At 43.7% G+C, this 57,671-nt stretch carries 51 protein-coding genes, 6 tRNA genes and 1 pseudogene (1 of these 58 running past the window's edge); 18 read left to right on the top strand and 40 right to left on the bottom strand.

The window, feature by feature from the left end; translation table 11 throughout:
* Window positions 1–364: 364 nt before the first annotated feature.
* From BLP92_RS08090 to BLP92_RS08125, 8 genes are all read left to right on the top strand, one after another.
* On the top strand, window positions 365–1,213 hold the full coding sequence (locus BLP92_RS08090) for a YihY/virulence factor BrkB family protein (RefSeq protein ID WP_090842407.1): 849 nt from the start codon (window positions 365–367) through the stop codon (window positions 1,211–1,213).
* Window positions 1,214–1,518: 305 nt separating this feature from the next.
* Window positions 1,519–2,667 (top strand): MFS transporter, encoded by a 1,149-nt coding sequence (locus tag BLP92_RS08095; protein ID WP_090842409.1) that lies wholly within the window; start codon window positions 1,519–1,521, stop codon window positions 2,665–2,667.
* Window positions 2,660–4,783, top strand: a complete 2,124-nt coding sequence (fdhF, locus tag BLP92_RS08100; RefSeq protein ID WP_090842411.1) for a formate dehydrogenase subunit alpha — start codon at window positions 2,660–2,662, stop codon at window positions 4,781–4,783. Before BLP92_RS08095 ends, fdhF begins: the two co-directional genes overlap by 8 nt.
* A 17-nt stretch (window positions 4,784–4,800) precedes the next feature.
* Complete coding sequence (locus tag BLP92_RS08105) at window positions 4,801–5,343, top strand: 4Fe-4S dicluster domain-containing protein (protein ID WP_090842412.1); 543 nt, start codon at window positions 4,801–4,803, stop codon at window positions 5,341–5,343.
* An 18-nt stretch (window positions 5,344–5,361) separates the two neighbouring features.
* Window positions 5,362–5,892 carry a Rieske 2Fe-2S domain-containing protein gene (locus BLP92_RS08110; RefSeq protein ID WP_090842413.1) on the top strand — a complete coding sequence of 177 codons (531 nt, stop codon included), beginning with the start codon at window positions 5,362–5,364 and terminating at the stop codon, window positions 5,890–5,892.
* A complete protein-coding gene (locus BLP92_RS08115) occupies window positions 5,885–6,085 on the top strand; it encodes a hypothetical protein (protein ID WP_090842415.1) in 201 nt (66 codons plus the stop codon). The genes BLP92_RS08110 and BLP92_RS08115 overlap by 8 nt, the downstream gene beginning before the upstream one ends.
* A gap of 20 nt (window positions 6,086–6,105) precedes the next feature.
* Window positions 6,106–7,296 (top strand): MFS transporter, encoded by a 1,191-nt coding sequence (locus BLP92_RS08120; RefSeq protein WP_244516731.1) that lies wholly within the window; start codon window positions 6,106–6,108, stop codon window positions 7,294–7,296.
* A gap of 147 nt (window positions 7,297–7,443) precedes the next feature.
* Window positions 7,444–8,154 (top strand): Crp/Fnr family transcriptional regulator, encoded by a 711-nt coding sequence (locus BLP92_RS08125; RefSeq protein ID WP_090842416.1) that lies wholly within the window; start codon window positions 7,444–7,446, stop codon window positions 8,152–8,154.
* 110 nt (window positions 8,155–8,264) lie between these two features.
* On the opposite strand, the gene BLP92_RS08130 is transcribed toward BLP92_RS08125, so the two are convergent.
* The 3 genes from BLP92_RS08130 to BLP92_RS08140 form a co-directional block, all read right to left on the bottom strand.
* Window positions 8,265–8,813, bottom strand: coding sequence for a hypothetical protein (locus tag BLP92_RS08130; RefSeq protein ID WP_090842418.1), 549 nt, complete (start codon window positions 8,811–8,813; stop codon window positions 8,265–8,267).
* 512 nt (window positions 8,814–9,325) lie between these two features.
* Window positions 9,326–9,829 carry a hypothetical protein gene (locus BLP92_RS08135; RefSeq protein WP_090842420.1) on the bottom strand — a complete coding sequence of 168 codons (504 nt, stop codon included), beginning with the start codon at window positions 9,827–9,829 and terminating at the stop codon, window positions 9,326–9,328.
* Window positions 9,830–10,080: 251 nt separating this feature from the next.
* Window positions 10,081–10,980 carry a DMT family transporter gene (locus BLP92_RS08140; RefSeq protein WP_090842422.1) on the bottom strand — a complete coding sequence of 300 codons (900 nt, stop codon included), beginning with the start codon at window positions 10,978–10,980 and terminating at the stop codon, window positions 10,081–10,083.
* 185 nt (window positions 10,981–11,165) lie between these two features.
* On the opposite strand from BLP92_RS08140, the gene BLP92_RS08145 reads away from it, so the two are divergent.
* On the top strand, window positions 11,166–11,624 hold the full coding sequence (locus BLP92_RS08145; protein ID WP_090842424.1) for an Lrp/AsnC family transcriptional regulator: 459 nt from the start codon (window positions 11,166–11,168) through the stop codon (window positions 11,622–11,624).
* 6 nt (window positions 11,625–11,630) lie between these two features.
* On the opposite strand, the gene BLP92_RS08150 is transcribed toward BLP92_RS08145, so the two are convergent.
* The gene (locus BLP92_RS08150) at window positions 11,631–13,718 is read right to left on the bottom strand and encodes a glycosyl hydrolase 115 family protein (RefSeq protein ID WP_090842426.1); all 2,088 of its coding nucleotides are present in this window, start codon (window positions 13,716–13,718) and stop codon (window positions 11,631–11,633) included.
* A 272-nt stretch (window positions 13,719–13,990) separates the two neighbouring features.
* Entirely contained in the window at window positions 13,991–17,266 is a 3,276-nt protein-coding gene (locus tag BLP92_RS08155; RefSeq protein ID WP_090842428.1) for a transglycosylase domain-containing protein, read from the bottom strand.
* 318 nt (window positions 17,267–17,584) lie between these two features.
* Between BLP92_RS08155 and BLP92_RS08160 the strand changes: the two genes are divergently transcribed.
* Window positions 17,585–18,571: an aldo/keto reductase gene (locus tag BLP92_RS08160; protein ID WP_090842430.1), complete on the top strand. Its 987-nt coding sequence runs from the start codon at window positions 17,585–17,587 to the stop codon at window positions 18,569–18,571.
* Window positions 18,572–18,649: 78 nt separating this feature from the next.
* On the opposite strand, the gene BLP92_RS08165 is transcribed toward BLP92_RS08160, so the two are convergent.
* The gene (locus tag BLP92_RS08165; protein WP_090842431.1) at window positions 18,650–19,303 is read right to left on the bottom strand and encodes a reverse transcriptase-like protein; all 654 of its coding nucleotides are present in this window, start codon (window positions 19,301–19,303) and stop codon (window positions 18,650–18,652) included.
* 392 nt (window positions 19,304–19,695) lie between these two features.
* Here BLP92_RS08165 and BLP92_RS08175 point away from each other — a divergent pair, with 392 nt between their 5' ends.
* Complete coding sequence (locus tag BLP92_RS08175; protein WP_090842435.1) at window positions 19,696–20,541, top strand: metal-binding protein ZinT; 846 nt, start codon at window positions 19,696–19,698, stop codon at window positions 20,539–20,541.
* Window positions 20,542–20,940: 399 nt separating this feature from the next.
* Window positions 20,941–23,133, top strand: a complete 2,193-nt coding sequence (katG, locus tag BLP92_RS08180; RefSeq protein ID WP_090842437.1) for a catalase/peroxidase HPI — start codon at window positions 20,941–20,943, stop codon at window positions 23,131–23,133.
* Between the two features lie 78 nt (window positions 23,134–23,211).
* On the opposite strand, the gene BLP92_RS08185 is transcribed toward katG, so the two are convergent.
* From BLP92_RS08185 to BLP92_RS08250, 14 genes are all read right to left on the bottom strand, one after another.
* A complete protein-coding gene (locus BLP92_RS08185) occupies window positions 23,212–23,748 on the bottom strand; it encodes an RDD family protein (RefSeq protein ID WP_090842718.1) in 537 nt (178 codons plus the stop codon).
* Between the two features lie 37 nt (window positions 23,749–23,785).
* The gene (locus tag BLP92_RS08190) at window positions 23,786–24,349 is read right to left on the bottom strand and encodes a DUF4256 domain-containing protein (protein ID WP_090842439.1); all 564 of its coding nucleotides are present in this window, start codon (window positions 24,347–24,349) and stop codon (window positions 23,786–23,788) included.
* Window positions 24,350–24,457: 108 nt separating this feature from the next.
* Window positions 24,458–24,919, bottom strand: a complete 462-nt coding sequence (locus BLP92_RS08195) for a GNAT family N-acetyltransferase (RefSeq protein ID WP_090842441.1) — start codon at window positions 24,917–24,919, stop codon at window positions 24,458–24,460.
* Between the two features lie 64 nt (window positions 24,920–24,983).
* Window positions 24,984–25,331 carry a hypothetical protein gene (locus BLP92_RS08200; RefSeq protein ID WP_090842443.1) on the bottom strand — a complete coding sequence of 116 codons (348 nt, stop codon included), beginning with the start codon at window positions 25,329–25,331 and terminating at the stop codon, window positions 24,984–24,986.
* Window positions 25,332–25,563: 232 nt separating this feature from the next.
* Complete coding sequence (locus tag BLP92_RS08205) at window positions 25,564–26,943, bottom strand: ABC transporter substrate-binding protein (RefSeq protein ID WP_090842445.1); 1,380 nt, start codon at window positions 26,941–26,943, stop codon at window positions 25,564–25,566.
* 26 nt (window positions 26,944–26,969) lie between these two features.
* A complete protein-coding gene (locus tag BLP92_RS08210; protein ID WP_090842446.1) occupies window positions 26,970–27,776 on the bottom strand; it encodes a carbohydrate ABC transporter permease in 807 nt (268 codons plus the stop codon).
* Window positions 27,773–28,741 (bottom strand): carbohydrate ABC transporter permease, encoded by a 969-nt coding sequence (locus BLP92_RS08215; protein WP_090842448.1) that lies wholly within the window; start codon window positions 28,739–28,741, stop codon window positions 27,773–27,775. Before BLP92_RS08215 ends, BLP92_RS08210 begins: the two co-directional genes overlap by 4 nt.
* Window positions 28,738–29,865, bottom strand: coding sequence for an ABC transporter ATP-binding protein (locus tag BLP92_RS08220; protein WP_090842450.1), 1,128 nt, complete (start codon window positions 29,863–29,865; stop codon window positions 28,738–28,740). Before BLP92_RS08220 ends, BLP92_RS08215 begins: the two co-directional genes overlap by 4 nt.
* 210 nt (window positions 29,866–30,075) lie before the next feature.
* Complete coding sequence (locus BLP92_RS08225) at window positions 30,076–30,792, bottom strand: glycerophosphodiester phosphodiesterase (RefSeq protein WP_090842452.1); 717 nt, start codon at window positions 30,790–30,792, stop codon at window positions 30,076–30,078.
* 211 nt (window positions 30,793–31,003) lie between these two features.
* Complete coding sequence (locus BLP92_RS08230; protein ID WP_090842454.1) at window positions 31,004–31,354, bottom strand: DUF2200 domain-containing protein; 351 nt, start codon at window positions 31,352–31,354, stop codon at window positions 31,004–31,006.
* A 202-nt stretch (window positions 31,355–31,556) separates the two neighbouring features.
* Window positions 31,557–32,381 (bottom strand): MIP/aquaporin family protein, encoded by an 825-nt coding sequence (locus BLP92_RS08235; RefSeq protein WP_090842456.1) that lies wholly within the window; start codon window positions 32,379–32,381, stop codon window positions 31,557–31,559.
* Between the two features lie 288 nt (window positions 32,382–32,669).
* Window positions 32,670–32,876 (bottom strand): GyrI-like domain-containing protein, encoded by a 207-nt coding sequence (locus tag BLP92_RS08240; RefSeq protein WP_090842458.1) that lies wholly within the window; start codon window positions 32,874–32,876, stop codon window positions 32,670–32,672.
* A 14-nt stretch (window positions 32,877–32,890) separates the two neighbouring features.
* The gene (locus BLP92_RS08245) at window positions 32,891–33,220 is read right to left on the bottom strand and encodes a hypothetical protein (protein WP_090842459.1); all 330 of its coding nucleotides are present in this window, start codon (window positions 33,218–33,220) and stop codon (window positions 32,891–32,893) included.
* Window positions 33,221–33,270: 50 nt separating this feature from the next.
* Window positions 33,271–33,699, bottom strand: a complete 429-nt coding sequence (locus BLP92_RS08250) for a YhfM domain-containing protein (RefSeq protein WP_244516733.1) — start codon at window positions 33,697–33,699, stop codon at window positions 33,271–33,273.
* Between the two features lie 177 nt (window positions 33,700–33,876).
* Here BLP92_RS08250 and BLP92_RS08255 point away from each other — a divergent pair, with 177 nt between their 5' ends.
* Window positions 33,877–34,653: a DUF7683 domain-containing protein gene (locus BLP92_RS08255; protein ID WP_090842461.1), complete on the top strand. Its 777-nt coding sequence runs from the start codon at window positions 33,877–33,879 to the stop codon at window positions 34,651–34,653.
* Between the two features lie 72 nt (window positions 34,654–34,725).
* Window positions 34,726–35,238: a hypothetical protein gene (locus BLP92_RS08260; RefSeq protein ID WP_175444223.1), complete on the top strand. Its 513-nt coding sequence runs from the start codon at window positions 34,726–34,728 to the stop codon at window positions 35,236–35,238.
* Between the two features lie 284 nt (window positions 35,239–35,522).
* Here the strand turns inward: BLP92_RS08260 and glmS are convergent, their stop codons facing one another.
* From glmS to BLP92_RS18255, 3 genes are all read right to left on the bottom strand, one after another.
* Entirely contained in the window at window positions 35,523–37,325 is a 1,803-nt protein-coding gene (gene glmS / locus BLP92_RS08265; RefSeq protein WP_090842464.1) for a glutamine--fructose-6-phosphate transaminase (isomerizing), read from the bottom strand.
* A gap of 484 nt (window positions 37,326–37,809) precedes the next feature.
* Entirely contained in the window at window positions 37,810–38,247 is a 438-nt protein-coding gene (locus BLP92_RS08270) for an RDD family protein (RefSeq protein WP_175444224.1), read from the bottom strand.
* Between the two features lie 141 nt (window positions 38,248–38,388).
* Entirely contained in the window at window positions 38,389–38,520 is a 132-nt protein-coding gene (locus tag BLP92_RS18255) for a hypothetical protein (protein WP_280138087.1), read from the bottom strand.
* A gap of 260 nt (window positions 38,521–38,780) precedes the next feature.
* Between BLP92_RS18255 and BLP92_RS08275 the strand changes: the two genes are divergently transcribed.
* The 4 genes from BLP92_RS08275 to BLP92_RS08290 are packed head-to-tail and all read left to right on the top strand — an operon-like array spanning window position 38,781 to window position 43,911.
* On the top strand, window positions 38,781–40,223 hold the full coding sequence (locus tag BLP92_RS08275) for a PTS mannitol transporter subunit IIBC (protein WP_090842468.1): 1,443 nt from the start codon (window positions 38,781–38,783) through the stop codon (window positions 40,221–40,223).
* A 20-nt stretch (window positions 40,224–40,243) separates the two neighbouring features.
* The gene (locus BLP92_RS08280) at window positions 40,244–42,319 is read left to right on the top strand and encodes a BglG family transcription antiterminator (protein ID WP_090842470.1); all 2,076 of its coding nucleotides are present in this window, start codon (window positions 40,244–40,246) and stop codon (window positions 42,317–42,319) included.
* A 17-nt stretch (window positions 42,320–42,336) separates the two neighbouring features.
* Window positions 42,337–42,774, top strand: coding sequence for a PTS mannitol transporter subunit IIA (locus BLP92_RS08285; protein WP_090842472.1), 438 nt, complete (start codon window positions 42,337–42,339; stop codon window positions 42,772–42,774).
* A complete protein-coding gene (locus BLP92_RS08290; protein WP_090842474.1) occupies window positions 42,775–43,911 on the top strand; it encodes a mannitol-1-phosphate 5-dehydrogenase in 1,137 nt (378 codons plus the stop codon).
* Between the two features lie 129 nt (window positions 43,912–44,040).
* Here BLP92_RS08290 and BLP92_RS08295 read toward each other — a convergent pair whose 3' ends face one another.
* From BLP92_RS08295 to BLP92_RS08370, 17 genes and pseudogenes are all read right to left on the bottom strand, one after another.
* Window positions 44,041–44,736: a hypothetical protein gene (locus BLP92_RS08295; protein ID WP_090842476.1), complete on the bottom strand. Its 696-nt coding sequence runs from the start codon at window positions 44,734–44,736 to the stop codon at window positions 44,041–44,043.
* A gap of 419 nt (window positions 44,737–45,155) precedes the next feature.
* Window positions 45,156–46,517 carry a phosphoglucosamine mutase gene (glmM, locus tag BLP92_RS08300; RefSeq protein WP_090842478.1) on the bottom strand — a complete coding sequence of 454 codons (1,362 nt, stop codon included), beginning with the start codon at window positions 46,515–46,517 and terminating at the stop codon, window positions 45,156–45,158.
* 13 nt (window positions 46,518–46,530) lie between these two features.
* Window positions 46,531–48,003 (bottom strand): CdaR family protein, encoded by a 1,473-nt coding sequence (locus BLP92_RS08305; RefSeq protein ID WP_175444225.1) that lies wholly within the window; start codon window positions 48,001–48,003, stop codon window positions 46,531–46,533.
* Entirely contained in the window at window positions 47,996–48,814 is an 819-nt protein-coding gene (cdaA, locus tag BLP92_RS08310) for a diadenylate cyclase CdaA (RefSeq protein ID WP_090842482.1), read from the bottom strand. The genes BLP92_RS08305 and cdaA overlap by 8 nt, the downstream gene beginning before the upstream one ends.
* Before the next feature lie 221 nt (window positions 48,815–49,035).
* Window positions 49,036–49,671, bottom strand: coding sequence for a zf-HC2 domain-containing protein (locus tag BLP92_RS08315; protein WP_090842484.1), 636 nt, complete (start codon window positions 49,669–49,671; stop codon window positions 49,036–49,038).
* 37 nt (window positions 49,672–49,708) lie between these two features.
* Window positions 49,709–50,266 (bottom strand): RNA polymerase sigma factor SigW, encoded by a 558-nt coding sequence (sigW, locus tag BLP92_RS08320; protein WP_090842486.1) that lies wholly within the window; start codon window positions 50,264–50,266, stop codon window positions 49,709–49,711.
* Window positions 50,267–51,098: 832 nt separating this feature from the next.
* A tRNA-Lys gene (locus BLP92_RS08325) sits at window positions 51,099–51,174 on the bottom strand.
* 184 nt (window positions 51,175–51,358) lie between these two features.
* Complete coding sequence (locus tag BLP92_RS18000; protein WP_175444226.1) at window positions 51,359–51,520, bottom strand: hypothetical protein; 162 nt, start codon at window positions 51,518–51,520, stop codon at window positions 51,359–51,361.
* Window positions 51,521–51,656: 136 nt separating this feature from the next.
* Window positions 51,657–51,731, bottom strand: a tRNA-Gln gene (locus BLP92_RS08335).
* Between the two features lie 4 nt (window positions 51,732–51,735).
* Window positions 51,736–51,811, bottom strand: a tRNA-Thr gene (locus BLP92_RS08340).
* A gap of 32 nt (window positions 51,812–51,843) precedes the next feature.
* Window positions 51,844–51,918: transfer RNA gene (locus tag BLP92_RS08345), tRNA-Glu, on the bottom strand.
* A 289-nt stretch (window positions 51,919–52,207) separates the two neighbouring features.
* Window positions 52,208–53,464 (bottom strand): hypothetical protein, encoded by a 1,257-nt coding sequence (locus tag BLP92_RS18300; RefSeq protein WP_342028386.1) that lies wholly within the window; start codon window positions 53,462–53,464, stop codon window positions 52,208–52,210.
* Window positions 53,465–53,653: 189 nt separating this feature from the next.
* Window positions 53,654–56,182 (bottom strand): annotated as a pseudogene (locus BLP92_RS08350) (rhamnogalacturonan lyase family protein); the annotation flags it as partial.
* Window positions 56,183–56,535: 353 nt separating this feature from the next.
* A complete protein-coding gene (locus BLP92_RS08355) occupies window positions 56,536–57,066 on the bottom strand; it encodes a hypothetical protein (RefSeq protein ID WP_139148935.1) in 531 nt (176 codons plus the stop codon).
* Between the two features lie 18 nt (window positions 57,067–57,084).
* Window positions 57,085–57,369, bottom strand: a complete 285-nt coding sequence (locus BLP92_RS08360; RefSeq protein ID WP_090842493.1) for a DUF1883 domain-containing protein — start codon at window positions 57,367–57,369, stop codon at window positions 57,085–57,087.
* A 212-nt stretch (window positions 57,370–57,581) separates the two neighbouring features.
* A tRNA-Thr gene (locus tag BLP92_RS08365) sits at window positions 57,582–57,657 on the bottom strand.
* Window positions 57,658–57,659: 2 nt separating this feature from the next.
* A tRNA-Asn gene (locus BLP92_RS08370) sits at window positions 57,660–57,671 on the bottom strand (it continues 63 nt past the right edge of the window).

Raw genomic sequence — 57,671 nt, forward strand, 5'->3', positions numbered from 1 at the left:
GGTCACGAAGCACGAGCGGAATCGATCCTGGTTCTTCAAGACAGCATGGCGGTCTCTGCCCTGCTGTCTGTGGATCGATGGAAGCCGTGCCCTGTGAGAGAAATTAGTCGAGAACAAGCCCTTGGGCAAGACTCTCCGAAAGTGAAGCAGCAGTATTACTTCTTTTTAGTAAAACTTTTATTTTCAAGGTAGCCATTTATTTAAATAATTTCCTTGCAGATAAAAATATCCTTTTTCACACTCCACCTCGAAAGAATCTGTATTTTCGAGCATATAAGTAGTTTCACATTTCTGCTTCTGGGAATACCTTTTGTATTAGCTCATCTTTGCTTCAGCAGGATGTGAGAAAGGATGTGTAAAGAATATGAAAAAAATAATTCCATATTTTAAAGCACTAGGACAGGAATTTTCGAATGATAATGTCCCTCTGCTTGCAGCAGCACAGGCTTATTATTACTTATTATCACTAGTTCCGATGCTGATTCTGGCTTTATCTATACTCCCTTACTTAAATCTCGACCCGGATCAGGCAATAGAAACGATTCAGGGGATGATGCCCGGAGAACTGGGGGGCGTCTTTGAAGATCAACTCGCTGATATTCTTACCGAACAAAGGGGAGGGCTCCTGACATTTGGTATTATCGGTACTATCTGGTCGGCTTCCAACGGGTTAAATGCTTTTATTAAAGCGCAGAATCAGGCTTACGATGTGAAAGAAGAGCGTTCTTTCATCAAAGCCCGCCTTGTTTCCATCGGCCTTACATTTGGTATGATCGCTGCCTTGATCGTGGCACTGGTGCTGCCGGTGTTCGGGGATACATTAATTGGCTTTATTCAATCGATAGGGCTGATACCCCCTGATTTAGAGATACTGTTCCGTATCCTGCGCTGGGTAGTCAGTATTATTGTAATTGCAATTATATTTGCAGGACTTTATCACTTTGCCCCTAATGTGCATATACCATTTAAGTATTCACTGCCGGGTGCTCTGTTTGCTACCATTGCATTGCAGATTACTTCTCTTGCATTTTCTTTCTATATCAGCAACTTTGGTAATTACTCTGAAACATATGGCAGTCTTGGGGGTATTATCATTCTTATGCTGTGGCTTTTCCTTATCGGCATCATTCTTGTTGTCGGAGCGGAAGTGAATGCAATTCTTTACCGCCGGAAAAAAGGCGTAAGCCTGACCGATGAAAATGTACCAGAATAATAACTGAAGAAGTTTTTGATTTGAAATCCCTGAGCAGAAACAGCTCAGGGATTTTTTTGTTTTTGCTGTAATTATTTCAAAGCTTTATTTTATCGTTCGCAAAGTTTTCAAATTTTTAATTTCCTCTTCTTTTTTGAGATATTAATCACAGTTTTTCCCTGCCATTAAAGGATTCTTTCAGTATCTTCCTTCCCCGCTTTACATTTAACGTGCTCTTTATTTTCCTCAGGTGTGATTATTCTCACAGTGCTTCTTTTCTGCACCGCTTACAATGACCTTACTGATAACGAGAGAGGGGTGAGGGAATGCAGCAGCTGGAGAGATCGTTTTATTCTAAAGCAAGCATGTATTCGTTTATCGTAGTAATGATTTTAATTTTCCTAATGTGGATCGGGACAGGGCAGTTTTCCCATGTAGATATAATGTTGTTCGGATATGTAATTGGGTCGCTGGTGTTCGCCATCGGTATCACTGTGCGGATGGTTTCCTGGTCCCTGCGGCCTGCCACCCAGCAGATGTTAAAAAGAAGCTTCGTTAATATGCGGAACCGGAAGCGTAAAAAAAGAAATATTACTTCCATCTTAAAAACCGCTGTAGATAATATTGTTCTTCAAAAGTTTATATTCAAGCGCGGGATTTACCGCGGGATTACACACTGGCTGATTGCCTGGGGGTGCCTTGGCTCCTTTGCGATTACCTTCGGCCTTACCTTCGGATGGATGCACTTCAGCTTGATTGATGCCGAAACATATCAAATGGTGGTCATGGGTATTCCTACTATTAAAATGGCAGCCGATGGATTTCTTGCACAAATGATTTTTGAAGGCTTGAATATTACCGCGATGATGCTTTTGTTCGGGGTATTGATGGCTCTTATCCGCCGAAGCACTAATAAAGATGTGAAAGTAACCCAGCGTCCCGAATTCGACTTAATGCCTTTATATATTCTTCTTGCCGTTACTGTCACCGGGTTAGTGCTCACTGTTTCCTATAAGTTTCTCGGCGGCTGGATGCACAACTATATGGCGTTGATTCACCAGATAACCGTTGTATTGTTTCTCGTTTATTTTCCTTTCGGCAAACTCTTTCATCTGCCAATCAGGCCGATGGCTGCCGGAGTGCCGATGAACTATCAGGAAGAAGTGCAGGTAGACACAAGAGGATGCAGGAGATGTAATACACCTTACAGCAGCGATGATCAGATTGCTGATGTGAAAGAAGTCCTCGGCCTGCAGAGCTTTGATTTACAGTTAGCAGACGGTTCCTACTTATCAGATTACTGCCCGGCGTGCAGACGCCGCATGCGAGTGATGAAGCAGCTGAATCTGGAATCATCTCTGGAGAGCCCTTATGCTCCCATCCAGACAATGACAGACGTGCAGGTTCCTGGCTTCGGTTCTCCAAGAGCAGACGCTTACTATGACAATTCTAAAGGAGAGAAAGAAAATGACTGAATTCTTAGCAAAGCCGGGAGTGAAAAATCTCCATAATAAAGGTGAAAAATTAATTACCACACACTGCAGTTACTGCGGCATGCAGTGCGGGATGCATATAAGAGTTTCAGAGCGGACGGGAGAAATCAAAGGAGTTGAGCCACGATATGACTGGCCTGTGACCCTCGGAAAACTCTGCCCGAAAGGCGTTACCGCCTACCAGCAGATTGATCACCCTGACCGCATTAAACGGCCGCTTATTAAGAAAAAAGGAAAATTCGTAGAAAGCAGCTGGGAAGAAGCCCTTTCACTGATAGAAAGAAAATTTACAGAGATCCAAGGAAAACACGGCAAAGACGCACTATCCGTTTTCGGCGGCGTCTCCATGACAAATGAAAAATGCTACCTCGTTGGAAAGTATGCCAGAGTCGCACTCGGCACCAGGTTTATTGATTATAACGGCAGATTCTGCATGAGTTCTGCTGCCGGTGGTTTTATGAAAACATTCGGCCTGGACCGCGGGTCAACACTTCCCTGGACAGAGTTGGAGCACAGTGACTGTTTCCTCATGGCTGGTTCCAATACAGCAGAGTGTCACCCGACAAGCATTCAAATGTTTTGGAAAGCACGTGACAAAGGTGCCAAAATGATCGTCATCGATCCGCGCGAAACGCCTACTGCAAGAATTGCAGATGTGCACCTTGATTTAAAGCCAGGTACGGACTCTGCACTCGCAAACGGCCTGCTTCACCTGATCATTAAAGAAGGATATGTAGACCAGGAATATGTAGATGAACGCTGCAACAATTTTGAAGAATTAAAAGCTTCTGTAGAGGAATTCACACCGGAACACACAGCCTCCATCACCGGTGTTGCTCCGGAAAAAATTATCAAAGCCGCGCACATTTACGGCCGCTCTCCAAGATCTGTTGTGATGTTTGCAAGAGGTGCCGAGCAGCAGTCCAAAGGTGTAGATAACGTGACGCTTTATTCTTCCCTCGCTTTACTGCGTGGACAAATTGGGAAGTTCGCTTCCGGCGTCGCTACTTTCACGGGACAAGGAAACGGGCAGGGCGGCAGAGAACACGGGCAAAAATCAGATCTGCTTCCCGGCTACCGAAAGCTGACCGATCCGGAAGCCGTAAAATACATTTCCAAAGTCTGGGGCATTGCACCGGAAGAAATGCCGAAACCCGGTGTATCCGCCTACGAAATGTTTGATGAAATTCACAACGGCACTATTAAAGCTATGCACGTCATCTGCAGCAACCCGGCTGTATCTTCTCCAAACGTTGAATATATCTGGGAAGGCTTTAAAAAGCTCGACTTTCTCGTCGTAAACGATTTCTTTCTCTCGGAAACTGCCGAATTTGCTGATGTCGTGCTGCCAACTACTACCTGGGCAGAAGACGAAGGAACCACTACCAACCTGGAAGGCAGAGTCATTCGTATCCGTAAAGCAATAGAGCCACTGCATGAATCTAAGACAGACTGGCAGATTCTCAGCGAAATTGCAGCTCGTTTAGGCCGTGGCAAGTACTTCCCTTATAAGAATCCTCGTGAAATTTTCGAGGAATTCCGTATCGCAACTAAAGGAGGCAAAGCAGATTATTCCGGAATTACTTATGAACGTATTGATAAAGAAGATGGCGTTTTCTGGCCGTGTCCTTCCGAAGATCATCCAGGCACGCCAACGATGTTTAAAGAATCGTTCGGTACACCGGATGGAAAAGCGAACCTGCCGGCAGTCGGCTGGGAAGAACCTGGAGAAGTACCGACGAAAGAATTTCCACTCCGTCTTACCACTGGAAGAGTCGTATTCCATTATTTGTCCGGCAACCAGACAAGAAGAATTGATTTCTTAAAAGATCAATGCCCTGAACCTTACGCAGAGATGCATCCCGAGCTTGCCAGCCAGTACAACATGTCCGATGGAGAAATGATCCGTCTCTCGACACCGAGAAGCACGATGGAACTGGAAGTAAAACTCACAAAAGCAACACGCAAAGATATTGTCTTCGTTCCATATCACTGGGGGAAAGAGCTGTCGGTAAATAAACTTACGAATCCAAGTCTGGATCCTGTGTCACGTATGCCGGAATTTAAAGTATGTTCAGTTAAAATTGAAAAGCTCTAAAACGAGGAGGATGCTTTATGAATAAAATAATGTATTTGGAATTTGAAAGATGTATCGGCTGCCGCGCATGTCAGGCAGCCTGCCGGGAATGCGGCGACCACGACGCAAAAGAAAGAAATTATGTAGAACATGTGGATTTCATGGAAAGCAGACAGACATTTCCTATGATGTGCATGCAGTGTAAAGATCCCGCCTGTGCAAGAGTCTGTCCTGCCAACGCGATACAGATTACAGAAGAAGGAGTCGTCCTATCCGCTTCTGAAGAAAAATGTATCGGCTGCCGCAACTGTACTTTCGGCTGTCCTTTCGGCATTCCGAAATTCGATTTTGAAGCAAACAAAATGTACAAGTGCGACATGTGTTATGACCGTTCAAAACACGATATTGCGCCTATGTGCGCATCTGTCTGCCCGAGTGATGCGATTCGTTTTATTGATTTTGATGAAATGCAGTCTCTCAGAAGACGACGCACACAGCTGAACCTCGTAGAAGGAAAAAAGCCTACAGAACAGGATAAATGGAAATACGTCCCTGAATTTTTCGGTGTGTATTCTGATTAAAAGAATGGAGCGATCCTCATGAAAACTAATAAGCCGGGAAGAAACCAATCGCAGAGCAAAGATGAAATGGTGAATCTCGTTAATAACGTAAATAGACAGGAAGATTTAAAACTGAACCGCAGAGCATTTTTAAAGGCAACTGCCGGCGCTTCCGTAGCGCTTGGTCTTGCTACTCTTCCATTTTCTGTGCATGCGATGATCGGTGATTTTGAAGATGAGGAGCACAGAGTAGAAATTGTTAATCTGGCAGATCTTCCAAAAGGTTCTTCCGTCACGTTTTATTATCCGACTGAAAATGATCCGGCGCTGCTCGTGCATACAATGGCCGGAGAATTAAAAGCTTACAACAGTGCCTGTACCCACCTGATGTGCCCGGTGTTTTATGAAAAAGAGGAGGAAGTTCTTCTCTGTCCGTGTCACAAAGGATACTTTGATTTAAACAATGGACATCCGATCGCAGGTCCTCCCCAGCGTGAGCTTCCTCTCATAAAAACAGAGGTCGTCAATGGAATCGTATATGCAGTAGACAGGCAGGTTCGCCATGGGTAAAAAAATATGCTGGGCGCTCATTGTAATCACAGTCGCAATTAATGTAGTAATGCTCCAGTGGACAATTGAGTCTTATTTAGGACACGAATTTGAAAATGTCTTCCAGTATACAATGATTGCTGTCATTACTTCTATTGCTGCTATTATTTTTTTTATCCAATGGCGCAGATTTGAATACAGCGAAGACAATTAACTTGAAGAAAGTGTGTGATAATGATGTCAACGCATGAGAAAACAAGCAGAAGAATATTAATTCTCTCCACCTTTGGAATGGCTCTTGCCTTTACTGTGTGGGCTTCTCTCTCTCCACTTGCAAACCAGTTTGAAGCTTTATACGGATTAACTGCTACTGAAAAAAGTATTCTGGTTGCCGTTCCAGTGCTGCTCGGTTCCATCATGAGAGTTCCTGCCGGGATACTTGCTGACAGATACGGTGGACGAAAAACGTTCACCTTTTTACTTCTGTTTACCGTCATTCCTCTCTTGGGAGTAGGATTTTCAACATCTTTTTACTCTTTGTTATTCTGGGCTTTGCTGCTGGGTGTTGCAGGTGCGTCTTTTGCGGTCTCCATCACCTTTGTATCCAAGTGGACCCCAAGTGAAAAACAGGGAACTGCGCTTGGAATTAATGGTCTGGGGAACTTTGGTACTGCGCTCGCAGGCTTTACACTTCCGACGATCGCACTGTTGGTTGGGCTGCAGTGGACCTTCTGGGTGCTGATTATCCCAGTGGTAATTATGGCAGCACTTATGTGGTTCTGGACGCCGGAAACACCGCAGACAGGAGAAAAGAAAACGCTGCTGGGGTCTTTGTCCGTGCTTAAATTCAGAAACACATGGACGCTTTCTTTATTTTACTTTGTGACTTTCGGTGCTTTTGTGGCATTCGGAATATATCTTCCGACACTATTAATGGATCTTTATGCCCTTTCTGCAGTTGATGCAGGTATGAGAGCTGCCGGATTCGTTGTCGTTGCAACAATTTCCCGTCCGCTCGGCGGGTATCTTGGCGATAAAATTGGCGCAGGGAAAGTACTTACGGTCGTTTTTCTCAGTATTGCCTTAGGGGCATTAATTATCAGTTTCGGAATGGCGAGTATCATAGTAATGACTTTTGCCTGCTTACTGGTTGCTGCAGTAACTGGAGTCGGAAACGGAGCTGTGTTTAAACTTGTACCGCAGCTGTTTCCGAAAGCTACCGGAGCTGTCACAGGACTTGTCGGAGCAGCAGGGGGCCTTGGAGGTTTTTTCCCTCCGATTCTGCTCGGATCCATTCGGGACATTACTGGAACTTATACACTGGGATTCCTGTGTCTGGCCCTGCTCTCTATCCTCTGTTTAATCATTAATAAACGACAGTTTGATAAAAGCACCAGCAGATCTTTTGTGGAAGCAAACGCTTGATAAACAGACTCTGCAAAAAAGTTCCAGCATTTATGCATGGGGCTTTTTTTGCAGGTATTTACATTCGGGGCTGTCCGTACTATGCTTAAAGTAGATTTTCTTACACCCCAATGTCCCGTCCGTGCTGTTTATTAAAAGGAGGAGACTATGCCAAAGCAGGAATTTAAACTGAGACGTTTTTTTGATCAATTATCAGATAAAAATAAAGAACTGCTGTTATCAAAAGGTACAAAGAAAAAATTCGAGAGAGGCACTACACTTTTCAGTGAAGGTGAACAGCCCGATCATGTGTACCTTGTCCGATCCGGAATGGTGCGTTTAAGTAAAATGACAATTGATGGGAAGGAATTCTCACTTCACTTAAAGCAGGCAGGAGAGCTTGTAGGAGAAGTCGGCTTATTCAACCAAATGGCGATCAGCGTAACAGCCACTGTTGCAGAGGATGCTGAGCTTGTGCGCTTTGATAGATTGGTGCTGGAAAAGTTATTTGAAGAAAACGGTGAAATTGCCGTTGCCTTTATGAAATGGTTCGCCACGCACACGCAGTCGACCCAGTCAAAATTCCGCGATTTGATTCTCTGCGGAAAAAAAGGAGGGCTGTATTCCACACTGATCCGTTTCAGCAATTCCTACGGGGAAGAACATTCTCAGGGAACGTTAATTAAGGTACAGCTGACAAATCAGGATATTGCGCAGTTTATAGGTACCACGCGCGAGGGTGTGAACCGGCTGATGAATGAATTGAAAAAAGAAGATGTAATTGCTTATGAAAATAATTATATATTGCTGAAAAACATTCATTATTTGAAGGAATTTCTGCAGTGCGGGGACTGCCCTGTCGAAGTTTGCACGATTTAAGCCAACTCCTTACTGCCTGTTTAACACAACTAAAACCGTTCAAATTTGAAGTTTATATTACACAAAAAAAGAGCCTCCATCACTGCGGCTCTTTTTTTGTGCGTATTTATTTACATGAATTCTCCGGTTGGGGTAAGGACCAGCTCCTCTCCCTGCACTCGTACTTCTCCCTCTGTTCCGAGTATTGTACATTCGGTCACCCGGAATTTTTCATTTTTTATATGGCTGCTGTAATGAAGAAGGATCCCCTGCCAGCTGTTCTCCCCTTTTTGCACTTTTACCTTCTGCCCTTCCATTGATACATGCTTCGCCTGAAGGAGATAGGCTTTCCACTCTTTCCACTGATGGTAGATAAACGCTTTTTCTCCGTTTTCAAGATATCCCATCAATGCTTTTTTATCATCTACCTCCGCAGGAAGTTCCTCAGCGAGTAAGTGAATTGCTTCGTGAATCAGTTCGTAGTCCTCAAAAGTTAAATTCCCCGAAAAAGTAAGCTGATAGGAATATGTGTCTTCATGGAACTCTGCCAGCACCGATTCCAGCTTCTTACTGAGTTTTTTCTCGAAAAACCATCCTTTTCTTCCTTTTGAAAAATCCGCATTTTCAAAGGCGCTTTCTATATCCGGCTTTCCTTCGCAGTATAGGTTTACATTCAGCATCGTTATTTACTCCTTTGCCTTGTTTATTTGTAACAAGCATAGCAGAATAACCTGATGCTAACTATGATATTTATCACACCTTGCTTTTCAGTTTGTTCTCTCAGGCACACTTTAAAAAGATTTCATCGTGGAGCATATAATCATCTTTTGAATAAGGAAAAAGTTTTGTCTGCTTAACGTTACGCCTGCTCTGGTAATGTTTGCTGATTTACTCTCATTGCAGGCGCTTTACTTTCGCGTTATCGTGATTTACTCATTTTTCACAGATGTTACTCCTATGTGAACCGATTACTCCCACGCTGGACTGCTTTACTCATTTTTAAAGTGCCGAATCTCCGTTAATTCATTTTCCAGCACTGGAATTCATTTTTACCCCACACACCTGCCGCTCGGGTATTAGAAAAAATTTACTGCTGCTGTTCTGGTGTTTTTCACCATAGAATCCATAAGAAAGAGCACCCCATTAAACGGAGTACTCTGAAAAAGTTACTGTATAAAACTTCCTCTGCAGGCTAGAACATTTCATGCAGCTGTTCTTCCTGCTCGGCTGCTTTCTTTTCAAGCCGCCTCAGGTGCTGTAAATGTGGAGTTCTTCTCCTCTCAGTGTCCCGGCGCTGCTCTTCAATCAGATACATAAATAAGTCGTTTAAATAACGCACCCACCAGCCGTTAATCAAATAGCGGATCTGATTTTCTTCCGGCTTTATACTTGAAGTGGTGATGGTCGCGACTTTAAAGCCTTCATCTTCATACTGGCCGAATTTTCCATTGCGTTTGCGTATATGCACGAATACATTTAAATATCCTGTAATAGGAATACGAAAAACGAACAGCACATCTTTTGCGGCATCATAAAATACATATTTCCCGATAGAGCCGCTCCCTTTCATTTTATCCTGCATATCTATAAAAGCTGTTCTCTCCTCAATCGCGTCACTGATTAGCTGCACATCTTCCTTGGGAATCGGGGGAAGCTTCCAGGGTTTAAAACCGGTTTTAAACCAGACTTTCCACATATTTCTCTCCTCCTTGATCATCAGTTGATCAAAATAAGCAGAAGTTTGAGAAGCGTTTATTTACAACGATTAGCAATTTCAGGAATATGAGTACGGGCTCCAGGTTAGAAAAGCCAGCCCAAATAGGCTGACGCAGGCTGCTTGTGGTTAGACTGTGCAGTATGAACTGGAGCAACAAACTTCTCTCTTCTTTTCCTTATACCCCGTCCGGATGCGCTGATAACTGGTAAAATATTCATCTCATTTCAAATTCAGTGTTTCTCAGGGACCAGTGCCTGCTGCGGTTCCCAGCGGTTCACGCGGAAATAACTGTAGCCGAGGCATCCCGCAATAACAATCAGCGTACCAATCCCCTGACTCCAGGTAAGTCGTTCTCCCAGCAGTAAAAAAGCAAGCAGTACAGTAAACACAGGATTCAGATTCATAAACAGCCCGGAAGCAGTGGCGCCGAGATGCTTTACTCCCGTGCCCCAGAATACCATGCACAGAATGGTTGCGACCAAGCTGATATACATCATTGCTCCGAAGAAGTAACCATCCGCTTCGGCTATGTAAAGGTTGTCTGCATGAAAAGGAAGCAGGAGAGCGATACCGAACACACCTGAATAAAGCACGGACATCATCGGACTGGTTGTTTTTGTCGCCCAGCGGCTGAATACAGAATACAGGCCAAATACCATAACAGCAGCAACCATCCAGATGTCCCCCGGCTGCACCGAAGCAGCGGTAAGAGCAGTTCCTTTTGTAATAACGAGCATAGCACCGCTGAAGGATAGGATCATCGCTCCAATCTGCCACCGGTTGATGCGCTCTTTCAGAAAGAGTGCTGCACATACAGCAATCGAAAGTGTATTCAATGTCGAGATAACGCCCACATTGGAAGCCGAAGTATTGGCAAGTGCCAGAAATTGCAGAATATTAAACAGCACAACTCCCGTCACTCCCATGCAAAACAGTGGAAGGAGCGCTTTTTTATCAGGCAGTATTCTTTTTTCCTTCCACCATACGATTGGCAGCAGGCACAGGACTGCAATCGCGTAGCGGTATATCGTCAACGTCTCCGGAGCAGCATAGTCGGTAAGGCCTTTTCCTATCACAAAATTTCCACCCCAGAAAAAACTGGCTGCAACGAGCAGCAATACGTACCGCATAAATCATCCTCTCCCTGCTATATTTATCTTTTATAAATATAGCATCCCCCTGAAATTTATAGTTATTTATTCTGCAATATGTTATAAATAAAGAATAATTATATTATTTAATTCATTTAACAGAATATAATTCATTTTTCAGGCTGTTTCTGCAGCTGGAGCTGAATTAAAAAAGGAGAGTATTTATGGACAATATGGATCTGCATATACTGGATATTCTGCAAAAAGATGCACGCATCAGCAATCTGGAACTGGCAAAAGAAGTACGCCTTTCCCCGCCTGCAACACACAGCAGGGTTAAACGCCTGGAGGAGGACGGCTATATTGATCGCCATACTTCCATTCTGAACGAGGAAAAGCTCGGGTTTGACCTTTTATGCTTTGTATTTATGAGCACGAACCTGCACCAGACAGAGGAACTTACCGTTTTGGAAAATAAGCTGCAGGCGATGCCTGAGGTGCTGGAATGTTACTGCCTTACGGGAGAATATGATTATTTATTAAAAGTCGCCAACCGGAACCGGAAGGAGCTCGAACAGTTTGTGCGAAAGCTGAACGAACTTGGCGGCACGCGGATACAGACAAGCCTCTCCCTCCGGGAAATAAAAGATTCTACGCTTTTGCCGCTGGACTACACAAAGTAATCTTGTCTAAGTGCGGGCCAGTCTTCCCTGCTTTTTGAAGACGGCCTCCAGCCTTTCCGCCAGCGTACTGTCAGAAAGAGGTTCCCGCTGTGTATTTTCCAGGTAAATATGTTTTTCACTTTCTTCCATTAAAAATTCTTTGTACCATAGGAAATAATCCGGGCTGTCCCCAAAGGTCCGCAGATATTTTCTCAATACATCAAGGCTGTATATGGTTGCTTTAATATTTGTCAGCCAGTCTGCACGGTAAAAATCGAGCCATTTCCCATGTTCCGACTGTTTCAACGCAAGCTGTCCTTCCTGATAAATATACATAGCTTTATTCGCGAATACGAATGCAAGCGGGTAATCTTCCTGCCTGACGGCTTTCCATATCTCTGCAAGCAGCGCAGCTCCTGCACTGCCGCTGTCGTGCAGAACCAGCTGAAGGTAAAATAAATCATAGAATCGCTGCTGCTCACCTGCAGGTAAAGCTTTCATTACTGTCTCTGCTTTTTCACGGAATTTTTTCCATCTATGATTTCCTTCCCGGCAGCTGTCTGCATACTGCTGTACCTGCGCAGTAAAGCTGCTTTCCTCAGCCAGCCAATACAGTTTCTCTTCCGCCTGCTCTCCTTTTCCCTGAACCATATGAGCAGTAATGAGCCTGGCAGGATGATGGTAGTATTCTTCTCCGGCTTTCTCATCTTCTTTAGCGCCGTAAGATATGCTGTGTTGCGGATAAGCCCGGTATAAGCTTTCTATCTCCTGCTGCTGCGCGGAGAACATCCGCTGCACGAATCTTCTCAGGTGTTTCTCCGGAGATATTCCTCCCTTCTGCCACATCTCCGCAATAAAATCGAGATGATACAGGTGCATCCGGATGTTCCCGCTGTTGATCAGCCAATAGTCATCTGCACGGCGCTCCAATACCTGCTCTAGCTCCCCTTTCATAAACTCTATGGTTGAAGGAAACATAGTAAGATGGTTGGAAGCCTGGAGATCGTGAAACGTTACGTGATAATAAATGCCGTGTTTTCCCTGGTCCTCTTTAGCAGGCAGCGAAGGAATTCTTTCGTTAATGTTGCCATGCCTTCTTGAGACCATTTTGCCGTAGCCGTTGTCCGCCCAGACTTTAATTACGTTTTCCGGAAGATCAAGCACACCCTGCTGATAGAGCTCGGATATTTCGCCGTAAAGCGCCAGGCAGCATACAGGATTATCGACATACTGATTAATTAAATCATATTGTCTTCTGACTACCTTACTGATCATCCCCCCTCTTTTCTGCGGCGTATCATACGAGGGATCATCATCCCAGAATGGTTTGTCTCCCTGGCCACGGAAAGACAGTACCCAGAGAACCTTATCATGCTGCTGCTTTTTAATTGCTTCTGTCCACAGCTTTTCAAACAACTCCGGATGTTCCTGATAGCTCGGCTTCTTATCTGGATAAGCACGCAGAAACATCTGTGCACCAAGCGGTTCTGCGTGATGGTGGGAAACCCAGAGGCCCATTTCTGCAGCAGTCGTCTGATGTACTCCTTTTTTCGGAAGATCCGTACCAGGAATCACCATGTTTCCACCGCATCGCAGCAGTGTTTCAAAAACGACGATCCAGGTTTCTCTCGTGGGAGGATACTGTGGATCCCACCCGATTAAGCAGACTTCATCATTCACAAACCAGCCCCTGTATTTCACCGCAGCCGGCTCTGAATAGTACTCCCGGGAAGGAATATTCACTTTTTGCAACTGAGTAATTTCCAGGTCTGCCCAATACCAGAAAGGGTCGATCCCTAAATACGTTCTGCTTATGTAGAGCAGTCCATAGATAACACCTAATTCGTCCGCTCCGGTAATCTGCATTATCCGCTTGTTTCCTTTTTCCTTAAACTTTAAGGCAAAGCCTTCTTCATGCAGTGGTGCTGCAGCTGTTTCATCCTGCAGAGCGATAATAATATCCGCTTCTTCTGCGGAAACCACTGCCGGCCGGGATTGAAAAACACGTTCCATGTCATCGGAAAACATACGAACTCCATGCTGAACTGCTGCTGAAGCATTTTCCGGAATTGAAATAGAAGTTTTACTATCGATAATAAAAGCTTGCTTTTCCATCTGCATCTCACCTCGTAAATAATTTTGTTGTTTCTCTTCCTTTTCGTGCATCTGTGGGAAATACCTTTTACTGTTCTGCTTTAATATTTGATATTCACGCTTTCTGTAAGAATTTGTTGTTTTTTAAAAATTGCTGCTCTTTAAGCGCTCTCTCAGATGAATCTTATAAAAACTGCAGGAAGCTTCTACGCAGAACCACTGTCATCACACAAAAAAACCTCTGCAGGATTTACAGAGGTTTTTGGACATATCTTCTATTTATCGAAAGCAGACTACTCATTATTGCCTGTTTCCGTATTATTCGTGGAGGAATTGTTGTTTTCACTTTCTGCTGTATTGTTATTGTTTGATGCATTTTCCGGAGCATTCTCGTTATTTGCATTTATTTCTTGATTTTCATTGTCCGGCGATTCATTACTGTTTGCAGTGTTTTCCTGTGTTTCTTCATTGTTTGGGCTGTTATTTCCTTCATTTAAATTGTTGACTGTATTATCCTGTCCTGCTTCATCATTGTTTCCGGTGTCTGTTGGAGCGGCTTCGCTGGTATTTTCAGCGTTCTCCTGTCCCGCTCCATTGTCACCTCCGGAATTATTCGCTTCGTTTTCTGGATTACTGTCAGAATTGCCTGTGCCGCCGTCATTATTGTTTTCATTTGTTTCAGGTATGTTGTTATTCCCTTCATTGTTGGAAGCAGCTCCACTGTTGTTTGGAGCCGCTTCATTGTTATTTGTTTCATTGTTCACTTCGTTTCCATTACCATCGGGCGAGTTGTTTGCTCCATTTGCAGTATTATTGTTTTCATTCACTTCATTTTGTTCTGGTTCGTTGTTCCCTGTATTATTTGGTGCTGCATCATTGTTATTACCGGAGTCATTACCGGTATTATTATTGGAATTATTTGTACCGCTGCCTGCGCTGTTGTTTTCGCTGTCGGCATTTTGTTCAGGCTCGTTGTTATTTCCTGCATTGTCTGGAGCTGCTCCGTTGTTACCGCCGCTCTCATTCGCTTCGTTTTCTGCATTGCTGCCGGAATTATTTGTACCACCGCCTGTATTGTTCTCTGGCGTATTGTTTTCTTCAGAGTTATTCATTCCATCGTTTGCCGGCTCATTATTTCCTGCATTGTTATTTTCATTACTGGTATTATTGTCCGGCACATTGTTTCCTGTATTATTGTTTTGCGGCTCTTCTTCATTGCTTTCCGGCTGATTTCCATTTTGACCGGTATTTTCTTCAGGTGTCTCCGGTTCATTCTCTTGATTGTTTTCTTCTGCAGAGGTATTATTTTCTTCTTCATTTAATTCATTATCTGCATTTTCATTTAATTCTTCTGATGTGTTATTTTCATTATTGCCAGGATCATTTAACTCATTTTCCTGGTTGTTTTCGTTTGCTTCTTCATTATTATTTTCTTCATTGTCATTATTTCCGTTCTCGTTGTTTTCGTTATTCTCGTTGTTTTCACCGTTTTCGTTGTTGTTATTATCTTCTTCGTCTTCCTCTTCTGGATCTATTACATTGAAAGCATCTTCAATCGAGGTTCCTATTACAAATAATTCTCTCGACCGGTGCTCTGCACTCGTGCTTTCTGTCGCACGCGCTTCTGCCTGTGTATCGATGATCACTTCTTCTACAGAATCAGGTTTCACAAAATCCGCTGTATCTCCATCGATTGTTTCTGTCATTATTTCCCGGAAAATATTTCGCGCTACTTCGGTTTCCTCTCCAGAACTTATATAATTTTCTTCAGTTATCTGGGAATATCCAGTCCATACAGAAACAGTATATTCTGTGGTATAACCTGCAAACCACACATCAGGAACTCCATCCGAGATGTTGTACTGCTCCATTGTCTCTTCATCGAAGTTTGTCGTTCCTGTTTTACCGGCCACCGGCACACCGTCAATTGCGGCTGCCCTGCCAGTTCCTTCTTCCACTACATCCTTGAGCATGTCCGTAACCATGTAGGAAGTATAGTCACTCATCGCCTGACTTGACTCCGGTTCTAACACAATTTCTTCTCCATCCGAAAATACAATTCTTTTCACTGCATGGGGCTCATTATACTGTCCCTCATTTGCAAAGGCTGCGTATGCTCCGCCAAGCTCCAGAGGAGAAATTCCATCGCTGAAAGAACCGAGCGCATAGGATTCATAAATGGAACCTTCAATATCAATACCCAGTCCCGCAGCAAATTCACCAGCCTGTTCACCGCCGACTTCCTGGAAGGTTTTCACTGCTGGAATATTCCAGGAACTTCTGAGCGCCTCTCTCATAGAAACTTCTCCATGATGCTCATCATTATAGTTGGTAATTTCCTGCTCTGAATCTGTGTAGGTCATTTCTTCATCGTTTATCTGCTGATACGTAGACCACTGTAGATTTTCAATTGCAGGTCCATAACTTAAAATCGGCTTAATGGTGGAACCGGGAGATCTGGAAATATTTGTTGCATAGTTTGTGCGGTCTTCTCCAGCTTCCTGATTTCTTCCGCCGCCAATTGCTTTAATTTCTCCGGTCTGATTATCAATCAATGTAACACCTGCCTGAAAATCCTCGTCTGGATACTCGACAAATTCATCCGTATTCAGCACTTCATCTACATGCACCTGTGCTTCCTGATCATAAGTTGTATGAATTTCCACACCGGCAGTGTAAAGGGAAGATGCGTCTATTTCTTCAATTGTTTCCAGCTCTTTAAATACCTGGTCCATAAATGCATCCGATACTTCATACTCGTTTGCTCTGCTTGCAAGCATATCGCTTACCGCTATTTCCGCTGCCTCACTATATTCCTCCGCAGAAATAAAATCGTTTTCTCTCATCACATAGAGCACCGTATCCCTGCGATCCTCCGCTAAATCTGGATGCTGATAAGGATCATATCCAGCGGGACGCTGCGGAAGTCCTGCCAGCAGGGCCGCTTCCACTGTTGTAAGCTCCGCTAATTCTTTATCAAAATACTGACTCGCTGCACTTGCAATGCCATAAGCGCCATTCCCGAAATAAATTTTGTTTAAATACAATTCCAGGATTTCCCCTTTGGAATATTCTCTTTCCATCTGTAAGGCAAGATAAGCTTCCTGAATTTTTCTATCCATGGATTTTTCTGCAGTCAAAAGAGAATTCTTCACTACCTGCTGCGTAATTGTACTGCCGCCTTCCGCACCGAACCCATCTGAAATATTCGACCTTACTGCGCCGCCGATTCTGCGGAAATCTACGCCGGAGTGGTCATAAAAGCGATTATCTTCAATTGCAATAAAAGCTTCCTGCACGTGTTCCGGTACTTCCTCAATCGAAATCGACTGCCGGTCTTCCCCGGCATTTAAGGCTACTATCTCTTCCCCATTTTGATCATATACCGTGGAGCTGTTCGAATAAATGAAAGCTTCCTCATCCAGTGGAGGAGCATCCTGCACGATTCCGTACACCCATATGCTCCCAATTATTCCGCTTAATGCAAAAACTGCTGCAAGCGCAATGGATATACGAAATAACACTTTATTCCAAGTCTTTCTCCCAGCTCCCCTATATCGCTGTTTCATTTATTTAACTTCCTTTCTATAAATCATAAAAATAAATAACGTTTGGTATTTCCCGATTTCACCAAAACTAAAACAAGTAAAAAATTTGAAAAATTATAAACCTTTGAACTGCATTATAGGGGATGAAAGCAAAACTTTCATGCGTCAAGATACCCCCTAAGGAAGTAGGAGCACGGATTTGAAAACCTATTTCCCATCTGAAGCATGTTTATTACATTCAGTTAGTGGATATTGTTTAAGTGGTAATACTTTAAGAAAACATAAGCAGTGCAACCTGTCTAAGCGTTTTATATAAAATGAGCTGAAGGAGGCTTTTTCATGATCGATTTAAAACAGGAAGGTAAGATTGGGTTAGGAACGGCTCCACTTGGAAATATGTTCCGTGATGTTTCTGAAGAGGAAGCAGAAGCTGTTATAAAAGCAGCCTGGGAACATGGTATCCGTTATTTTGATACTGCGCCTTTTTACGGGGCCGGACTTGCTGAACTTCGGTTAGGAAAGGTTTTATCCCAACACAATCGCGATGATTATGTACTTGCTACGAAAGTAGGCCGCGTAATCGAAGAAGAAACGGAAGAAAAAGAAGGATTGTTTGCATACGGCCGCAAAAACAAAGTGGTAGACGATTATACTGCTGAAGGAACACTCCGTGCCATCGAACAGAGTCTGGAGCGGCTCCAGACAGACCGTTTAGATTACGTCAACGTTCACGATATTTCTCCTGACTTTCAGGGAGACGAATGGCTGGCAAAATTTGAAGAAGCAAGAAACGGTGCCTTTCAGGAATTAGCCCGTCTCAAGGAAAAAGGTGTTATTGAAGGCTGGGGTATCGGGGTAAACAGAACAGAGCCGATCGAGCTCGCACTCGGCATGGAAAATGTAAAACTCGACCTCAGCCTGCAGGCGACCCGCTATACGCTGCTTGATCATGACCATGCACTGCAGCGGTTAATGCCGGAAGCAGAAAAGCAGGGTGTAAGTATTGTGGTGGGTGCTCCGTACGGATCAGGCGTGATTGCCGGCGGGAAGCACTATGAATATCAGGAAGCTCCTTCTGAAGTGACTTCCCATGTAAAGCGTTTAACCGAAATTTCCGATCGTCATCAAGTGAGCCTTATTTCTGCAGCACTGCAATTTTCAGCAGCACATCCTGCCGTAGCCGCAGTTATTCCAGGCACCACACGTCCAGAAAGAATTAAAGAAAATATCGATGCTATGCATGCAGACATTCCAGATGCGTTCTGGCAGGAGCTTCGGGACAAAGAGCTTGTTTCTCCCAAAGCACCGCTTCCCGGGAATAATTAAGATATCAACGAAACAGGAGAGCCAGTTCCTTTGAAAAGGAACTGGCTTTTTTTTGTTTATGAACTTACACGAATCAATCTATATTTCTTTTTTACTGCTGATTTCAATCTTTTGAATTGCCTGGGAAGCAAGCTGATCTGCTTCCTGGTTTTTCTTCCTCACTATCAGACAGTACTCCGGCGTAATGCCCGTTTCTTTCAACTTCTCTTCGATTTTATCCACCCATTCGTTTAATGTTTTTTCCATTACGGGCCATTCCCCGCTGAGCTGGTTAATAACTACCTGCGAATCTCCTTTTATTTCTACAGGAAGGTGATGCACCCCGAGTGGTTCGAGTTCCTGTAACGCAAAATATAACGCTGCATATTCTGCTTCATTATTAGTGAGGAGATTTTCCACAAGACTGTTTTTTCTTACTCTGTAATGCTTTCCATTTTGCTCATAATAAATAACTGCTCCTACTCCTGCCTCTGTAGAATTCCGGTCAAACCCTCCATCAAAATAGATGGTAACGTTATGAGGCTCCTCCTCTATTTCAGTAAGGTATTTCTGCATTTCTTTCATATTCCAGCCGGATTCCCGCTGATCAATAAATACTATTTCTTTTGTTCGCCCGGTGTTCAGCAGATCTTCTGCTGCTTTATGTGCCTCTTCCATCTCCATTTCTTCTGAATACAGCTTTATTTTACTTCCTTTCAAGGGGAAGTAATTCATTTCTAATCTGCCTTTCATTGTATTACCTCCTGTCTTCAATGATTTAAATTAATAACTCTGATATTGACGCCTGGGCTCCTTTTTTCCTTCGGCTGCCGCAGAAAAATCCCTCACTGTCCCTTCCTTTTGTTTTCCAGAGGAAGAACGAAATGGATGCCGGCGGGCGTTCTTCTCGCCAAAATCAGTCGGGAGCAAGCCCTGGGATTAGCCTCTGCGAAAGTGAAGCAGTATTACCAAAACTTTTATTTTCAAGGGAGCTAAATTATAAGGATAGTTCTCTATACCCGGAAAACGAAAAAGAAAATTCTCTCCTCAAAAATTTTAAAACTTTTCGTTGACGAATGGTAAAAACTGCATGTATAATCATAAATCGTAACAGTTACGATTTAAAACTAAAGGAGTGATGTACGATGAAGTTATCTTTTGTATCAGGAATAGGAACATTGGTATTGTCTGGCCTGGTAATTACAGGCTGCCAGTCATCTGAATCAGCTGACAACGCACCAGCTGCAGCGGAGGAGGAAAACGAACAAACAACAGCGGAAAATGCAGAAAACCAGAGCAACCAGCCAGAGGAAGAAAATGTACATACTCATGAAAATGAGCATGCGAATGAGGAAGACAACAATCATAATCATGCACATAATGATAATCACAGCCACAACCACGACCATAATGAGGAAGAACATGAACACAACCATGTACATGATGAAGAATCCCAGGAAATTTACGATGGATACTTTGAAGATGATCAAATCGAGGATCGGCCTCTTTCCGACTGGGAAGGCGACTGGCAGTCTGTATATCCGTTTCTGCAGGATGGGACCCTTGATGAAGTGTTTGCCCATAAAGCAGAAGAAAGTGAAGATATGACTGCTGAAGATTATAAAGAGTATTATGAAACCGGCTACGAAACGGATACAGATAGAATTGTAATTGATGGAGATACTGTCACTTTTTACGAAGACGGTGCAGAGTTTTCCGGGGAATATTTATACGACGGCTATGAAATTCTTACTTACGAAGCAGGAAACCGCGGCGTTAGATTTATTTTTGCACTTGACGAAGAATCTGAAGAACTTCCACAGTACATTCAGTTCAGCGACCACATTATTTCTCCTGAGAAATCTGACCATTTTCATCTTTACTGGGGTGATGACCGGGAACTGCTGCTGGATGAAGTAACGCACTGGCCTACCTATTACCCTTCTGAAATGAACGGAGACGAAATAGTTCATGAAATGATTTCTCATTAATTCTAAGGAATACCTCTTTATCTAATATGTTCAAGATCTCTAAAAACTGTATGGTTATCCCCACCCCCGTCAATTTTCAGGCGGGGGATTTTCTCATTAACGAATTGTAACCTGCGAAAATTTTTTCACTGCCGGAAAAGGATACAGATACTTCATACAAGTAATTTTTATCAGCACAGCCGGATATTTTCCTTGTATTCCCTGCAGTTCTCTTTTATTCAGATAAACATATCCAAATAAAAGTATTTTAATTTTTTACATCGTTTTGCTTTTTATTTAGCTCATAATTTATTATAATTATAATGTGAGAATAAATATTGTCTCTATATTACATTATCTTTAGAAGACGGGCAGGTGTTCGAAACCTGTTCTTCTCAAAACAGAAAGGGGTATTCATGTATGCATAGTAATGACAATGAGAACGTTGGGAAATGCCCGGTAACGCATCAGAGCTTACCTAGCAGACCTAAATCAGAAGCCACTACGAACAAAGACTGGTGGCCAAATTTACTTGATCTGGACGTTCTTCATCAGCATGGTGAAAAAACGAATCCACTGGGTACAGACTTTAATTATGCAGAAGAATTTCAAAAGCTTGATTATGATGCAATGAAAAAAGATCTTCTTGATCTTATGACAGACAGCCAGGACTGGTGGCCTGCAGACTACGGACACTATGGTCCATTCTTCATTCGTATGTCATGGCACTCCGCGGGTACATACCGCACAGGAGATGGCCGCGGCGGCGGTGGAAGCGGCTCTCAACGTTTCGCTCCACTAAACAGCTGGCCGGATAATGGTAACCTGGATAAAGCACGACGTCTGCTTTGGCCGATAAAGCAGAAGTACGGCAACAAGCTTTCCTGGGCTGACCTTCTTGTGCTTGCAGGAAACGTAGCAATTGAATCCATGGGCGGTAAAACAATTGGTTTCGGCGGAGGACGTGAAGACATCTGGCAGCCGGAACAGGATGTTAACTGGGGCCCTGAAAAAGAATGGCTTGGAGACGAGCGTTATTCTGGAGACCGGGAGCTGGAAAACCCACTTGCAGCTGTGCAGATGGGGCTTATCTATGTAAACCCTGAAGGTCCTAACGGCGAGCCGGATCCAGTAGGAAGCGGCCGCGACATTCGCGAGACTTTTAAGCGTATGGGTATGAATGATGAAGAAACAGTAGCACTTACTGCCGGCGGTCATACTTTCGGTAAAGCACACGGTGCGGTACCTGCAGAGCATCAAGGAGAAGATCCGGAAGCAGCTCCTATCGAATCTATGGGCTTCGGCTGGAAGAGTAACAGTGAAAAAGGAGAACACGGTCCTTACACACTTACAAGCGGAATTGAAGGTGCCTGGACGCCGACGCCTACAAAGTGGGACATGACTTACTTTGACGTACTCTTCGGTTATGAGTGGGAACTTACAAAGAGTCCTGCAGGCGCGTATCAGTGGGAACCTAAAAATCCTGATGAAAATCATATGGCACCAGATGCAGCGGATCCAAATAAGAAGGTTCCAATCATGATGACCACTGCCGATATGGCAATGAAAATGGATCCGGCATACGAAAAAATTTCCCGCCGCTTCCATGAGAATCCTGATGAGTTTGCGGATGCGTTTGCTCGTGCATGGTTTAAACTTCTTCACCGCGACATGGGTCCTCGTGATCGATATCTCGGTCCTGAAGTTCCAAAAGAAGAGTTTATCTGGCAGGATCCAATTCCAAAAGTAGACTATGAACTTACTGATGCAGATGTTGAAGGATTGAAAGAAAAAATTCTTGCTTCTGACCTCACCGTAAGTGAACTTGTAAAAGCTGCATGGGCTTCTGCGAGCACTTTCCGCGGATCTGATATGCGCGGTGGAGCAAACGGAGCACGCATTCGTCTTTCTCCACAGAAAGACTGGGAAGCGAACGAGCCGGAAGAACTTGCAAAAGTACTTTCTGTACTTGAAGGCATTCAAAGCGACTTCGATAAAGGAGTAAGTCTTGCTGACCTTATCGTACTCGGCGGAAGCGCTGCAGTAGAAAAAGCAGCAAAAGATGCTGGTTTTGCAGTGAAAGTTCCATTTACTCCAGGCCGCGGTGATGCTACACAGGAACAGACAGATGCAGAAAGCTTTGAAGTTCTTGAGCCGTATGCTGACGCATTCCGTAACTTCCAGAAGAAAGAGTATGCTGTATCTTCTGAGGAACTTATGGTAGATAAGGCACAGCTGCTTGGTCTTACTGCACATGAAATGACTGTACTCGTCGGCGGTATGCGCGTGCTTGGTGCAAACCACGGCGGTACGAAGCACGGAGTATTTACAAACCGTGTCGGTGAACTCACGAATGATTTCTTCGTGAACCTGATGGATATGGGTATTGAATGGCAGCCGCAAGAAGACGGCACTTATGAAGGTGTTGACCGTCAGACTGGCAACCTTGTGCGCACTGCGACGCGTGTTGACCTTGTCTTCGGTTCTCACTCTGTACTTCGCGGTCTTGCGGAAGTATATGCGCAGGACGACAACAAAGAGAAATTTGTAAAAGACTTTGTTGCTGCATGGGTGAAGATCATGGATGCTGACCGTTTTGACGTAAAGAAATAAAATAGTTTTAAATACAGACAGCCCCGTCAACAAAATGACGGGGCTGTGTTTTTTATTAATGCTTCGTTCCCCACAGCGTTAATTTTTATGTCGGTACGTACTTTTCACATGAGGAACTACCTCTGTTTTACAGAGAATATCATACAGTGCCTGCTTTTTCCTGGTAAATAGAGCAGTCAATATATATACAAAAATCAGGATGTAAATAGAAATGCCGAGAATAGTCAGATGCAGTGGTACGTTTCCTTCGATATACACCAAGCGGTAAACGAGAAAGTGTGAAAGCTCCCAAGGAAGAAATTTCAGCAGTACTCTGACAGCAGAGTGAGCAAAGGATAAAGGCTTTCCTTTGCTGTCCACCACCTGAATGTTCACCTTCTTTTTCCCAAAGGACTGACCGATAAGTCTGGAATCACCAATAATAAAGTAAAGCGATACAGGCAGGGTTACCAGAAGAATCCCCGTTAACTGCGCTGTTACAGCCGAGCCTTGAAAAAGCTGCTGCAAGGGAGGGAATACAAAAACAGTACCTGCGAAAACAGCTGCTAAATACAGCAGAATCCATAGATAATCGAAAAAGAACGCTTTTAATCGAAGTATAAATGACGCGTTCACCGGATCCCTCTCTCCCGCTTCTGACATGTTGAATGAGTCAGATACTCAACGAACCACGGAATCCTCTGGCTCCGTAGTAGGAATCTGCACCATTATGATAAATAAACACCTGTTCATAGCGGCAGTCACCGAAAAGCGCCCCGCCAAGCTTGCGAATTTCCCCCGGTGTTTCAATCCAGCTTGATGTTTTCTTATCCACATGTTCCAGCTTCTGAAGTGCTCGATACTGCTCTTCTGTCAAAAGCTTAATACCCATTTCCGCTGCCATATCCAGCGCATTGTTTTCCGGCTTATGTTTTTTTCGTGCTTCGAGTGCTTCCCGGTCATAGCAGACACTTCTGCGTCCTTTTGGGCTTTCTGCAGCACAATCGTAAAAGGCGTAAACGTCTTCCCACTCATCATAGTCAACAACATCGGGCTCGCCTCCCGTTCTTTCCATTTCATGAAGCGACCAGAGCTTTTCAGGGTGTGCTTCCAGCTTCTTTTGAATATCACTCCATGCTAAACCCGGATGGCGGTGTGTGTTATTTTCAAAGCGTTTTTTAAGTGAATCTAAAAATTCCTGCTGCTGTTTTTCTGAAAGATTATTTTTTAGCGACATAGTTTCTCCTCCTAATTATATTATTAAATCCTCTAAGCTTCATGCGCGCTTCTGCTTCAAAAGGAATCTATTTTTCTTTAGGAAAATCAATAAAATAGTACGCTGTCCTTACTTTTTTAAATAAATATCAAAGTGATAGACTTCTTCCCGATCTCCAAAAGATTCGTATAATGCAACTGCCGGAGCGTCTTCCCTGTCTGCCTGGATAAAAACTGCAGCCGCACCAATATTTTTCCCCTCTGCTATAAGGTACTTTAAAAGTCGCGCAGCAATTTTCTGCCGGCGGAAATTTTTATCAACAGCCAGATCATAAATGTAAATTTCACAATTTTCCTGTTCCATTTTTTCTATCACATAAGCTGTTAACCCTGCGACTACCTTTCCCTCAAATGAAGCTGTGCAGATAAACATGCTGTCTTTAGCCAAGTTTCTGAGGAGATACTTATCTGACGGTTTATTTCCACTGTATACTTCTTGGTCATTAAAAGCTTCTGCGTACAGCTGGTTTAGTTCTCTCAACTGTTTTACTCCTTCGCTGCTGCTTTTCAGACGTTGAAATTGAACAGCCATTTCCTGTCCTCCTTATATATTCTTTTTATAATGTGGCAAGTATGCATCTTCTCCTATATTGCACTTATTCCTGGAATAAATCCTGGTATGCCTTCCCAGATACAGCAGGGGAAAATGTTACAGGACAATCCGGGCCAACTTCTTCGCGCAGGCGTTTTGTTAACAGCTCTCCCTTACTGTTATGCAGGTGTTCCAGCTCTATTCCGTTGCTTGTCAATGTATCATTCTCCCAGTTGATCCATTCTCCATATTGGAGTGACCATTTTTCCAGATCAATTTTTAAACTCCTTGATACAGGCAAATCATCTACATTTAAATTAGCGCCGCAAATACTGCACCAAATTGGATCTGCCCCCACGTCCCCCTCTACTTTTAAACTGCATATTGTGTTGGTTTCACATAAACATTTCATTCTTCTTATCCCTCCTCCTTATAAAAGGCAGTGCTTTAATTCGGCAGTTTAACTCTGTTTTACTGACCAGAAAAATCATTTGATTTTGAATATATGGCTTACCCTATTTTCTAAAATAAGGATATCATGCAATCGTGATAAAAACTCACTAATATTGATACTATTTACACAAAAAATGCTGCCAGCAATCACTGACAGCATTCGTATATTTTTTATATAAAAAACTTTATATCTATTCCGAAGCTCGTTCTGATACTTCAATCGCACGGTTGGAGCCTTCGACTGCCATCTGCAGTGCATCCTCCGGAGAAGTTCCCTGATATAACTCCTCCAGCGAAGTAACTACCTGTTCTCTGGATTCCGGGAAGACAGTAATTAACGCTCCCTGTGTCGCACTGGAAGGAACGGTTGCCTGCAGCTGCTCAATCGGCACGCGCAGCTGTGGATATTCCTCATGCTCTCCTTCTACGACCGGCTCGTTGTAAGCTTCCGGATGCGTCGCAAAATAACCTGTGTTTACATGCCATTCCGCCTGTACTTCCGGCTGGTTAAACCACTTCATAAATTCCCAGGCGCCCTGCTGCTCTTCTTCACTGATGCCGCTTCCCATCCAGACAGAAGCGCCGCCGATTACCACCCCGTTCGGATCGATTTCATCTGCATGCGGAATAAAGGAAACGCCTACTTCAAATCCGGCATTGTTAATAGCATCTTTCGTTCCAGCAGAAGAATCCATGTACATTGCTACATTTTCCGTCTGGAAGGCAGCCCGCAGATCATCCCAGTCTCTGCCATAATATTCGAAAGTGCCTGCTTCATTCATTTCATTCAGCCACTCATAGGCGCGCAGTCCCTCTTCTCCTCCAAACAATACCTCTGTTGCATCAGCGGTTCGTCCATTCTCCTGATCTACGTAATCTGCACTCTGCGTCGCAATCAGCTGCTCGAAAAACCAGCCGTGTCCAAGCATGGAAAAGCCATAGGTATCTTCATCTGTCAGCTTCTCTGCTGCTTCCTTGATTTCAGAGAAAGTTCTCGGCGGGTTTTCCGGGTCCAGTCCTGCTTCTTCAAACATATCTTTATTGAAATATAAGGCTGGCGTAGAAGAGTTAAACGGCATGGAATAAAGCTCATCTTCCACCGTATAGTAGCTTAAGATGTTTTCTTCCAGCTGCGTCACATCATAGCCATCTTTGTCGATCCATTCCTGGACAGGCGTAATATAACCGCTTTCGATCATATATTTTGTACCGACTTCAAACATCTGCACGAGGGCCGGAGCCGTTTCTGTTCCACCGACAGTCCGGAATTGTGTTAACAGCTCTTCATAGGATCCCTGGTATTCAGGCGTGATATGAAATTCTTCCTGTGAAGCATTATAATCATCGACAAGAGCTTCGAGCGTATCGCCAAGTCCTCCGCCCATGCCGTGCCAGAATTCAATTTCCACTACCTCTTCAGATATTTCTGCCTCATTGTTAGTTTCTTCATCCACTTCTTCTGCTGAAGCTTCTCCTTCTGCTTCCGCTTCATTTGTTTCTCCCTCTTCATTACTTGCACATGCTGCTAATGTAAGCAGTGAAACACTCATAAAAAATAATGTCTTTTTCATTTTCTTCTCACCCATCCTATTCTTTTTTATTTAATTGCTCCCTTTGCCAGTCCTTTCTGCAGCTGCTTTTGCCCTGCAGCGAGAAGAATCAGCGTCGGGATAATTACCAGTATTACACCTGCCATTACAAGTCCCCAGTTCGTAGCCACTTCATCTGCCTGAAGCCGGCGCAGCCCAATCTGTACCGTGCGAACTGTATCGTTCGTTGTAACTAAAAGGGGCCAGAGATACATATTCCATGTAGTAAGAAACCCAAAAATCCCCAAGGTGACAAAACTTGTTTTTGCATAAGGAACAACGACTTTATAGAAAAACTGGAAGTTGGACAGCCCTTCTACCTGAGCGGCTTCATACAATTCCTGAGGAACTGTTTTAAAATGCTGCCGCAGCAGAAAAGTGCCAAAAGCCAGGGCAAAAAAAGGGATCGTTAATGCTAAATAGTTGTTCATCCAGCCAAGAGACTGAATCGTAAAGAAGTTCGGAATCATCGTTGCTTCCCAGGGAATCAGCAGTGTAGAAATAAAAAGCAGAAACACTGCCTGTCTTCCTTTAAATGGAATAAAAGCAAATATAAATGCGGCAAGTGCACTGACAATCAGCATTCCCAGCGTCGCCGTTGAAGCAACAATAAAGCTGTTCATTAAATAGTGAAGGATTGGCACCGAAACGAGAACGTCTCTGTAGTTATCCAATGTCGGACTGCTCGGCAGCAGCCGCCTGCTTAAAATATCTTCGCTTGTCATGAAGCTGACGGAGAAGGCATACATGATCGGAAAGAACATCACGAACGCCGCAAGCGTAAGCAGTGCATAAAGAATCATTTTTCTCTTCATTGATAATGCACCTTCTTTTCACCAAACTTAAACTGCAGCAGTGTAAGAAGAAGTACCGCACCAAATAGAATAATCGCCTGCGCACTCGCCGGTCCAAACTGATAATATATAAAAGCTTCTTTATAAATAGAATATATGATCAAATTCGTAGCTTCGGCCGGGCCGCCACCTGTTAAGATATCTACCTGTCCAAATGACTGAAAAGAATTAATAAAGGTGATCGTAATAATGAAAAAAAGTGTCGGGGAAAGCATCGGTACCGTGATTCTCCGCAGCCGGTAAAAATACCCTGCCCCGTCGATCCGGGCACTCTCATAAAGATGTTCATCGATATTCTGCAGCCCCCCAAGCAGGATCAGGAAAGAAAATCCTGTATTCATCCAGATCGTTGTAATCGCAACAGAAACAAGCGCCATCGTCGAATCCTGGAGCCAGGAAAGAGCCGGCAGGTTTATGGAGGTGAGTGCTGCATTTAATATGCCGGCAGTCGGATGAAACATAAACAGCCAGATGACTGCCGAAGCAGCTACACTCATTCCAAGCGTAGAAGCAAAGATCGTACGGTATAATCCGATTCCCCGTAATTTTTCATTGGCAAGCAGCGCGAGAAACAAAGCGATGATGACACTGGACGGTACTGTGTAGAGTACAAACAGCAGTGTTACTCCTACACTGTTTCGAAAAGCTGCGGACTGAAACAGATACGTATAATTCTCCCAGCCGACAAACGCTGATGCGGTCCCTTGAGCGTCCGTGAAGAAAAAACTCAAATACAAAGAATAAATCATCGGATAAAACATAAATACGGAAAACAACAAAAGTGATGGGAGAAGATATAAAAAAGCAATGCGGTAATTTCCCGTTTTCTGCCACCAGGTTTTTGTGGAGGCGACCTTGTATTTATCTATTGCATCCTGGACAGTAAGCGTTTTGGTGTCTAGTATGTCTGCCGCCTGCTGTTTCATATAGATGCCCCTCCCTGCACTGCAGCAGGCTTCCTTGCAACCCCCACCGATTCAGGCAGCATCTTCCCCGTTCTCCCATCAAATAAATGAATATGCTGTTTATTGATGTGAATAGTCGTTACCTGTCCTTTCTCGTAGTGCCACTGTCCCGGGATTTTTGCTTTCCACAAGGTTTCTCCAACTTCAAACGTAAGCAGTGTTTCATTGCCCAGTATTTCCACCGTACTTATCTTTACCGAGAGCTCCCAGTCGGTTTCCTGTGTTTTCGTGAGCAGGATATGCTCCGGTCGTACTCCAAGGTGCATTTTCATATTACTGCTGGCAGGAAGAAGAGTAAGCGAGTTATTATGATGCACTCTTAAGCTGCCATCCCGCTGGACTTCCGCTTCTGTGATATTCATCGGCGGCGCCCCGATAAAATTGGCGACAAACTCATTAGCCGGATTGTTATAAATATCCAGCGGCTTTCCTATCTGCTGCACTTCTCCATCTTTTAACACCATCATGCGGTCTCCCATTGTCATTGCTTCCACCTGGTCATGCGTAACGTAAATCATTGTAATCCCAAGCTTCTGCTGCAGCTGGCGGATTTCCGTCCGCATCTGTCCCCGGAGCTTAGCATCGAGATTTGACAATGGTTCGTCCATTAGACAAATGGGCATCTGGCTTACTACTGCTCTTGCAAGTGCTACCCGCTGCCGCTGTCCGCCGGAAAGCTCCCTTGGTTTTCTTTTTAAAAACTCTGTCATACCAAGCATATCTGTCGCTTCCAGACAGAGACGCAGTTGTTCTTTTTTGGGTACTTTTCTTACTTTCAACCCAAAGAGAATATTTTCTTCTACTGTTAAATGAGGATAGAGCGCATAATTTTGAAATACCATTGATATCCTTCGTCTGCTGGGCGGAGTATCATTCGCTGACTTCCCATGTATGTAAATTTCTCCTGCGGTGATTTCTTCAAGCCCTGCGATCATGCGGAGCATTGTACTTTTTCCGCACCCGGAAGGACCCACGAGCACAAAAAATTCTCCTGGCTGAATGTCTACACTTGTTTCTTTTACAGCAAAAGTTTGTTTATCATAGCTTTTAGATATGTGCTTCAGCTTCACACTTCCCTCTTCCATTACAAAACCCCCTGTTGATTGCTCTTTTTTCATCCTTCCTTAGCGTAAAGGCTGAATATTAATTCTATGTAGAGAGAAGATGAGATTACAGTAAATTTATGTAAATAAGTAATGGAGAATATTAACAATCATTTATATAATTTACAAAACTCATTTTATTGAAGGATAAAATAAAAAAACCAGCCTCCTCGTCAGAGACCGATTTCAAATTTATACTTTTATGAATTTGTTTCTTATCTGAACTGCAAGTGCTGGTTCATCTGTAATCACTGCCTGGCAGCCCGCTTCGATCAGTTTCTTAATTTCGTTTTCCTCATTCACTGTATAAGGGCGAAGCTTTACACCCGCTTGACTGAGGTATTTTATTTCTTCTAAGGTAAGCATGGGGTGATGAAAATGATATCCTGCAATAAAATTTTCTTCTAAATACTTCACCGGGTCGACTAACGTGCCCACAGTCAGCACTGCTTTTTCCATGCGGAAAGTTTCTTCTCCCAGCAGCGGAAGGACTGCATGGTCAAATGAGGAAATAATCGGTGGTTTTTGCTGAGGCAGTGCCTGTAACATCCGGATAATTTCTTTTGCTGCAATATTCCGGTCCTCCGGTGCATGCTTTAGTTCAATGTTTAACGTAATATTCTGGTGCTGCGCCCAGCGTAGTACCTCCTCCAGCCCAGGCACTTTTTGATCTTCCGATGCTGTAATTCTAGTAACTTCTTTCCACGTATGCTCCCGTACTCTCCCGCTTCCTTCCGTCGTCCGGTCCAGTGTTGCGTCATGCATCACCACAAATTGTTCATCCTTTGTCAGCTGTACATCCAGCTCTATACCTTCCGCTCCTGCAGCTGCTGCTTCACGAAATGCAAGCATCGTATTCTCCGGATACAGGGCTGAATAGCCACGGTGCGCAAAAATTTCTGTATGCATTTAAACATCTCCCCTTTTTGCTTTTATTAAGCATATCGCAAATGGAGCACTTACAATCCTAAGGTCTCGTTAAGTTTGTATAAATAATATGAAGTTAGTGAACCATTTACTACAGCTGCCATGGAAGGTATAAAGCTGCTTGCTTTACTGTTATATAAATAAACACCGGTTTCTCATGTTGGAGAAGCCGGTGTTCTGACTTGTGCAGTTCTTACTTACGCAAAATCTTTTCCATTTTCTTTCCTTTCGCCAGTTCATCGATCATTTTATCCAGGTAGCGGATTTCACGCATGATCGGCTCTTCAATTTCTTCCACGCGCACGCCGCAGATTACACCTTTAATTAAAGTCCGGGAAGGATGCAGTTCTGGGGCTTCTTCGAAAAACGTCTCAAAGTTAGTCTGTTTTTCCAGCTGCCCTTCCAGGTCTTCCTGGCTGTACCCGGTATGCCATCGAATAATTTCATCCACTTCTGCTTTCGTACGGCCTTTTCTTTCCGCTTTATTAATGTAGTGTGGATAGACGCTCGCAAAGCTCATCGTATAAATTTTATGTTTCGTCATCCTATACCCTCATTTCACGAGAATTTCGACACAGGATTTTTATCTCCAGAAGCCGATATTCATCTGCTGCGCAAAAGACAGCTGTTGAGCATAGTATATCATATTATATTTCGGTCTTCTGCGGGGGTAATAAGGTTAATTCTTCTTGGAAACCGGGCAGGCTTTTACACCATACATTTTATAACATGCTGATTTCCCCTCTTTAGTTCTTCACATCCGGATTGCTCGCCATAGGCTCATGACGCTTTGTGGTAAAGCGAAGAACTCCAAGAACTACAATCGTAACTGCAGTAAAAATAGCGAGCTCCACATATCCTTCTTCCAGAAAAAATGACCGGTAAGCCATGGCACCAAAGATCCCGCCGAAGATCGGCCCCAGGATAGGTATCGGAGCATATGCCCAGTTGGAATCACGCTTGCCCGGGATCGGCAGCAGCGCATGGGCGATCCGGGGACCAAGGTCACGTGCCGGATTAATCGCATAGCCGGTCGGTCCGCCTAGGGAAAGACCAATCGCTGTAATCAGAAAACCAACAATGAGAGGATTTAACCCTTCTGTAAATTCATTTGCCCCAATACTGAGCAGTCCGCTTACCAGCACAGCTGTCCCGATAAATTCAGAGATGAAATTTGAAAAACGGTTGGGAATGGCCGGATCTGTTGAGAAGACAGCCAGTTTCACATCCGGATCGTTCGTTTCTGTAAAATGATCTCTGAAATGCGCAAATACAATCATCCCGCCGATCATTGCGCCTATCACCTGCGAAGCAATATAACCGGGCACCAGCGCCCAGTCAAATTCACCAACGGAAGCAAATCCAAGTGTTACCGCCGGGTTAATGTGGGCATCAGAATACTGGCCGACCGCATAGACCGCCATGGCGACAGCGAAGCCCCATCCAAAAGCTACAACAATCCAGCCGCCGCCCTGCGCTTTTGATTTCTCCAAATTCACGTTTGCTACTACACCGCCGCCAAAAATGATCAGCAGCATCGTTCCGATAATTTCTGCAATGTATACCGACAATCCTATCTCCTCCTTAAAATGAGCGGCTGGAAAACATAAAAAACCGCGCACAGCAAGCAGACCCCTCCCGGGTCTAATTTCTGTACGCGGCTCTCCGTATCTCAGCCTGAATATTAACTTAAATAAAATATTACCACCTTTTGAAAGCGGTGTCAAAGTTGATAATAATTTACTTACTATCCGTGAATCTTAGTAAAAGAACAGTAAACAATCTTTTAAAATGAAAGTACTGAAGAGAAATAAAGTTAATAGTTTTTAATTCTCACAAATGCTGCGGTTGTATTAATTTCACTTGACGGCAAGCCAGATTTGATTGAAGGAATCGTCTTTATATGCATCTGGATCAGTATAGGCTTCGATGCAGGGAATATCAGCAATTTCGTAACCATTAGAGGGACTCCACTCGGTATAGCTTTTCTCCCACTGCACACAGAGACTAGGCTTTAGAGTAAGCCCTGGGAACTTAGTGTGTAGATAATTTTTCCAATCCATCATTCTTCCGCTCCGATCTACCTTCTTCTGGGTAGAGACTTTGTTTGATTTCGATAAGGATTTAATACTGCGGCTGTCCAATGATGAAACATAGAATATGCCTGCTCATCTGTCTTTACATTACCGATATATCCGCCTTTAAACGTTTCACAGTATCTTTTATTTTCAATAAACAGCTCCTGCTTTTCACGAGCATCTGCAAAGCCGTTAAAAAACAAATCCATCGAACCATTCTGCCTGACCCAGGCGATTCCTTCAATCAGCAGATTGGATTCCTCCTGGTAATTGTCTACATGCAAATGATTTCCATTATAATGTTCCTCATCAAAATAGTTTTGACTGTTCATTTTTTTGTTCCTTTGATCCGGTCTTTTTTCTTCCCTGCGTTCGAGTGTTGTTACTCTGCTTGTTCCAGCAGTTCCCTCAGCTGATTAGTGAGCAAAGCAGAAGTAAGATAAGGTCCATCTTCTTCCACCAAATACATCAAGGTGCTTTTTTTGTTCTCCTGCCCCAGCCACAAATGCATCGCATGTGCAGGATAGCCTTCTTCATATTCCACTACAATATCATAATCGGGTGAGGTATTTATTACCTCTGAGCTTTGTTTCACTGCAGTGGTAATGGCCGTTTCCCAGACTTCTACTGACTGTGCATCCCGGAAAGAAAATATCACTTCCTGATTGATATCCCCTGTTCCCATCGAAGGGGAAATGTTCACTTCTTTAATATTTGCATCTAATAACACCATTGTATTGGCCTGACTGCTCTGACAGGCCGCAATCAAGGAAAATCCTGCAAGCAGGAACAAGCTGTGTATAAGTTTCATCGATCATTCTCCTGTACGAGTTAAATTTTTTACGTCTGTTTTAAAGGAAGTACCGGTTCTTCCTATAAATTATAATAGAATACAGCATATTTGTCATTATATGTTAAAATAAGCTGTATCAACTAAAAATTTCCAATATAGATTTTTTTCATCTGCGAGAGCGAGGAGAGAAATAGATTGCAGAAGCAAATAAAAAACCAATGGCAGATTTCAAAATATAATCCTGATTATAGAGATGAAAATGGATATTATACTTTAAAAGAAGAATGGACTTGTCCATCGGAAATAGGAAAGATCATAGACGGCAATGAATTTACACTAGATGAATACCTTCATACGGAGGCAAAATATGTAGATACGTTAATATCATTTATTAAGGAAAGCCGTCTTGACACTTTAAGAATTCTGCAGCTGGAGGAACAGGATATCTCCAGTGAAGACAGAAATTCCTTTCTTTATGAGCCGGAATTTGAAGAGCTGAATTTAAAGGAAGATAAAATAGTTACTCTTCAAGACATTCGTATTATTGCCACGATGATTTTAAGGAATTTTGTATACTGTGAGTTCTATGTAAAGGATAGATTTTCTGCATATTTTGGCGGAGATTATTATATGTATATTGGGTCTTCGGAAAAACCTCTATTATCGATCGCCGCTGGAACAGAACATGGATTATTTGTAGAAGAAATTGATGCTTTGCCGTATTCTCATTTAGAAGAGGATATATTCAGATCCGTAGAATGGAGTAAAAAAGGAAATCACTTGATTGTTGGAGAGGAAGAACTCTCTGAAATCCCTTTAGAAGAATTAAGGTTGATCTTTCATTTATCCTCCCAGCATCCTGTATTAGGATTTTTTAAGATCAACAGTGAAAATATAGATTTCTTTCAAAGGTATTTAAAACATGAGATGGATTTTGATAAACATGAGTATTTTTTCTGGAGTGGAAATTAAATGTGTTTCCACCTTTTCGAATTATAAAGGAGAGGAGGGAAAAAATGAAATGAAGGGGATCAAATGCTAAAGATGGAAACATTAATTTTGGATTCGGAGACTGCTGCAGCAAGTCCTGCACCTACTTATTTACCGATAGATAATCCATCAGCTGTTCATTTAGTTAATCAAACCTTAGAGGAGAATGACAATGATTATTTGGACGGAGCAATCCAATTAGCCTATAACGGAGAAGTTATTCTAAATGAAGAGTTGAACACCTCAGATGTGTTATACACTTGGCAAACATTAGTGGAACCTATACTTAAGCCTGGTGATAAAGAATGTAGCATCATACTTTTAGATTCAGTTTGCGATGTTAAATTACACTCGAATTCCTTAGGATTTACAGTCAGTATTGATAGTGGATTTGATGAATACAATGGAGTTTCAAATATTATATATTATACCTCACGAGGAGTACGTCAATGCAATAACAGAAGGATTTCTAGCATTTGGAGATTTTATCATCCGCCACCAATTTTCATTTACAGAGGAGAGTTCCTATCCATCTTTTATGAAAGACTATCAAGCTTTAAAATATAGGCAAGTATAAATATATGCCGGCATTCCCACGCTAATAATAAAATCATGAAGAGGTGCTGGGAGAAAACAGCTTCTTAAAACAACAAAATGCTGTAGACGATCCAAATGGAATTGTCCGCAGCGTTTTGTATGGGTAGGAAATAGTTTTTATCTCATGCTGTAAGCTGATTTTCCGCCTGTTAACTCTTCACCTCCCCTGCATTAGAAGTTCTCTCCCCTATAAAAACACCCCTTTGGACAAATCCTATCCAAAGGGGTGCAGCTTTATTTAATCTGTCAAAAACCTACTCCACCGTCACACTCTTTGCCAGATTTCTTGGCTTATCCACGTCACAGCCTCTGTGCAGTGCTGCATAGTAAGCGATCAGCTGCATTGGCAGTACGCTGACAAGCGGCGTGAGGAATTTGTGTACTGCTGGCATAACGATCTTATCTTCTTCATGCTCGCAGCCTTCCATGCTGATAAAGCAAGGATATGCGCCGCGCGCTACAACTTCTTTCATGTTGCCGCGGATGTTCAGGTTCACGTCGCTCTGCGTTGCAAGACCGATCACAGGCGTTCCCTCTTCAATCAGGGCAATTGTCCCGTGCTTCAGTTCTCCGCCGGCAAAGCCTTCTGCCTGAATATAAGAGATTTCCTTCAGCTTCAGGGCGCCTTCAAGACACACATAGTAGTCCATAGAACGGCCGATAAAGAAGCAGTTGCGCGATACGCTGAGGTAGTCTCTTGCTACTTCTTCGAGTACTTCCTTCTGATTCGTAAAGATCTCCATCGCGTTGGCAACGATGCCAAGCTCCTGAAGCGGATCAAAGTCGATTTCTACACCGCGCGCACGTGCTGCATCTACAGCGAGAATTACCATGACAGCCATCTGCGCCGTATAAGCCTTTGTAGAGGCTACTGCGATTTCAGGTCCGCCATATGTGTGCAGGGTGAAATCTGCTTCACGGGACAGCGTGGATCCGGGTACGTTTGTAATTGTAAGAGATGGGTGACCCAGTTTCTTGACGTTTACAAGCACACCGCGAAGGTCTGCTGTTTCCCCGCTCTGTGAAATAAAGATAAAGAGTGGTTTCTTGCTTAGTAATGGCATATTGTAGAGAAACTCACTGGCAATGTGCGTTTCAACTGGGATGTTAGCAATTTTTTCAATCATTTCTTTTCCGACAAGACCGGAATGATAGCTTGTACCCGCTGCAATAATATAGATGCGGTCAGCATCCGCTACTGTCTGGCGGATAGATTCTTCGAGCTTGATGTTATCGTCATCATCCTTGTACTTTGTGATGATGTTACGAATAACAAACGGCTGCTCGTCGATTTCCTTCAGCATAAAGTGCGGATACGTGCCTTTTTCAATATCCGTGGAGTCGAGCTCTGCAATATAAGAGTCTCTTGTTACTCCTTCTCCATCGAGCTTCTTCACAGTGACATTCTTACGGGTAACGATGACGATTTCCTGGTCTTCAATCTCCATGAATTCGTTTGTTACCTGCAGCATTGCCATTGCGTCACTTGCGATGACGTTCACACCATCTGCAAGGCCGATCAGAAGCGGGCTTTTATTTTTACCGACATAAATAGTATCGCGGTCTTCATTATCAATCAGCGCTGTAGCATAAGAACCTTCCAGCTTGCTGAGCGTTTTGCGGAATGCTTCTTCGGTTGACATGCCATCTTTTACAAATGTGTCAACGAGCTGGACGATAATTTCTGTATCCGTGTCAGAAACCATCTCCACATTCTGCAGAAACTCGCGGCGGAGCTGTTCATAGTTCTCAATTACCCCATTGTGCACAATCGTGAAGCGTGCGCTTGCACTCTGGTGCGGGTGTGCATTCAGCTGGCTTGGTACACCATGTGTAGCCCAGCGGGTATGGCCAATGCCGACAACACTTTCTTCAGAAGTATCTACTGCATCCCGAAGAGAAGCAATACGTCCTTTTTCTTTATACACATGAACGCCTTTATCGTTGGCAATCGCGATCCCCGCAGAGTCATATCCACGGTACTCAAGCTTTTCCAGTCCCCGCAAAAGAATTTCTTTTGCATCCTCTGTTCCAATATATCCTACAATTCCGCACATAATTAATTTCCTCCCTCGAATGGGGCAGGAACATACAGTATAGGGCATGCTCTGCCCCACTCTTCGTCTGTTTGTATTTGTCTGTACGACATTAATAAATGTATTATCTGCAGTTATCAGAAGAACTTTTGTGCAGTGAGTCACCTCACTGATTTGGCTCTTCTTTACGGTTGTAACAGGCAACCGGGAGGCATCCGCCGAACATCTCGATAACCTCCTCCTCGTCAACTGTGCACACAGCACAGTTCAGGCGCTTTAAATTGCTTATCTTATTCTTCTGCCCTCCTTTTTGTTTTAGAATAGCACAATCATACTATGCGGGAGATTCACGGTCAATCACTTTTTTGTACATTTTTGGAAGCTGCAAGAATTCCCGCTCTGCATTCTCTTCCCATGTTCTCCATAGGCTAAACGGTCATTTCAGATACGGAAAGGAAAAGCTGCCGTTATTTTTCTCCCAGGCAGCAGCTTTTCCTTTTCACTGTTACGCACGTGCTGCCGTTCCTTTCTCTTCAGGTCTGTCCCGCGTAACATAAGTACCTGCAATAAAGTCATGAATCGCACGCTTATCTTTTCGTGCTGCTACCATGATCGCTGACACAATCAGCGCAATACCAAATGTTAACCCGTAAACTAACCCTCCTAAGATATAGCGCAGTACCATAGTAAAGAAAGACACCTCCGTGTTATCTTTCTTCACAATCCGCACGCCCGCAATCCGCTTCCCGACGGTATAGCCGTGCCATAATATCGGAACCAGTACGAAATACAAAATGCTGAGTACACTTTCTCCCGTCTGCACCGTCTGCGCGGACGTATCCAGATTAAACAAAAATATGCTGAGACCTATTACACCACTGATAAGAAGTGCATCAAGAATCATTCCCAGCAGTCGAATCCAAAACCCTCCTGGATTGGTCAAAGCGTTTCACCTCTCTTCCATTGCACATTAAAATTATCCTCTCTAAAATTATCACAATACGGGTGATGTTAGCAAAATCAAAGGCCATCCTTGTGTAATTTCACAGCAGTCATCTATGCAGAACACAGGCAAGACCGGGAATTAAAGAAGCACATGTAACACAGCAGCTGGTCGCTTTTCCTGCCGGATCGTTGCAAGCCGTGCTGCGCTCCAGCGAAAACATCCGAGAACAAATTCTCCAGCAAGCTTTTGCTGAAAGCAAAGCAGCAACATGAACTCCCTCCTTTATAAGAAGAATTTTTTTATGGCGGATACACTATTTTATTGTAATTACGAAATAACTTTTTTCAGGTCATTCCCTATTGCTTTTTCCACTTTCTTCTATATAAAGTAACCCCCCTCCCAAACATAGTATTGTCATTATCCCTGCTGACTTATTTACATTTAGATTATGTTGTATCAGTGATGACAGCGCTTTACTATGAAATTAGAACTTCATTTTAAATTTTATATTTTCTAAGGAGGATTTACACATGGCAGAAGAAAAAAAGAAATCTACTTTTCGGACGAAGGTACAACGGTTCGGTAGTTTCTTAAGCTCCATGATTATGCCGAACATCGGCGCATTTATTGCCTGGGGCCTTATCACAGCTTTATTTATTCCAGACGGATGGATTCCTAACGAAACATTCGTACAGCTGGTAGACCCAATGATTTTGTATTTACTGCCTCTTTTGATCGGTTACACGGGTGGTAAATTAGTACACGACACCCGCGGTGGTGTGGTAGGTGCTACTGCAACAATGGGTGTTATCGTCGGAACAGATGCACCGATGTTTATCGGTGCGATGATTATCGGTCCTTTAGCTGGTTACCTCATCAAGAAAGTTGATGAGCTGCTTGAAGGCAAGATCCGACAAGGTTTTGAAATGCTTGTCAACAACTTCACTGCAGGTATTCTTGCAATGATCATCACACTTCTTGCAATGGTCGGTATCGGCCCGGTTGTAGGCGCGCTGAACACAGCGCTGGCAGCTGGTGTGGACGGTATTATTGGATTAGGCTTGCTGCCGCTTGTTAGTATATTAATTGAACCGGCAAAAGTACTTTTCTTAAACAATGCAATCAACCATGGTATTTTAACACCGCTTGGCCTGGATCAGGCAGCAGAGCAGGGGAAATCGATTCTCTTCATGCTTGAAACCAACCCGGGACCTGGTCTTGGTATCCTGCTTGCCATTATGTTCTTTGGCGGAGGCAGCGCAAAACGTACTGCTCCGGGTGCCGCAATTATTCACTTCTTCGGGGGAATTCATGAAATTTACTTCCCTTACATCTTAATGCGGCCAATGCTCATTCTTGCAGCAATCGCAGGTGGTATGAGTGGTATCTTTACTTTCACTTTATTCGATGTAGGTCTTCGTGCATCACCGGCGCCAGGCAGTATCATCGCTTACACAGCAATGACGCCGGGCGGAGATTACCTGGGAGTTTACCTCGGTGTGCTTATCGCAACGGCAGTCTCCTTCGCTGTAGCTGCTTTAATTCTTAAGACAACGAAGGGATCTGAAGATGAAGATGTAGAAAGCGCAACAGAAAAAATGGAAGAAATGAAAGGCAAGAAAAGCAGCGTGGCCTCTTCCCTTACAACTGCAGAAGCACAGGATGCAGGAACAGCTCAAGACGCAGCAGGCACCGGCGAAGTCCGCCGTATTATTTTCGCCTGTGATGCAGGTATGGGTTCCAGTGCGATGGGTGCTTCGATCATGCGTGATAAAATAAAGAAAGCAGGACTTGATATCGATGTAAAAAATACTTCGATCAGCAATCTTCCTGAAGACGCAGATATTGTTATTACGCATAAGGACTTAACACCAAGAGCACAGGAGAAACGTCCGGATGCAGATCACATCTCTGTAGAAAACTTCTTGAACAGTCCAAAATACGAGCAGCTGGTAGAGCGTTTAAAGAAGTAAGTCACTGGAGGTGACAATTCGTGTATGTATCAGCACGAGACCGGCGGATTCTGGATGAGCTTCTTGCTCATCCAGAAGGCGTCACGGTAAGTAACATTGCATCTGCAATAGATGTAAGTGAACGTACGATTCACCGGGATTTAGCATCATTTGACAGCTTGCTGCAGCCTTATGAACTTTTTTTAGAAAAAAAGGCGGGCCAGGGAGTGCGGCTGACAGGCTCCTCCTCCCAGCTGTCACAGTTTCAAGCAGATCTTCATCAGGCACGGCACTTTGATTTCCTGCCGGAACAGCGGCAACTGCTTTTATCCTACAAGCTGTTAACTTCAAGTGAACCAGTGAAACTGCAGGCACTTGCTTCAGATCTTCACATTACCAATGCTACTGTCAGCAGTGATTTGGATAAGGTAACAGAGTGGCTGGAGAGCTATCATCTCTCTTTGCTGAGAAGAAGAGGGTTTGGCATTCAAATTGTCGGGGAAGAAGCCGCTAAACGAAGAGCTATCAGCGGATTGCTTTCTGATCATATCGGTGAAACAGAACTGCTCCGCTTTATTCGCAGAAACACTATTTCTGATAAGACCGGGACCACACAGTCAATTGCAGATCAGCTGCTGGGATTTGTCCACACGGATCGTCTGCAGCAGATTGAAACTGCGGTGGAAAGAATCAATGCTACACTTCCGATTCCTATTGCGGATTCTTCCTATATAGCGCTGGTAGTACACCTGGCGCTTGCGATGGAACGGATTCAGCAGGGAGAAAACGTACAGATGAAAGAAACGCTGCTCACCCAGCTCCGGCAGACAAGCGAGTTTAAACTTGCAGGAAATTTAGCAGCAGAGTTAACCGAAATATTTTCTGTAGACATACCTGAAGCTGAAATTGGGTATATAACTATGCATCTTCGCGGGGCGAAACTGCAGACAGATGAATCATATCAGGCAGACCCTGATATGGACGTTTCGTTTATTGTCAAACGGTTAATAAAACATGTCGGACTCGAATACGGGGTTGATTTCTCTGCAAATCTATCCCTGGAAAAAGGATTAGGTGCACACATCAGCCCTGCACTTTACCGGCTGCAGCAGGAAATGAAAATTCACAATCCGCTTGTAGAAACGATTAAAGCAAATTATCCTGCGTTATTCCAGGCGGTAGCGGATGCATCCCGCCACCTGTTCCCCGAGATGGCTGTTCCAGACGATGAAATTGGCTTTCTCGTATTACATTTTGGTTCTGCTCTTGAATCTGAAGAACAGACGCAGGACTTCCGTGCTTTTGTTATTTGTTCCAGCGGCATAGGATCCTCTAAGATGATGAGCAGCAGACTGAAAAAAGAGTTTCCGCAAATCCAGGAAATTCATCAGCTGTCGATGTTCGATCTAAAAGAAACGCAGATTCAGCCGGAGGATCTTGTGATTTCTACAGTATATCTGGACGATCCACAGATAGATTATATCCAGGTAAATCCCTTTCTCACGAAAGAAGAAGTCAGCAGGCTGGAAACGTACATGGCCGGCAAAGCTTTACAGCGCAAGAAAAGAGCTGTGCCGAAAAAATCTCCCGTGCATAATGGGCAGGAGACGCTTGAAACATTGCAGTCGCAGCTGGCGGTTACTGTAAAACTCATGCATCATGTTGCTTTGATACAAGAAGCAACAGTGACAGGCCTTTGGCAGAGCATGTATAACACACTGGTCTATATAGAAAAAAAACAGCTGATAACCAGTGCTTCTGCCGTTCTTCAACAATTAAAGGACCGCGAAAAGCTTTCCGGTGTTGGAATTCCAGGAACTTCGTTTGCTTTATATCACGCAAAGAGTAATGAAGTGAAGGAACCGGTTTTCTACATTCTGGAACGCCAGCAGGCAGAAACAATCGCTGCAATGGATGGAAATACGATCGAAGCCTCTCGTATCTGTATTATGCTCGCCCCGGAAGAGATGACTTCTGAAGAAGCTGGAATACTCAGCCACGTGAGCGGAATGATGGTAAAAGATCAAGAGAGCATGCATATTTTTGCGCAAGGAACGGAAGAAGAAATTAAAAATTTTATGAGTGAAGAATTTTTACAGCTATACCGCAATAAATAAATTTAGGAGTGATACACATGGCAAAAGAAATTTTACCAGCAGAGAATATTAAATTGAACGTAAGCTTAAACAGCAGAGACGAGGCGATCCGTGAAGCAGGAAAAATTCTTGTAGAAGGCGGCTACACAGACGAAGCTTATATCGATAAGATGTTCGAACGTGAAGAAATCACTTCTACTTTTATGGGGAACTCCGTCGCAATCCCGCACGGCACGGACGATGCAAAAGAAAGCGTTCATTATTCCGGCCTTTCTCTTATTCAAGTTCCGGAAGGTGTAGAATATGGCGATGGCAATACAGTAAAGCTTATTTTCGGGATTGCCGGAAAAAATAATGAGCACCTGGAAATCCTATCAAAAATAGCGATCCTCTGCTCCGATGAAGATAACGTAGAAAAAATGATCCAGGCAACTTCTAAAGACGAATTACTAGAGATGTTTAAAGAGGTGGAGTAAATGAAAGCCGTACACTTTGGTGCAGGAAATATCGGCCGCGGCTTTATCGGCCAGCTTCTTTTTAACTCAGGCTATGAAGTCGTATTCGCAGACGTAAATGAAGAATTAATTCAGCAGCTGAAAGCACAGTCGAGCTATACTATTTATTATGCAGAAGAAGAAAAGCGTTCTTTTGAGGTAACAAACTTTACTGGACTGCATTCCAATCATGATAAAAATGAACTTCTTTCTGCGTTAAAAGAAACTGAACTTATTACCACTGCCGTCGGTGCTCCTGTATTGAAGCACATTGCTCCTGTTATTGCAGAAGCCTTAAAACTGCGGCTTTCTGAAAGAAAATCTGTTGCGGTGATTGCCTGTGAAAACGCAGTGAATGCAACAGATACTTTGAAAGAACACATTGCTGCTGCATTCGATGAACAGGAATGGAAACAGCTTTCCCAGTTTGTAAGCTTTCCCAATGCTGCAGTAGATAGAATTGTGCCGATTCAATCTTTGGAGAATCCTCTGGATGTACTGGTGGAGCCTTTTTATGAATGGACAATTGACACTTCCGGTTTTACAGGCCCAGTACCTGTCATCGAAGGAGCACATTTTGTAGATAACCTGAGTGCCTATATTGAGCGAAAGCTTTATACGGTAAACACCGGGCACGCAGCAGCTGCCTATCATGGCTATGCGGCCGGGTATGAAACGGTGCAGGAGGCGATGCAGGACGAACAGGTATTAGCAGAAGTGAAAAATGTCCTGCTTGAAACGGGAGACCTTCTCATTGGCAAGTACAGCTTTCATCCTGAAGAGCATCAATCATACATTGAAACGACCATTTACAGGTATCAGAACCCTGAGCTGTCTGACCAAATTACCCGTGTTGCACGGCAGCCGCTGAAAAAGCTTGGACTGAAAGAACGGCTGACAAGTCCTGCAGTGCAGCTTTTCGAGCAGGGAAAGCACCCTGCAGCACTGATCCGTGTAATAACAGCAGCACTTCGTTACAATGAAACTTCTGATGAAGAAGCATTGGAACTGCAGAAGATTCTTGCCGAACAGCCGCTGCCGGAAGCGCTCAGCAAGATCACGAGCCTTTCTGCTGATCATGCGCTGATAAAAGAAATTGAAAAACAGTATCAAAGGTAAGGCGAATTACCGCTGATACATGAACGAATCCCGCTGCACTTATAGTGCCGGCGGGTTTTTCTGTGCGGAATGAAAGCATTTTTGGATAAAAAAAGCCGTGCCTGTGCGGCAGCGGCTTGCAGCTAGTGTTTATTCTTCTACCCCGACAAGGACACTTACAGGAAAGTCAGCAAGCCATTCATCCGGTTCCTCCAGATGTACTTCTGCACCTTCATATTCTGCGCTGAGATGCCACTCTCCTTCGGCATAAAATTCAGCGATCGTCCGATCCCCAGTGCTTTGTACTTCAAGATGTGATTCTTCCCATTCAATTAATTCAGGACCTGTAAACTCTGTTTCTCCATTTGTAATATCACGAAAAGGAGGATGACGAACGTCTTCTTCCACATCGTCTTCCATTTCATATTCAAACCGCACCAGCAGCACAGGATCTGTAAATTCTCCATCCGCTCCATGCACCGCATAATGTCCTTCCGCCTCCCCGCTCTCCTCTACTTCTCCTTCTTGAGGCGATTCTATAAATTCCAATCTCTCTACATGAATGATGGAAGATATAAGACCGAAAGCTTCTTCCAGTTCTTCCAGCGTTGCTTCCGGTGCTTCTCCACTGCTTTCTTCCACTCTCACCTCTAGATCATGTTCCTCCGCAAGGTTTTCTATCTCGGATACGCTGTCTTCCTCATTGGTTTCGACTGTATTATTCTCCTGAACAGTTTCTTCCTGTACATTTTCATCTGTTGTGTTTTCAGTTTCATTTCCACAGGCGGCTAAAGTAATCGGTGCGAAAACAACTGTTCCAGCGATCATAAACATGCTTTTTTTCATTTCTTCAGCACTCCCTTATGCTTTATATTTTCCTTGTCCCTCCCGCAAAAAGTAGGAAGAAGGAATTCAGCAGGATAATAAAATTATGCGCTTTTGTAATTCTTCGGGCTTTTTGTTTCTATACCTTCCCTCCCTGTCTTATACTTACACGCTATTTATGAAATAAAGATTAATAACGTCTTTTTCTTCACTGCCTTTTTAAGTTTCACTTCTTCTAACCCCGGGAAATTCATGGTAAAATACATACTATGCACGCAGATCCTCTCCTTCAACTTGTTTCTCGACAATTCAAGTGTAAAGGATAGAGGAGCCTGCGTGTTTCTTTATGCCTTATTGTTTCAAAACCCCAACATATATTGTAGAGCCATAAAAACAGCCCGTATCGATTATCGATACGGGCTTCTCTGCGGAAAAAGCTGTTAGTTCAGTGAGCCGAGCTCCTGCTTCACAACATCCACTATTTTTCCAACATACGCTTCACAGGTTTCTCTGTCTGGTGCTTCTGCCATAACTCTTACTAACGGTTCTGTTCCAGAAGGACGAACAAGAATGCGTCCTTCTCCCTGCATTTCGTCTTCGACTGCTGTTATTTCCCGGGCAATTACCTCATTTTCATGCAGCGCATGTTTATCTTTCACACGTACATTCACTAATTTCTGCGGATATTTCGGTACTTCCGCAGCAAGTTCTGATAAAGGACGCCCGCTGGATTTAACAATCTGCAGCAGCTGCAGGCCGGAAAGCAGACCGTCTCCGGTAGTGGAATAGTCGAGGAAAATCATATGTCCAGACTGTTCACCGCCTAAATTATAGCCGCCTTTCCGCATTTCTTCCATTACGTACCGATCACCGACTGCTGTTTTCTTCGTCTCAATTCCTTCACGCTCTAATGACTTATAAAGCCCCAGATTACTCATCACAGTAGTTACCAGCGTCTTGTAGTTAAGGTTACCTTTTGCATTCATATACTTTGCACAGATATACATTATCTGGTCCCCATCAACGATATCACCGTTTTCATCTACGGCGATAAGTCTGTCCGCATCTCCGTCAAAAGCCAGGCCTATGTCTGCACCTTTTTCTTTTACCAGCTCCTGCAGCGGCTCCGGATGCGTAGAACCGACCTGATCGTTAATGTTTATGCCGTCCGGGGATGATCCGATGCAGAAAATCTCTTCTGCTTCAAGGTCTGCAAATAAATGATTTGCAAGCGGAGACGCTGCTCCGTTGGCGCAATCAAGCGCTACACGCAACCCAGAAAAGTCACCTTCCACCGTCTGCTTTAAGTATCTTAAATATTTCTGGCCGCCTTCAAAATAGTCGCTTACTATCCCTACATTACCAGCAGTTGGTCTTGGAAGTTCATCTTCCATGTCATTTTCTTTTTCGAGGAGAGCTTCAATTTCTGCCTCCTGCGCATCAAGAAGCTTGAACCCATCTGCGCCGAAGAATTTAATGCCATTGTCTTCCACAGAATTATGGGAAGCGGAAATCATTACACCTGCTTCCGCACTTAGTGCTTTCGTTAAATAAGCGACTCCCGGAGTAGAGATAATACCCAGACGCATTACTTCTGCACCGATAGATAACAGGCCTGCTACGAGAGCACTCTCCAGCATCGGTCCTGAGATACGCGTATCGCGACCGATTAATACTTTCGGCTTTTCTGTTTCTTTCGTTAATACATACCCTCCGAAACGTCCTAATTTAAATGCCAGCTCCGGTGTAAGCTCGGTATTTGCGACGCCTCTCACGCCGTCTGTCCCGAAAAATTTACCCATCATTATCGCTCCTTCATTCTTCCTCTTGATTATTTAAATTCTCTTCTTCTGTTTCTTCCTGATTTAATTCATTTTCCTGTTCATTTATCTGATTTGATTCGTTGTTTGTTTGTATATTGAAGTTATTTTCGTTTTCAGCATCATTCTCATTACTATTATTCACCTGTTCAGTTTCGTTTGCATTTTGATTCTCAACTTCGTTTTCCGCCGCTTCCTCATTTTCTTCCAAGTCAGGATTATCAGCAGAATCATCTGTCGACAGTATGATATCGAACGTCATTCCCTGCTGCGGCAGCCTTACATTTTGAGGAGCTTCAATTTCCAAAGGTACCGAATGTTCTCCAGGTTCCAGTCCTTCCACATCTATGAAAGCTGTGAAGTCCGTTCTGTCCAGTCTTTCCAGAAGTTCGGCACTGCCTCTTACCTCCAGTGTAAATTCGTTGTCCGTTAAGTCTGGGAATTCAATATTATAATCATTCCCCAGTCCCTCGACGTCCACCGGGAAATCCGAAAAATTTCTTTCCTCTTCGGAAGTGGTTTCGATTTCTATGATAACCTGTTCCGGTTCCACCCGTTCTACCCCTTCAGGTACGGGAACTTCCACTTCCAACCGGGAGTCTCCCTCTATCTCACTCAAATTAATATCAGCGATATCAATAAATGAAATTTCGTTTAATACGTCGACAGGCCCATAAATTGTTACAGCTTCCGGATTTAAATTGATGGAATCAATCGCAACTCCCTCAGTTAAACTGCCTTCCCTTGAGGAGCGGAGGGGTACTTCTTTATTAGGGCTTGTAACCGGCACCATCACATCCACCGCCGGCGGATCTGCTGTGATGTCCAGTTCATTCCCGGCATCATCATATAATACCACAGAAGCTGATTCTGTGAAGTCTTCTGAATGGCCAGCCAGGTCAATTGTCACCCTTGCCTCGGCAACTTGATTTACCATACCTTCCGCTGCAGTTACATCCACCGTAGAAGGTTCTACTACTGGTTCACCCGCAGTATATCCTTCAGCAATGTCTCCTTCATTCTCCAGTTCTACATCCACCGGAAAGGAAGTGGTCTGTCTTTCCTGCAAAGTAACTCTTACCGTTAACGGTACTATAGAAAGCCTTAAATCCGGCTGAAATCCACGATGTTCTACGCGTGCATAGTGAACCCCTGCTTCTTCCCCTTCCAGATCCACAAAAACTTCCTGCTGCCCCTGTGTGACTTGTGCGAGTGTTAATACATTCTGCGGTCCACGCATATTCACCTGCACGGTTTCGGGCGCTTCTGTCAGCACATAATTTTCTTCATCATAATAAATATTCAATGGAACTTCTTCCATAACGCGTTCGCCATCCGTAATACCCGGAATTCCCGCTCCTGTCTGATTAGCTGCCTGGTTTTCCATGTTGACCATTAAAAAAAGCATAACCGCTATAACTATGGAGGTAAGCTTTATAAACCAGCCTTTGCTGAATAATTTATCCATTCTTTTTCCCTCCCCACTGCCAGCGTGAAGAGCTTCCATTACTTTCACGCTTCAGGAGTTCGTTCTCTAATAATTTCCGCAATCCTTCCTCTTCCAAATTACGGTGCAGCTCTCCATTTTTCGTTACGGAAATACCGCCGGTTTCTTCCGAGACCGCAATAGTGATTGAGTCAGTTACCTCACTTACGCCTAAAGCAGCACGGTGTCTCGTTCCCAGCTCTTTGGAGATAAAAGGATTTTCTGATAAAGGCAGATAGCAGCCTGCTGCCATAATTTCATTATTCTTAATAATAACTGCCCCATCGTGAAGCGGTGCGTTTGGTATAAAAATATTCGTTAGTAATTCTGAAGTCAGCTGCGCATGCATCGGGACACCGGTCTCAATGTAATCATTCATTCCTGTACCGCGTTCCAAAGAAATAAGCGCACCAATCCGCCGTTTCCCCATATATTTTGCAGCACTGATAATATGATCGATAGATTGGCGCACTTCTTCTTCATCAGCCGTGGAGCTCGTCTGAAAAAAGCGCCCCCGCCCAAGCTGTTCGAGCGCCCGCCGTAATTCCGGCTGAAATATAATAATAATAGCAAGTAAACCATATGTAACTGCCTGCTGCATGATCCACTGAAGTGTGTTCAATCCTAAATAACCACTTAAAAACCACACAGCTAAAATAACGGTAATCCCTTTTACGAGCTGTACAGCCCGGGTACCGCGTATGATCATAATTAATTTATATATAACAAAAGCGACCAGCGAAATATCAACGATTACCGCCAATCCTTCTAAAAATGAAATATCTCCAAACATAGTTGTTCCCCCAAGGCTGTGTTTTTAACTGTCTTTCCTGCCAACAGCCCTAATTATATCACAGTTGATCTCATTCTTTTTGTAAAATACATTGGAATTTCCCCTTTTATTTCTTCTGAAAATCGCTTTATTCCCTGCTGTATCACACGAATTATTTTCCGGCACAGAAAAAGCCCAGACTCCAAAACGGAGAATGAGCTTTTACACTTTCACGGCTGGGTTTATTCTTCCGAGCCATCGTTATTACCCAGAGGAATTACTTTTGTGAAGAAGTTCTTTAATTCATACCAAATCCATTCAAAAGCTTCATTAATTTCTTCAATATCACCAGAGATCTGCGCAGTGGAAGCCTGCAGGTGCTCTCCATTAATTACGGTGACATCTCCTTCTACCTCTCCATTCACTTCTACGTCGCCGTTGCGGATCAATAAATCTCCCGAGATGGAACTTCCTTCCGGTACAATTACTATTCTTTCTGATTCATTTATAATAAAATGCCCTTCTCCTCTAACTACTATCTCGTCTTCTCCCCCAAAAGCTGCAGAGAGACTGACAAGAAAAATCAAGAAGAATGTAGCGGCTGTGATGATCATCGGATTTTTACGCATCCACATCTGCCATTTCTTTGTTTTCGGCTGTTTTGGAAGCTTATTCATTACATTCGCTGTCAAGCTGGCAGGAGCCTCAAAGTGGGAAGCACTCTGAACAATAGCGATGGTCTTTTTAAGTTCTGTCACGTGCTGCTTACATTCCGCACATGAATTCACATGTTCTTCAAACTGCTTCGTTTCCTGAAGCGTCATTTCTTCATCCATATACTGATTAATAAGCGTCTGTTTCTCACGTGAACACGCCATAGCGCCCTGGCTCCTTTCTATAAAGACTGTCCTCTTCCTATTTCAGCCTTTTACGCAACGCTTCGCGACCGCGATGGATGCGTGTTTTCACTGTAGCTACTGGAAGATTTAAAATTTCGCTGATTTCTTTCAGAGACATGTCTTCTAAATACTTTAATATAATAGCGGATCGATACTTTGGAGGCAAGTGCATGATTTCATCCTGAATCCATTGCTGCAATTCCAGCTTTACTATCTGCTCTTCCGGGAGTTCCTCTTCCGAAGCAAATTGAGAATAGTAATCAAGATTTTCTGTACCTCCTACTTTGTCTTCCAGGTGAAAATCCGGTTTTTTCTTCCGGATGCGATCGATTGCAAGATTTGTTGCAATACGAAAGATCCAGGTAGAAAACTTACGGTTTTCATCGTAGGACTCTATATTCATATAAGCCCTGAGAAAGGCCTCCTGTGCCACATCCTGTGCTTCATGAGAATTGCCAAGCATACGATAGGCAATGTGATATACCTTATCCTTATACAATTCCATCAGCTCGGCAAAGGCATCTTGATTTCCGCGCTTCACCTCACGCACTATTTTTTTGACTACGCTGTCCATCTTATACCCTCCGCTTCGCTGCGGTTACCTGTTATACGCATGCAACCATACAAAGTTTCAAAATCACCTATATAATTTTATCATTCCCACTTGAAAATTACACCAATTCATGGAAATCAATTCCTACTATTTTCATTAGTTCTTTGATAGGACAAAGGGTGATGGATAGGCAGCATTTACAGTTACGATGGAGGAGAGTGAAGGTTTCGTTTTTTTGAATTAATTTTAAAAAGAGAAGAATGAAGAGTTGCTTTCATACAATTATAATAAAGTTCTTATTGCTGTTTTTCCTTTTCAGCAGATGCTTGCTTGAAGAAAAACTTTGGAAAGTTTTATGATTGCAGAAGCCGAGTCCAGAGCAGAACAAAAGTTCTTTATTTGCATTTTCCTTCGATAGACTGGTTATGAAAAAATTCAGTATGACTTTTGTGCATTAACCTTCTACTGTCTATTCAATTCAGTTTGCGTCATGAACCCCGCCCCTGACTCTTTTATGGGGGGTGGAGTAAGGTCCTCTTATTCTGTCATTAGCAGCAGTTATCTGTACACGATGACGTATTATCTGCTTTTAGCAGCGGGTATTCTGTTATTAGTGTGCGTATCTGTTACCAAAAGGGAGGGATCTGATTTTAACAACGCAATTTCCCCATTTATCTGTCATTAGCAGCTTCGAATCTGTTATTAGCAAATAAGTGCCTCCCCTGCCCTCACCTCTCCTCTCCTCTTTTATCAATTAGCAAGTTACCCACCAAAATAGTAACTTATAATTTCCTCGACATTAAAAAAAACACCCCGGATGAAATATCATCCGAAGCGTTTAATACGTATGTAATGGTGAGCCATGGAGGATTCGAACCTCCGACCCTCTGATTAAAAGTCAGATGCTCTACCAACTGAGCTAATGGCTCCTATTTGATTGGCGATCACCTTCGCATTTCTGCGTCAGCTGCCGTCTTTCTCTCCGGTCACGCACCTATGTGCGCTCCGTCGTTCTTTCCGTTGCTTCCTGGAACTGCTCGCTTCTCCCCAATCAAATGATTCAGAAAGCGATCACCTTCGCATTTCTGCGTCAGCTGCCGTCTTTCTCTCCGGTCACGCACCCATGTGCGCTCCGTCGTTCTTTCCATTGCTTCCTGGAACTGCTCGCTTCTCCCCAACCAAACGATTCAGAAAGCGATCACCTTCGCATTTCTGCGTCAGCTGCCATCTTTCTCTCCGGTCACGCACCCATGTGCGCTCCGTCGTTCTTTCCATTGCTTCCTGGAACTGCTCGCTTCTCCCCAACCAAACGATTCAGAAAGCGATCACCTTCGCATTTCTGCGTCAGCTGCCATCTTTCTCTCCGGTCACGCACCCATGTGCGCTACCATCAATACACAAAAAATAAAAATGGCAGGGCTAGCAGGATTCGAACCTGCGGGTCACGGAATCAAAATCCGATGCCTTACCGCTTGGCTATAGCCCTAAAATGGTGCTGGCCAGAGGACTTGAACCCCCAACCTACTGATTACAAGTCAGTTGCTCTACCAATTGAGCTAGGCCAGCAAGATGAACTCATAAGAGTATAATAATTTAAATGGTGACCCGTACGGGATTCGAACCCGTGTTACCGCCGTGAAAGGGCGGTGTCTTAACCACTTGACCAACGGGCCTCTGCAATTCGGTACAGCTGAAAAATTGATTAATGAAAACTGCTTTATTTACTGTCAACAAGATTAGATATTATCAAATTCTTTCAGCTTTGACAATAGTTTTTTAAGATTATTTTATTTTTTTCTTTCTGTGTCTTTTTCTCCCTGTGAAAGCTCCGTCAGTCCTGGAAAAATATTGATTTTCTGCACCTTTTCTGAGGTTGTTCCTCCTCTCCATGAAATACAATAACATTATAAGCACAGCTCCCCAGCTCGTTCACTGGGAAAACTGTGCTCATTTTAATAATATTTAATTTCTTCCTTTTCCTGGATTACCGTCCGGTCCTTTCCCAGGATTATTATTTGGTCCCTTTCCAGGGTTATTATTTGGACCTTTTCCTGGATTATTGTCCGGGCCTTTACCATTGCCCGGCTTAGCAGGCGGAGTTTCTTCCAGCTGCTCTATTGCCTGCTGCAGACTTGCCAGGTGTGCTGCAAGTTCTTCTTCCGCAGCAATTGTTTCCAGCGCATCTTCTGCAGATACAATCGCTTCCTGCAGTGTCTGATACGTAGCTGCTGTAAACTTTCCATCTTCATTTGAAATTTGCTTTGCTTCTTCAATAAGAGAAACAAGTGCCGATACGTCAATCGGCTCTTCGGATTCTTCTGCGATATAAGAAATCTCCAATCCATTAATTCTTTCCCCGATTTCCAATACCAGCTGACCATCAGTTACGGTTACTTCCGCTGTCAGCTCATCAAATTCTCCAGCACCTGCTGCAATTCTGCCGATACTTTCTCCTTCGACTGCGAAAGTGGATGTATTTGAGGCAATCAAGTCTCCCGCGGTGATGTTCAGTTCATAATTACCATTCCGCAGGTCGACAATAAACTCATAATTACCATCAATGACGAAATCTCTTCTCATATCATCGGGTTCACCGCGGTCTCTTTCTGCAACAGATTTATTTAATCCGTAGCCTCTCTCGCTGTCATACAGCATGTTATTCGCAACCTGCTGATATCCGTAAGCAACTGGGCTGTTTGCAGATCCGAAGTCATATTTTACCTGGAAATCCTCGACAGCTACGACTTCAATTGCATTGACCCGGGCCCACTCTCCATTTAACCCGATATTCAGCTGGCCGTCACTTACTTCCACCGTATCTGTATACACGGCAAATTCTCCAGGTTCCGTGCGGGTTCCACCCTGTACATCCCCGTCTTCCAGCGTAAAAGAAGTGTCGTTGCTGTCTGTCTGTGCGCCTGTAATAATGCGAACGTCATATTCTCCGTCAGCCACATCTACAACAAATTCACTTCCATTCGCTAAAATAAAGTCTCTTCGCAGATCATCGGGATCCCCCTGATCTCTGCTGCCATCTGCTGGGGCTGTGAATCCAAATCCTGCTTCTTCTTCATATACCAGCGAGTCACTTACTTTCGTATACCCATTTGCGAGCGGACTCGTTTCTGTGCCGAAATCAAACCTGAAGCCGGGGCCCAGATCCACTATTTCTTCCAGAGCGTTAATAGCAATTTCCAGATCCCTTACTATACCGCTCACTTCAAATTGATAAGTGATATTTTCCAGTGCTTTTTCTGCAGTAACAATTGCTTCCTGCAGCGCAGCGTACGAGGCTTCTGTATACGTATTGTACTCGTTGGAGATTGCTTTTGCTTCTGCTATCAATGCTTCCAATGTACTCGTATCTACTTCCGGACCCTCTTCTTCCAGATACTCCAGCTCTCCTGAGAAGTTCGGTACCGGAACATATCCCCAGTCGATATCAGAAGCGAAATAAAAACTTGGATACGCCGGCTGGTTATAGCTTACATTCTGCCAGGCAATTCCTGTACGGTACTGAATATCATGCATTAACGTGTAAAGCTTACGATCAGTAAGTTCGTTATTCGTATAAATCCTGATTGCAGAACTGTCCGTTGTACGAACCAGCAGCTCTTCTCTCCAATCGCCAAAGATGTCAGCAACAAGCGAAGGATTTCCTTTTGTACCATTGTTGGTTCTGGTACCTTCTGCCGTAAGCATTCTTCCATTTTCCCAGTCATCGATGACAGGAGTATTGTTCCCAGAACCATTTATAATCTGTGTGGTCATATCCGTATCCCACTTAATATTCATATTGGTACCCGGAATACTGGCGCTGATCTCCCTGCCATCTGCAGTATTCAGCTGACGGTTCCACACTTCCAGGCCGCGTTCTCCACGGACAACATCTCCAATCATGCCGCGTCCTTCATCTCTGCCTGAATAGGTGCCAAAAATCACTTCTCCGGAACTTGCTTCCCGAAGCGCTCTGCCGTAGGGAGCCCAACTGCCGGCTTCAAAAACGGACCAAATCTCAAGACCCGGCCGATCTGGATTTATATCAGTGACGTGCATGGCATCACCATGACCAAAGATCACGTTCTCACCAGGGCTCCCGCTTCCTTCAGGCAGTTCTGCCATGGAACTGTACAATAAAGTACCGTCATGATCGAGCGTAGCACCGCCATGAATGATTTCCTGCCTGCCGTCCCCATCCACATCTGCAGTGCTGATCTGATGGTTTCCCTGACCAGCAAGTCTTGCCAGCTCCTCATTTGCGCCTGGACCTCCATGCGGACTCGCATTAAAAGGATTTTCCATTGCTACATGACCACTGTCGGCAACCCAACGCTCCACTAAGTTTTCTCCATTCCAGTCATAGGCTGCATAAACTGCTCTCGTATAATACCCGCGGTTAAAGAAAGCTGATGGTTTTTCACCATCAAAATATGCAACGCCGGCGTTGAAACGATCTACCCGGTTCCCCGGTTCGATCCTGGAGTATGCATAGTCTCCCCAGCGCAGACCGTCATCTCCCCGCTCAGGTGTATAGTGGATCGTATCCAGTTCCTCTCCTGTTTCACCTGCAAATACGGATAAGTATTCCGGTCCGTCGAGAATAAATCCTTCAAACGTACGCAGATCATTATTACCGCTGCGTGACGGAGCATACACATCAATAAAATAATCTGTCAGTGCTTCCGCATCCTCTTCTGACAGTGGATATTCATACTGCTCTTCTATGCCGAATGCTTCTTCCAGCGTCTCCGGCCACTCCCCGGCAGCAACTTCTTCATATTCCTGCCACTGCATAAACATTTCCTTCACATGATCCGCATAATCATCTGCACTTTTACGGTAGTCATCTTCATTGCTGTAACCTGCATCCAAGTCCTCCTGCGGCAACGCAATATATTCTTCAGAAGCAATTCCGCCGTCTTCATCATAGTGAATCACTTTTGTGCCCGGTGCAGTTTTAAACATCATTTCCGCTTTTCCGCTGCCATCAAAGTCGTATACTAAAAACTGCGTGTAGTGGGCTCCGGAACGGATATTCACTCCCAGATCTATTCTGTAGAGATGGGTGCCGTCCAGCTTGTATGTGTCGATATAAGTATTTCCGGTATAGCCTTTCTGCGAAACGTCCTTTGAATTAGACGGATCCCACTTTACAATGTATTCATACTGCCCATCGCCTGTAACGTCAGCGACACTCATGTCATTGGCAGCATATGTGTACTCTTCACCTGCAGGAGTTACTCCGTCTTCCGGCTTTTGCAGCGGCAGATCATAGTACTCTTTCTCCCACGCAGTGACTGAATCACTTATGTCTCCTGTTTCTTCTCCATCTGCGACAGCTGCTACATGATATTCGGAGGAAGCTGTGCCTTCAGGATCCAAATAGTTCGTGCTTGTTTCCACGAGCTCCAGCAGTTCTCCATCACGGTATACGTGAAAATCTGTCCCTCTCAACCCGTAATCAGAGTAGCCTGAAACTTCCTCGGATAACAACCTCCAGCTGAGAAAAACACCTTCTGAAGAAGGCACCGCAACTAAACCGCGATCCAGCTCTTCCAGCTGCACGTTAAACTCTTTCCCCGTTTCCGATTTTACTGTTGCTGACTTGGCAGTTTCTTCACCGCCAACTACTGCTGCCACTTTAAAATAGTAGGGGATATGAGTAGATTTTTCTAAAGTAATGGTCGTTTCTGCAGTCGTATCTGCTTCTAAGTATTCCATCCGGGCTGTATCTTTATCCGCCCAGTAAACAATATAATTTTCTGCTCCTTCATAAGCGGACCAGTCGAGCGTGATAGATGTATCTGTAACGTCAGTAACACTGAGACCTTCCACTTGACTGGTTTCCTCTGCACTCACTGTCAGTCCAGCACCTGCAAACATCGAAACCAGCATGACAAATACCATGAAAATAGAAAAACTTTTCATTTTCTGCATCTAACTCCTCCTTTTAAATAATAGAACTAGTAGTATGTTTAATGTTCCGGCTTTCTTTCTATCACCTCCCTTCAAAAAATCCGACTTTTAAAGCGCTTACAATTTCATCTGAATTATAAACAATTATTCCCAAATCGGGACTGCCTGTTTCTTGAAAAGCAGGTTCATTGTAAAGGAAACTTTCAATATATTAAATACTGAAAATGTTCAAAAAATTATAAAAACTAACAAATTTATTGTTTTTTATAAAAAATTCACTGATTCCTAAAATTATTTTGCGTTTTTCCGCTTAAAAATTTGTTGGTTTCGCAAATTTATTAAATGTTTATTATTCTGTAACAGTGACTTTCGTTTCAGTAAAGACAAGCAGCATTGCGTGACTTTTTTGCAGAATCAATATGCTCTTTCGTCTCTAATTGAAAATCTTCCATGATTAATATGTAATTATGCTTCATCAGTTCAGCAAAAAAAGCACCCTCCTGGGTGCTTTCCAAAGAATTTTCATTATTAATAGAAGAAAACTTTGCTGCAGCTGACCTGCGGTGGACGAACTCCTCCACTTCCTGTCTGTGCTGCGGATCAATCCGGCTGGGCGTCCGCCGGTTTCCGAGTCGCTCTTCTTTTCCGAAACAAAAGAAAGAGATTGTTTCTATAACAAACTTTTTATCGATAAAACGAAGATAAGAAGGTTTAGACGCCTGCGGAAAAGAAAGTACGAAGATAGAAAGTTCGGCTCGAACGGTAGACGAACTCAAAAGGCTGGTGGGAAGCCAGCCAATATCTTGAATCCAAGCAAGAAGTTTTTTGTCTTGGTTAAATTGACTGCACGTTATGAGGGAGCTGAAGGATTTCTCTGCAGCAGGCATACCTGTCTTATACTCCATCAGACTTAACCAGCCATTTTAAATAAAACTAATAGTGTAGTGAACCGGCTTTTTACGATGTTCAGAGCTATTTACTACAATATACCAGGGTCCGGTTTTCGGAACTTTAATCCGCGAAGGTGAACGGGTAATTTTTCCGCCATAACGGAAAAAAGACTGACTGGACTGATACTTTCTAAAATTTGTGAGATCCATTAAATAAACCTGCACTTCATCATCTGCATCCACTTCTAAGGTATCTCCTTCCCTTAGATAGCGGTAAAGCTGCTTCTGTGCCATCATAACCTCCTTTCTTTTTGTCAAAGCACCTTCTCCTTTACAGAACTACTCAACTATTGCACTTATTATTTCCCCAATTTATTAAAAAGTATGCATGAATTAAAAGAATATTCAAATTTTTTAATGAAATTCATTTTGAAAAGCAGCCGGTTGCAAAATGGTTGCAGTTTATAAAAACAGGCAAAATAAAAAAGGGCCCCAGATAACTGGAACCCTTGATACGTCTAAGTTTTTAATGGAGCTTCCTAGCGGGCTTGAACCGCTGACCTCATCCTTACCATGGATGCGCTCTACCAGCTGAGCTAAGGAAGCAATGGCTCCACAGG

It is taken from the genome of Alkalicoccus daliensis, from assembly GCF_900103955.1.
GTDB lineage: Bacteria > Bacillota > Bacilli > Bacillales > Salisediminibacteriaceae > Alkalicoccus > Alkalicoccus daliensis.

Bases quoted from the DNA above. Each gene is read 5' to 3' on its own strand.
- BLP92_RS08250 (WP_244516733.1), bottom strand. From the start codon at position 33,699: ATGAAACTTATACACAGCTTGTTCCTGCTTGCAGGATTTTCCTTGATT.
- BLP92_RS08110 (WP_090842413.1), top strand. From the start codon at position 5,362: ATGAAAACTAATAAGCCGGGAAGAAACCAATCGCAGAGCAAAGATGAA.
- BLP92_RS08260 (WP_175444223.1), top strand. From the start codon at position 34,726: ATGGAAACATTAATTTTGGATTCGGAGACTGCTGCAGCAAGTCCTGCA.
- BLP92_RS08220 (WP_090842450.1), bottom strand. From the start codon at position 29,865: ATGGAAGAGGGAAGTGTGAAGCTGAAGCACATATCTAAAAGCTATGAT.
- BLP92_RS08160 (WP_090842430.1), top strand. From the start codon at position 17,585: ATGATCGATTTAAAACAGGAAGGTAAGATTGGGTTAGGAACGGCTCCA.
- BLP92_RS08165 (WP_090842431.1), bottom strand. From the start codon at position 19,303: ATGAAAGGCAGATTAGAAATGAATTACTTCCCCTTGAAAGGAAGTAAA.
- BLP92_RS08150 (WP_090842426.1), bottom strand. From the start codon at position 13,718: ATGGAAAAGCAAGCTTTTATTATCGATAGTAAAACTTCTATTTCAATT.
- BLP92_RS08195 (WP_090842441.1), bottom strand. From the start codon at position 24,919: ATGGCTGTTCAATTTCAACGTCTGAAAAGCAGCAGCGAAGGAGTAAAA.
- BLP92_RS08125 (WP_090842416.1), top strand. From the start codon at position 7,444: ATGCCAAAGCAGGAATTTAAACTGAGACGTTTTTTTGATCAATTATCA.
- cdaA (WP_090842482.1), bottom strand. From the start codon at position 48,814: ATGTTTGGAGATATTTCATTTTTAGAAGGATTGGCGGTAATCGTTGAT.
- BLP92_RS08290 (WP_090842474.1), top strand. From the start codon at position 42,775: ATGAAAGCCGTACACTTTGGTGCAGGAAATATCGGCCGCGGCTTTATC.
- glmS (WP_090842464.1), bottom strand. From the start codon at position 37,325: ATGTGCGGAATTGTAGGATATATTGGAACAGAGGATGCAAAAGAAATT.
- katG (WP_090842437.1), top strand. From the start codon at position 20,941: ATGCATAGTAATGACAATGAGAACGTTGGGAAATGCCCGGTAACGCAT.
- BLP92_RS08225 (WP_090842452.1), bottom strand. From the start codon at position 30,792: ATGCATACAGAAATTTTTGCGCACCGTGGCTATTCAGCCCTGTATCCG.
- BLP92_RS08230 (WP_090842454.1), bottom strand. From the start codon at position 31,354: ATGACGAAACATAAAATTTATACGATGAGCTTTGCGAGCGTCTATCCA.
- BLP92_RS08090 (WP_090842407.1), top strand. From the start codon at position 365: ATGAAAAAAATAATTCCATATTTTAAAGCACTAGGACAGGAATTTTCG.
- BLP92_RS08095 (WP_090842409.1), top strand. From the start codon at position 1,519: ATGCAGCAGCTGGAGAGATCGTTTTATTCTAAAGCAAGCATGTATTCG.
- glmM (WP_090842478.1), bottom strand. From the start codon at position 46,517: ATGGGTAAATTTTTCGGGACAGACGGCGTGAGAGGCGTCGCAAATACC.
- BLP92_RS08115 (WP_090842415.1), top strand. From the start codon at position 5,885: ATGGGTAAAAAAATATGCTGGGCGCTCATTGTAATCACAGTCGCAATT.
- BLP92_RS08135 (WP_090842420.1), bottom strand. From the start codon at position 9,829: ATGTGGAAAGTCTGGTTTAAAACCGGTTTTAAACCCTGGAAGCTTCCC.
- BLP92_RS08315 (WP_090842484.1), bottom strand. From the start codon at position 49,671: ATGGCGTGTTCACGTGAGAAACAGACGCTTATTAATCAGTATATGGAT.
- sigW (WP_090842486.1), bottom strand. From the start codon at position 50,266: ATGGACAGCGTAGTCAAAAAAATAGTGCGTGAGGTGAAGCGCGGAAAT.
- BLP92_RS08120 (WP_244516731.1), top strand. From the start codon at position 6,106: ATGATGTCAACGCATGAGAAAACAAGCAGAAGAATATTAATTCTCTCC.
- BLP92_RS08295 (WP_090842476.1), bottom strand. From the start codon at position 44,736: ATGAAAAAAAGCATGTTTATGATCGCTGGAACAGTTGTTTTCGCACCG.
- BLP92_RS08190 (WP_090842439.1), bottom strand. From the start codon at position 24,349: ATGTCGCTAAAAAATAATCTTTCAGAAAAACAGCAGCAGGAATTTTTA.
- BLP92_RS08245 (WP_090842459.1), bottom strand. From the start codon at position 33,220: ATGAACAGTCAAAACTATTTTGATGAGGAACATTATAATGGAAATCAT.
- BLP92_RS08285 (WP_090842472.1), top strand. From the start codon at position 42,337: ATGGCAAAAGAAATTTTACCAGCAGAGAATATTAAATTGAACGTAAGC.
- BLP92_RS08130 (WP_090842418.1), bottom strand. From the start codon at position 8,813: ATGCTGAATGTAAACCTATACTGCGAAGGAAAGCCGGATATAGAAAGC.
- BLP92_RS08145 (WP_090842424.1), top strand. From the start codon at position 11,166: ATGGACAATATGGATCTGCATATACTGGATATTCTGCAAAAAGATGCA.
- BLP92_RS18000 (WP_175444226.1), bottom strand. From the start codon at position 51,520: ATGGAAAGAACGACGGAGCGCACATGGGTGCGTGACCGGAGAGAAAGA.
- BLP92_RS08240 (WP_090842458.1), bottom strand. From the start codon at position 32,876: ATGATGGATTGGAAAAATTATCTACACACTAAGTTCCCAGGGCTTACT.
- BLP92_RS18255 (WP_280138087.1), bottom strand. From the start codon at position 38,520: ATGTTGCTGCTTTGCTTTCAGCAAAAGCTTGCTGGAGAATTTGTTCTC.
- BLP92_RS08355 (WP_139148935.1), bottom strand. From the start codon at position 57,066: ATGGAGTATAAGACAGGTATGCCTGCTGCAGAGAAATCCTTCAGCTCC.
- fdhF (WP_090842411.1), top strand. From the start codon at position 2,660: ATGACTGAATTCTTAGCAAAGCCGGGAGTGAAAAATCTCCATAATAAA.
- BLP92_RS08205 (WP_090842445.1), bottom strand. From the start codon at position 26,943: ATGAAAAAGACATTATTTTTTATGAGTGTTTCACTGCTTACATTAGCA.
- BLP92_RS08275 (WP_090842468.1), top strand. From the start codon at position 38,781: ATGGCAGAAGAAAAAAAGAAATCTACTTTTCGGACGAAGGTACAACGG.
- BLP92_RS08200 (WP_090842443.1), bottom strand. From the start codon at position 25,331: ATGAAATGTTTATGTGAAACCAACACAATATGCAGTTTAAAAGTAGAG.
- BLP92_RS08305 (WP_175444225.1), bottom strand. From the start codon at position 48,003: ATGGATAAATTATTCAGCAAAGGCTGGTTTATAAAGCTTACCTCCATA.
- BLP92_RS08175 (WP_090842435.1), top strand. From the start codon at position 19,696: ATGAAGTTATCTTTTGTATCAGGAATAGGAACATTGGTATTGTCTGGC.
- BLP92_RS08140 (WP_090842422.1), bottom strand. From the start codon at position 10,980: ATGCGGTACGTATTGCTGCTCGTTGCAGCCAGTTTTTTCTGGGGTGGA.
- BLP92_RS08105 (WP_090842412.1), top strand. From the start codon at position 4,801: ATGAATAAAATAATGTATTTGGAATTTGAAAGATGTATCGGCTGCCGC.
- BLP92_RS08155 (WP_090842428.1), bottom strand. From the start codon at position 17,266: ATGAAACAGCGATATAGGGGAGCTGGGAGAAAGACTTGGAATAAAGTG.
- BLP92_RS08215 (WP_090842448.1), bottom strand. From the start codon at position 28,741: ATGAAACAGCAGGCGGCAGACATACTAGACACCAAAACGCTTACTGTC.
- BLP92_RS08210 (WP_090842446.1), bottom strand. From the start codon at position 27,776: ATGAAGAGAAAAATGATTCTTTATGCACTGCTTACGCTTGCGGCGTTC.